At 69.7% G+C, this 44,924-nt stretch carries 41 protein-coding genes; 31 read left to right on the top strand and 10 right to left on the bottom strand.

Translation table 11 applies throughout. The annotated features are described in order from the left end of the window. The coding region (locus AB0H36_RS15760) for a hypothetical protein (protein ID WP_360522530.1) at positions 1-208 on the bottom strand (208 nt) is incomplete at its 3' end. A gap of 259 nt (positions 209-467) precedes the next feature. Here AB0H36_RS15760 and infB point away from each other — a divergent pair. The 8 genes from infB (at position 468) to AB0H36_RS15720 (ending at position 10,155) form a co-directional block, all read left to right on the top strand. Next, a complete protein-coding gene (infB, locus tag AB0H36_RS15755) occupies positions 468-2,807 on the top strand; it encodes a translation initiation factor IF-2 (protein ID WP_360522527.1) in 2,340 nt (779 codons plus the stop codon). Positions 2,808-2,908: 101 nt separating this feature from the next. Next, positions 2,909-3,346, top strand: coding sequence for a 30S ribosome-binding factor RbfA (gene rbfA / locus AB0H36_RS15750; protein WP_360522524.1), 438 nt, complete (start codon positions 2,909-2,911; stop codon positions 3,344-3,346). Then, complete coding sequence (gene truB, locus AB0H36_RS15745; RefSeq protein WP_360522521.1) at positions 3,327-4,223, top strand: tRNA pseudouridine(55) synthase TruB; 897 nt, start codon at positions 3,327-3,329, stop codon at positions 4,221-4,223. Before rbfA ends, truB begins: the two co-directional genes overlap by 20 nt. Before the next feature lie 283 nt (positions 4,224-4,506). Next, positions 4,507-5,394, top strand: coding sequence for a c-type cytochrome (locus AB0H36_RS15740; RefSeq protein ID WP_360522518.1), 888 nt, complete (start codon positions 4,507-4,509; stop codon positions 5,392-5,394). Positions 5,395-5,440: 46 nt separating this feature from the next. Next, a complete protein-coding gene (locus AB0H36_RS15735; protein WP_360522536.1) occupies positions 5,441-6,895 on the top strand; it encodes a basic amino acid/polyamine antiporter in 1,455 nt (484 codons plus the stop codon). Positions 6,896-6,932: 37 nt separating this feature from the next. Continuing rightward, positions 6,933-8,189, top strand: coding sequence for an arginine deiminase (locus AB0H36_RS15730; RefSeq protein ID WP_360522515.1), 1,257 nt, complete (start codon positions 6,933-6,935; stop codon positions 8,187-8,189). Continuing rightward, entirely contained in the window at positions 8,189-9,268 is a 1,080-nt protein-coding gene (locus AB0H36_RS15725) for a trypsin-like peptidase domain-containing protein (RefSeq protein ID WP_360522512.1), read from the top strand. Before AB0H36_RS15730 ends, AB0H36_RS15725 begins: the two co-directional genes overlap by 1 nt. A 29-nt stretch (positions 9,269-9,297) precedes the next feature. After that, positions 9,298-10,155: an LLM class flavin-dependent oxidoreductase gene (locus AB0H36_RS15720; protein WP_360522509.1), complete on the top strand. Its 858-nt coding sequence runs from the start codon at positions 9,298-9,300 to the stop codon at positions 10,153-10,155. Here the strand turns inward: AB0H36_RS15720 and AB0H36_RS15715 are convergent. Next, positions 10,145-11,323: a PEP/pyruvate-binding domain-containing protein gene (locus AB0H36_RS15715; RefSeq protein ID WP_360522506.1), complete on the bottom strand. Its 1,179-nt coding sequence runs from the start codon at positions 11,321-11,323 to the stop codon at positions 10,145-10,147. The two genes, AB0H36_RS15720 and AB0H36_RS15715, sit on opposite strands and share 11 nt — an antisense overlap. 39 nt (positions 11,324-11,362) lie before the next feature. Between AB0H36_RS15715 and AB0H36_RS15710 the strand changes: the two genes are divergently transcribed. Genes AB0H36_RS15710 through AB0H36_RS15700 form a run of 3 tightly spaced genes read left to right on the top strand, consistent with a single transcriptional unit; the run spans position 11,363 to position 13,305 of the window. Continuing rightward, entirely contained in the window at positions 11,363-11,779 is a 417-nt protein-coding gene (locus AB0H36_RS15710; protein ID WP_360522503.1) for a hypothetical protein, read from the top strand. Continuing rightward, entirely contained in the window at positions 11,776-12,402 is a 627-nt protein-coding gene (locus tag AB0H36_RS15705; RefSeq protein WP_360522500.1) for a transcriptional regulator, read from the top strand. The genes AB0H36_RS15710 and AB0H36_RS15705 overlap by 4 nt, the downstream gene beginning before the upstream one ends. A gap of 24 nt (positions 12,403-12,426) precedes the next feature. After that, positions 12,427-13,305: an NAD-dependent protein deacetylase gene (locus tag AB0H36_RS15700; protein ID WP_360522497.1), complete on the top strand. Its 879-nt coding sequence runs from the start codon at positions 12,427-12,429 to the stop codon at positions 13,303-13,305. Positions 13,306-13,373: 68 nt separating this feature from the next. On the opposite strand, the gene AB0H36_RS15695 is transcribed toward AB0H36_RS15700, so the two are convergent. Further along, a complete protein-coding gene (locus AB0H36_RS15695) occupies positions 13,374-14,393 on the bottom strand; it encodes an SGNH/GDSL hydrolase family protein (protein ID WP_360522494.1) in 1,020 nt (339 codons plus the stop codon). 119 nt (positions 14,394-14,512) lie between these two features. Here AB0H36_RS15695 and AB0H36_RS15690 point away from each other — a divergent pair, with 119 nt between their 5' ends. The 9 genes from AB0H36_RS15690 to AB0H36_RS15650 all read left to right on the top strand — a co-directional run bounded on the left by AB0H36_RS15690 (position 14,513) and on the right by AB0H36_RS15650 (position 26,932). After that, positions 14,513-15,475, top strand: coding sequence for a bifunctional riboflavin kinase/FAD synthetase (locus tag AB0H36_RS15690; protein ID WP_360522491.1), 963 nt, complete (start codon positions 14,513-14,515; stop codon positions 15,473-15,475). A gap of 116 nt (positions 15,476-15,591) precedes the next feature. Then, on the top strand, positions 15,592-15,864 hold the full coding sequence (gene rpsO, locus AB0H36_RS15685; RefSeq protein ID WP_360522488.1) for a 30S ribosomal protein S15: 273 nt from the start codon (positions 15,592-15,594) through the stop codon (positions 15,862-15,864). 277 nt (positions 15,865-16,141) lie between these two features. After that, a complete protein-coding gene (locus AB0H36_RS15680; protein WP_360522533.1) occupies positions 16,142-18,364 on the top strand; it encodes a polyribonucleotide nucleotidyltransferase in 2,223 nt (740 codons plus the stop codon). Next, positions 18,361-19,674, top strand: coding sequence for a pitrilysin family protein (locus tag AB0H36_RS15675; protein ID WP_360522485.1), 1,314 nt, complete (start codon positions 18,361-18,363; stop codon positions 19,672-19,674). The genes AB0H36_RS15680 and AB0H36_RS15675 overlap by 4 nt, the downstream gene beginning before the upstream one ends. A gap of 36 nt (positions 19,675-19,710) precedes the next feature. Beyond that, a complete protein-coding gene (locus AB0H36_RS15670; RefSeq protein WP_360522482.1) occupies positions 19,711-21,102 on the top strand; it encodes an FAD-binding oxidoreductase in 1,392 nt (463 codons plus the stop codon). 62 nt (positions 21,103-21,164) lie between these two features. Continuing rightward, positions 21,165-23,000, top strand: a complete 1,836-nt coding sequence (locus AB0H36_RS15665) for a hypothetical protein (protein WP_360522478.1) — start codon at positions 21,165-21,167, stop codon at positions 22,998-23,000. 94 nt (positions 23,001-23,094) lie between these two features. Continuing rightward, positions 23,095-23,841: a 4-hydroxy-tetrahydrodipicolinate reductase gene (dapB, locus tag AB0H36_RS15660; protein WP_360522475.1), complete on the top strand. Its 747-nt coding sequence runs from the start codon at positions 23,095-23,097 to the stop codon at positions 23,839-23,841. A 15-nt stretch (positions 23,842-23,856) separates the two neighbouring features. After that, positions 23,857-24,303 (top strand): hypothetical protein, encoded by a 447-nt coding sequence (locus AB0H36_RS15655; protein ID WP_360522472.1) that lies wholly within the window; start codon positions 23,857-23,859, stop codon positions 24,301-24,303. Between the two features lie 178 nt (positions 24,304-24,481). Beyond that, on the top strand, positions 24,482-26,932 hold the full coding sequence (locus AB0H36_RS15650; RefSeq protein WP_360522469.1) for a tetratricopeptide repeat protein: 2,451 nt from the start codon (positions 24,482-24,484) through the stop codon (positions 26,930-26,932). Positions 26,933-27,385: 453 nt separating this feature from the next. On the opposite strand, the gene AB0H36_RS15645 is transcribed toward AB0H36_RS15650, so the two are convergent. After that, the gene (locus AB0H36_RS15645) at positions 27,386-29,101 is read right to left on the bottom strand and encodes an alpha/beta hydrolase (protein ID WP_360522466.1); all 1,716 of its coding nucleotides are present in this window, start codon (positions 29,099-29,101) and stop codon (positions 27,386-27,388) included. A 136-nt stretch (positions 29,102-29,237) separates the two neighbouring features. Here AB0H36_RS15645 and AB0H36_RS15640 point away from each other — a divergent pair, with 136 nt between their 5' ends. Beyond that, complete coding sequence (locus AB0H36_RS15640) at positions 29,238-29,792, top strand: DinB family protein (protein WP_360522463.1); 555 nt, start codon at positions 29,238-29,240, stop codon at positions 29,790-29,792. A gap of 44 nt (positions 29,793-29,836) precedes the next feature. Here AB0H36_RS15640 and AB0H36_RS15635 read toward each other — a convergent pair whose 3' ends face one another. Next, positions 29,837-30,223 (bottom strand): cupin domain-containing protein, encoded by a 387-nt coding sequence (locus tag AB0H36_RS15635; RefSeq protein ID WP_360522460.1) that lies wholly within the window; start codon positions 30,221-30,223, stop codon positions 29,837-29,839. A 53-nt stretch (positions 30,224-30,276) separates the two neighbouring features. On the opposite strand from AB0H36_RS15635, the gene AB0H36_RS15630 reads away from it, so the two are divergent. Then, a complete protein-coding gene (locus AB0H36_RS15630) occupies positions 30,277-31,248 on the top strand; it encodes a helix-turn-helix domain-containing protein (protein ID WP_360522457.1) in 972 nt (323 codons plus the stop codon). Here the strand turns inward: AB0H36_RS15630 and AB0H36_RS15625 are convergent. Both AB0H36_RS15625 and AB0H36_RS15620 read right to left on the bottom strand, forming a co-directional pair. Then, positions 31,237-31,848, bottom strand: coding sequence for a GNAT family N-acetyltransferase (locus AB0H36_RS15625; RefSeq protein ID WP_360522454.1), 612 nt, complete (start codon positions 31,846-31,848; stop codon positions 31,237-31,239). The two genes, AB0H36_RS15630 and AB0H36_RS15625, sit on opposite strands and share 12 nt — an antisense overlap. A 101-nt stretch (positions 31,849-31,949) precedes the next feature. Continuing rightward, positions 31,950-33,137, bottom strand: a complete 1,188-nt coding sequence (locus AB0H36_RS15620) for a DUF418 domain-containing protein (RefSeq protein WP_360522451.1) — start codon at positions 33,135-33,137, stop codon at positions 31,950-31,952. A 183-nt stretch (positions 33,138-33,320) separates the two neighbouring features. Here AB0H36_RS15620 and paaA point away from each other — a divergent pair, with 183 nt between their 5' ends. The 5 genes from paaA to paaE are packed head-to-tail and all read left to right on the top strand — an operon-like array spanning position 33,321 to position 36,821. Further along, entirely contained in the window at positions 33,321-34,247 is a 927-nt protein-coding gene (paaA, locus tag AB0H36_RS15615) for a 1,2-phenylacetyl-CoA epoxidase subunit PaaA (protein WP_360522448.1), read from the top strand. Beyond that, entirely contained in the window at positions 34,244-34,525 is a 282-nt protein-coding gene (paaB, locus tag AB0H36_RS15610; RefSeq protein ID WP_360146066.1) for a 1,2-phenylacetyl-CoA epoxidase subunit PaaB, read from the top strand. Before paaA ends, paaB begins: the two co-directional genes overlap by 4 nt. Next, positions 34,522-35,262, top strand: a complete 741-nt coding sequence (paaC, locus tag AB0H36_RS15605) for a 1,2-phenylacetyl-CoA epoxidase subunit PaaC (RefSeq protein ID WP_360522445.1) — start codon at positions 34,522-34,524, stop codon at positions 35,260-35,262. The genes paaB and paaC overlap by 4 nt, the downstream gene beginning before the upstream one ends. Beyond that, positions 35,256-35,735, top strand: coding sequence for a 1,2-phenylacetyl-CoA epoxidase subunit PaaD (gene paaD / locus AB0H36_RS15600; RefSeq protein WP_360522442.1), 480 nt, complete (start codon positions 35,256-35,258; stop codon positions 35,733-35,735). The genes paaC and paaD overlap by 7 nt, the downstream gene beginning before the upstream one ends. Continuing rightward, positions 35,736-36,821, top strand: a complete 1,086-nt coding sequence (paaE, locus tag AB0H36_RS15595; RefSeq protein ID WP_360522439.1) for a 1,2-phenylacetyl-CoA epoxidase subunit PaaE — start codon at positions 35,736-35,738, stop codon at positions 36,819-36,821. A gap of 160 nt (positions 36,822-36,981) precedes the next feature. Here the strand turns inward: paaE and argG are convergent, their stop codons facing one another. Beyond that, positions 36,982-38,415, bottom strand: coding sequence for an argininosuccinate synthase (gene argG / locus AB0H36_RS15590; RefSeq protein ID WP_360522436.1), 1,434 nt, complete (start codon positions 38,413-38,415; stop codon positions 36,982-36,984). 120 nt (positions 38,416-38,535) lie between these two features. Here argG and AB0H36_RS15585 point away from each other — a divergent pair, with 120 nt between their 5' ends. After that, on the top strand, positions 38,536-39,330 hold the full coding sequence (locus AB0H36_RS15585) for a metal-dependent hydrolase (RefSeq protein WP_360522433.1): 795 nt from the start codon (positions 38,536-38,538) through the stop codon (positions 39,328-39,330). Here the strand turns inward: AB0H36_RS15585 and AB0H36_RS15580 are convergent. Beyond that, positions 39,327-39,815, bottom strand: coding sequence for a hypothetical protein (locus AB0H36_RS15580; protein ID WP_360522430.1), 489 nt, complete (start codon positions 39,813-39,815; stop codon positions 39,327-39,329). The genes AB0H36_RS15585 and AB0H36_RS15580 overlap by 4 nt on opposite strands. Positions 39,816-40,043: 228 nt before the next feature. Between AB0H36_RS15580 and dapA the strand changes: the two genes are divergently transcribed. Genes dapA through AB0H36_RS15565 form a run of 3 tightly spaced genes read left to right on the top strand, consistent with a single transcriptional unit; the run spans position 40,044 to position 43,712 of the window. Further along, entirely contained in the window at positions 40,044-40,958 is a 915-nt protein-coding gene (gene dapA, locus AB0H36_RS15575; RefSeq protein ID WP_360522427.1) for a 4-hydroxy-tetrahydrodipicolinate synthase, read from the top strand. Beyond that, the gene (locus AB0H36_RS15570) at positions 40,955-42,649 is read left to right on the top strand and encodes a ribonuclease J (RefSeq protein WP_360522424.1); all 1,695 of its coding nucleotides are present in this window, start codon (positions 40,955-40,957) and stop codon (positions 42,647-42,649) included. The genes dapA and AB0H36_RS15570 overlap by 4 nt, the downstream gene beginning before the upstream one ends. Positions 42,650-42,680: 31 nt before the next feature. Continuing rightward, the gene (locus tag AB0H36_RS15565; RefSeq protein WP_360522421.1) at positions 42,681-43,712 is read left to right on the top strand and encodes a LacI family DNA-binding transcriptional regulator; all 1,032 of its coding nucleotides are present in this window, start codon (positions 42,681-42,683) and stop codon (positions 43,710-43,712) included. Positions 43,713-43,715: 3 nt separating this feature from the next. On the opposite strand, the gene AB0H36_RS15560 is transcribed toward AB0H36_RS15565, so the two are convergent. Continuing rightward, complete coding sequence (locus AB0H36_RS15560; RefSeq protein WP_360522418.1) at positions 43,716-44,786, bottom strand: acyl-CoA desaturase; 1,071 nt, start codon at positions 44,784-44,786, stop codon at positions 43,716-43,718. Positions 44,787-44,924 lie beyond the last annotated feature (138 nt).

Raw genomic sequence — 44,924 nt, 5'->3', positions numbered from 1 at the left:
TGCACATCGACGCAGCCCGGTGCTTGTCAGTCACCCGCCGTACGGCGCTCTCCTGAGCCCCGGCCAAGCCGGGTCCGCGGCCCGGTCCCAAGCCGGGTCCGCGGCAGGAGCCTGCTCCGGCAGCCCCGGCCGAGACGCCCGCAGCGCCGTCCTTCGAGGCGCCGGCCGCCAAGGCCGCGTCGCCGCAGGCTCCGGCGGAGCAGAGCAAGGCTCCGGCTCCGGGCCGGCCGACTCCGGGACCGGCGCAGCAGCGTCCAGCCGCCGGCGGTTCGGCGCGTCCCGGTGCCGATGGTGGCGCCCGGCCGGCCTCGCCGCGTCCGGGTGCGACCCCGCGTCCGGGTGGCGGCCCGCGTCCTGGCGCCCCGCGTCCGGGCGGTCCCCGTCCGGGTGCTCCCGGCGGTCAGGGTGGCGGCCCGCGTCCGGGTGCGCCGCGTCCGGGCAACAACCCGTTCAGCTCGACCCAGGGCATGCAGCGCGGTGGCGCCCGTCCGGGTCCGGGCGGTCAGGGTGGATCCCGCGAGGGTGCGAGCCCGGCCGGCATGCCGCCGCGCCCGCCGCAGAACCGCGGTGGCGGCGGTAGCGACCGTCCGCGTCCGTCGGGTGTGCCCGGCGCGCCGCGTCCCAACCCGGCGATGATGCCGAAGTCCTCGGCCGGCACGTTCACCGGCCGTCCGTCCGGTCCCGGCGGTGGCGCCGGTGGCGGTGGCGGTGGCGGCCGTGGCCGCCCCGGTGGCGGCGGTCCGGGTGGTGGACCGGGTGCCGGTCCGCGCGGTGGTGGCGGCGGCGGTGGCGGCGGCTTCCGTCCGGGTGGCGGCGGCCCCAGCGGCCCGCCCGGTGGCGGTGGCGGTCGTCCGGGTCCGGGCAACCGCGGCCGTGGTGGCACGCAGGGCGCCTTCGGGCGTCCGGGCGGCCCGGCCCGTCGTGGCCGGAAGTCGAAGCGCGCGAAGCGCCAGGAGTTCGACAACATGCAGGCGCCGGCAGTCGGCGGCGTCCGCGTCAAGCACGGTGACGGCGAGGTCGTGCGCCTGGCCCGCGGTGCGTCGCTGACGGACTTCGCCGAGAAGGTCGGCGTCGACCCGGCGTCGCTGGTGCAGGTGCTGTTCCACCTCGGTGAGATGGTGACCGCGACCCAGTCGGTCAACGAGGAGACCCTGCAGCTGCTCGGCACCGAGCTGAACTACGACGTCCAGATCGTGTCCCCGGAGGACGAGGACCGCGAGCTGCTGCAGTCGTTCGACATCGAGTTCGGCTCCGACGCGGGCGACGAGGACGACCTGGCTCCCCGGCCGCCGGTGGTCACCGTGATGGGTCACGTCGACCACGGTAAGACGAAGCTGCTGGACGCGATCCGGATGGCGAACGTCGTCGCCGACGAGGCCGGCGGTATCACCCAGCACATCGGCGCCTACCAGGTGACGACCGAGGTGGACGGCGAGCAGCGGGCCATCACCTTCGTCGACACCCCGGGTCACGAGGCGTTCACCGCCATGCGTGCCCGTGGCGCCCAGGCCACCGACATCGTCATCCTGGTGGTCGCGGCCGACGACGGCGTGATGCCGCAGACGATCGAGGCGCTGAACCACGCCCGCGCGGCGGGCGTCCCGATCGTGGTCGCGGTGAACAAGATCGACGTCCCGGCGGCGGACCCGGCCAAGGTGCGCGGTCAGCTGACCGAGTACGGCCTGGTCCCCGAGGAGTACGGCGGCGACACGATGTTCATCGACGTGTCGGCGAAGTCCCGGATCAACATCGACGGCCTGCTCGAGGGCGTCGTACTGACCGCGGACGCGGCGCTGGACCTGCGGGCCAACCCGAACATGCACGCCGAGGGCATCGCGATCGAGGCGAACCTCGACAAGGGCCGTGGTCCGGTGGCGACCGTGCTGGTGCAGCGCGGCACGCTCCGGGTCGGCGACTCGATGGTGGTCGGTCCGGCGTACGGCCGGGTCCGGGCCATGCTCGACGAGCACGGCAACAACGTCGAGGAGGCGACCCCGTCGCGTCCGGTCCTGGTGCTCGGTCTGACCGCGGTACCGGGTGCCGGTGACAAGTTCCTGGTGGTCGACGACGACCGCCGGGCCCGGCAGATCGCCGAGAAGCGGGAAGCCCGGGCCCGGGCGGCGGCCAACGCCAAGCGTCGCGTCCGTCGTACCCTCGAGGACTTCATGGCCTCGATGGAGAAGGGCGAGACCCAGGAGCTGCTGCTCATCCTCAAGGGCGACGTGTCCGGTTCGGTCGAGGCGCTGGAGGACGCGCTGGTCCGGATCGAGGTCGGCGACGAGGTGTCCCTGCGGATCATCGACCGCGGTGTCGGTGCGATCAACGAGAACGACGTCAACCTGGCCATCGCGTCGAACGCCGTCATCATCGGCTTCAACGTGCGGCCGGCGGGCAAGGCCGGTGACCTGGCCGAGCGCGAGGGCGTGGATGTCCGGTACTACTCGGTCATCTACTCGGCGATCGACGACATCGAGGCCGCCCTGAAGGGCATGCTCAAGCCGATCTACGAGGAGGTCACTCTGGGCCAGGCGGAGATCCGGGAGATCTTCCGCTCCTCGAAGGTGGGCAACATCGCCGGTTGCTGGGTGACCAGTGGACTCATCCGCCGCAACGCCAAGGTCCGGTTGATCCGGGACGGCGCGGTGGTGCTGGACAACACCGAGCTGTCGTCGCTGAAGAGGTTCAAGGACGACGCGTCCGAGGTCCGCGAGGGCTTCGAGTGCGGTCTGACCATCAACGGCTACAACGACATCAAGATCGGCGACGTGGTCGAGGCCTTCGAGCTTCGCGAGAAGCCGCGTAACTGACAGCAGTCGGTGCCCGGGTGCTCCGGGCACCGGAGTAACGTCCGGAGAGGTGGAAACCCTGCCTCTCCGGACGTTGTTCATGAATGAGGGAGTGAGCCCTGATGGGTGAAGCAAGGGCGAAGCAGCTCGCCGACCGGATCCAGGTGCTCGTGGCCGAGTTGCTCGAGCGCCGGGTGAAGGACCCGCGGCTCGGCTTCGTCACCGTGACCGACGCCCGGCTGACCGGCGACCTGCGGGAAGCCAGTGTCTTCTACACGGTGTACGGCGACGAGCAGGAGCGTGCCTCCACCGCGGCGGCCCTGGAGTCGGCGCGCGGGCTGATCCGCAGCGAGGTCGGCAAGGCGCTCGGCCTGCGGCACACTCCGAGCGTGGCGTTCTTCCTGGACGCCGTACCGGAGAGCGCCGGGCACATCGAGGAGCTGCTGGAGAAGGCCCGGCTGGCCGACGCCGAGGTGGCCAAGAGCGCTGCGAACGCGAAGCCGGCCGGCGAGGCGGACCCCTACAAGCGCCGCGAGGACGATGACAGCGACGACGAGTGAGCCCAGCGTTGCCGATGGCATCGTTGTGGTGGACAAGCCGGCGGGTCTGACCTCCCACACTGTGGTGGCGCGGATTCGCCGGCTGGCCGGCACCCGGAAGGTCGGGCACGCCGGCACGCTGGACCCGATGGCGACCGGCGTGCTGGTCGTGGGGCTCAACCGGGCTACTCGGTTGCTCGGGCATCTCCAGCTGGCCGACAAGTCGTACGACGCGACCGTGCTGCTCGGCGCGACCACGACGACTGACGACGCCGAGGGCGAGATCGTCTCGACCGCGCCGGTCGACGGCGTGACGGCCGAGGCGATCGAGGCTGCGGTGGCTGGCTTCCGCGGTGAGATCTCGCAGGTGCCGTCGAAGGTGTCCGCGATCAAGGTCGACGGACGGCGCGCGTACGAACGCGTGCGGGCCGGCGAGGAGGTCGCGCTCAAGGCCCGCAGCGTGACGGTCTCCCGGTACGACGTCCTCGACGTACGCCCGGTGTCGTCGGGGATCGAGGTCGACATCTCGGTCGACTGCTCCAGCGGCACCTACATCCGGGCCCTCGCCCGCGACCTCGGCGCCGAGCTCGGCGTCGGCGGTCACCTCACCGCGCTGCGCCGTACCCGGGTGGGCTCCTTCGACCTGTCCGTCGCCCACACGCTCGAGTCGCTGGCCGGCTCCTTCGACTGGCTCCCGATCGCCGAGGTGGCCGCGGGCACCTTCCCCCGCTACGACGCCGACGCCACCCAGTCCGCCGCCATCCGCACCGGTCGCCCCCTCCCCGGCCTCAACCTCCCCGCCGGCCAAACCGCCATGTTCGACCCGACCGGCACCTTCCTGGCCCTCTACGAACCCCACGGCCCCCTCGCCAAACCAACCGCCGTCTTCGTGAGTTAGCCGTACGGATCGGCGGGCCCGCCTGGCGGCCCCAAACAGCGTCTGGGCCGATCGGGGCTACTTCGGCGACGCTCGTGGGGGAGAGTCGCGGCCCGGCGCATTCGGCGGGGCTGTCCGGGTAGTGGGGTATTTTGCCGCCAGGCGAACACCCTCAGACTAGGCCGATCCGGACCGGTCGGTGCCGGAATCTGGGCGAAGTCATCCGCTCAGCGGACGGTCCCGCAGGAAAATCCCCTGCTTCGGGTGACTCCAGCCGTGTTGCCGACGGCTACGGTGACCGATGATGGGTTGCGATCCGCAACAACTCGTGGCGAGGGTCAAACGATTGTCCAAGGCAAGGATTCGCTCCGTACGACGACACCGGTCAGCCGGCCTCGTCGTACTGCTGTTCGGCCTGTTGGCAGTGGGTTCGGCGTACGCCGCCGTCGTGCCTGACAACGCGGTCGCGGACCACTCCTCCCAGTCGCAGACCATCGAGGAGGGCCGGAAGCTCTTCGCGGTCGGCTGCGCCAGCTGCCACGGCCTGAACGCCGAGGGTGCCGGCAACAGTGAGGGCGAGATGGCCGGACCGTCGCTGATCGGTGTCGGCGCGGCCGCGGTCGACTTCCAGGTCGGCACCGGCCGGATGCCCGCGACGCAGCCCGGCGCCCAGGTCCCGGCCAAGGAACCGGCCTACACGCAGGCGGAGATCGAGGCCCTCTCGGCGTTCGTCGCGTCTCTCGCTCCAGGCCCGGCCGTGCCCGCGCCGGAGGCGTACGACATCAGCAACGTCACCGACGAGCAAGTGACACGTGGTGGCGAGCTGTTCCGCACCAACTGCACGGCGTGCCACAACTTCGCCGGCCGCGGCGGCGCGCTCCCGAACGGCCGCTACGCACCCTCGCTGATGGAGAGCACGCCCAAGCACATCTACCAGGCGATGCTGACCGGCCCGCAGCAGATGCCGGTCTTCTCCGACCAGGTGCTGCAGCCGGAGGACAAGCGCGACATCATTGCCTACATCGTCGCCCTGCAGGAGGAGCGGGATCCGGGTGGGTTCGGTCTCGGCCGCCTCGGCCCGGTCTCCGAGGGACTGTGGGGCTGGCTGGTCGGGATCGGCCTGCTGGTTGCCGTCGCGGTCTGGATCGGCGCGAATGGCATGAAGGCCAAGGGCAGCAAGCCACCGTCCTGATCGATCTCATCCACTGCGGGTGATCAGGCGTCAGCGCGCCGTCGGCATGATGCCAAGGGTGGCCAGTGCAGAGACTGTCTCGGGTACGTCATCGGCACAAAAACTGACCTTCATGACCATGACCGCCATGGTCGTGGGCTCGATGGTGGGCGCGGGGGTGTTCTCGTTGCCGCGCCGGTTCGCCCAGGAGACCGGGGTCGCGGGGGCGCTGATCGCCTGGGCTATCGCGGGCACCGGCATGCTGATGCTCGCCTTCGTCTTCCAGACCTTGGCGATCCGCAAGCCCGAGCTCGACGCCGGCGTGTACGCCTACGCGAAGGCCGGTTTCGGCGAGTACCTCGGCTTCTTCTCGGCGTTCGGCTACTGGGCCAGCGCGTGCGTCGGCAACGTGACCTACTGGGTGCTGATCATGTCGACGGTCGGTGCGCTGTGGTCGCCGCTGGGTGACGGCGACACCTGGGTGGCCGCCGCCCTGTCGACGGTCGGGATCTGGGTGTTCTACCTGCTGATCCGGCGCGGGGTGAAGGAGGCCGCGATCATCAACCGGATCGTCACCGTCGCGAAGCTGGTGCCGATCCTGGTGTTCATCCTGATCGCGGCGATCTACCTGGACCCGCAGGTGTTCGCCGACAACTTCAACGGCGCCGGCTACGGGTCGCTCTACGACCAGGTCACCGGGACGATGCTCGTCACCGTCTTCGTCTTCCTGGGCGTGGAGGGGGCGAGCGTGTACTCGCGGCACGCCGAGCGCCGCGAGGACGTCGGCCGGGCCACGGTTCTCGGCCTGCTCAGCGTGCTGGCCGTCTTCGCCTCGGTGACCGTGGTGTCGTACGGCATCCTGCCGATCGAGGAGATCGCCGAGCTGCGGCAGCCGTCGATGGCCGGGGTGCTGGAGGCGGCGGTCGGGCAGTGGGGCGAGGTCTTCGTCAGCGTCGGCCTGATCGTGTCGGTGCTCGGCGCCTACCTGGCCTGGACGATGATGGCCGCCGAGGTGCTGTTCGTGGCCGCGCTCGACGACGACATGCCGCGGTTCCTGCGCCAGTCCAACGCCGCCGACGTACCGACCGCGGCGTTGCTGATGACGACGATCCTGATCCAGATCGTCCTGGTGGTCACGTTGTTCTCCGAGGACGCGTTCAACTTCGCCCTCGACCTGACGAGCGCGCTGAGCCTGATCCCGTTCCTGCTCGCGGCGGGCTACGCGCTGAAGCTGGCGGTCACCCGCGAGACCTACGCCGACGCGCCGGAGGGGCACAGCCGCGAGCTGGTGGTCGGCGGGCTGGCCACGATCTACACCGCGTTCCTGCTGTACGCCGCCGGTCCCAAGTTCATCCTGTTGTCGTTCATCATCTACGCCCCCGCGAGCGTCCTGTTCGTGATGGCCCGCCGCGAGCAAGGCCGCCGGCTGTTCACCCCCGGCGAGCTCGTCATCCTCGCCGTCTCGGTCCTCGGCGCCGTCCTCGGTGTCATCGCCCTCGCGACCGGCTGGATCACGATCTGAGCCGGTCCGGCCCGCACGCAGCAAGGAGTCGATCCGCATGACCAGTCACGACACGACCTCGACGTACGGCGTCCACTCCGAAGTCGGCCGGCTGCGCAAGGTTCTCGTCTGCTCGCCCGGGCTGGCGCACCGCCGGCTCACCCCCACCAATGCGGGGGACCTGCTGTTCGACGACGTGATGTGGGTGGAGAACGCACAGCGTGATCACGCCGACTTCGTGAACAAGCTGTCGAACCGCGGGGTCGAGGTGGTCGAGCTGCACAACCTTCTGGCCGAGACGGTGGCGGCGCCGGAGGCGCGGTCGTGGTTGCTGGACCGCAAGATCGTCGCCAACGACGTCGGCCTCGGCCTGGTCGACGGGACCCGGAACTTCCTGGAGACGCTGGAGCCCCGGCAACTCGCCGAGTACCTGATCGGCGGCCTCGCCACCTCGGACCTGCCGGAAGACTTCCGCACCGGCTACATCGGCCTCGCCCGGGAGGCGACCGGCGCCCGCGAGTACCTGATGCCGCCGCTGCCCAACACCCTCTACACCCGCGACACGACCTGCTGGCTGTACGGCGGTCTGACGCTGAACCCGCTGTACTGGCCGGCGCGGCACGACGAGACCCTGCTGATGAAGGCGATCTACCAGTTCCACCCCGACTTCGCCGGCTCGACCGTGTGGTGGGGTGACCCGGAGCTGTCGTGGGGACGGGCGACGTTCGAGGGCGGCGACATCATGCCGGTCGGGAACGGCGTCGTACTGATGGGGATGAGCGAGCGGACCTCGCGGCAGGCGATCACCCAGGTCGCGGCGGCGCTGTTCGAGAAGGGCGCGGCCGAGCACGTCGTGGTGGCCGGGATGCCGAAGCTGCGGGCGGCGATGCACCTGGACACCGTGCTGACGTTCGCCGATCGCGACATCGTCACGGTGTACCCGGCGATCATGGACGCCGTCCACACCTTCTCGTTGCGGCCGGCGGACACCGCGCCCGGCGTCGAGGTGGTGGACGAGGGATCGCGGCGGTTCGTGGAGGTCGTGGCCGCGGCGCTCGGGCTGCCGGCGCTGCGGGTCCTGGAGACGGGCGGCGACGTGTACGAGTCCGAACGCCAGCAGTGGGACAGCGGCAACAACGCGGTCGCGGTCGAGCCGGGCGTGGTCTTCACGTACGACCGGAACACCCGGACGAACACGCTGCTGCGCCAGGCCGGCGTCGAGGTGATCACGATCGTCGGCGCCGAGCTGGGCCGCGGCCGCGGCGGCGGTCACTGCATGACGTGCCCGATCATCCGCGATCCGGTCGACTTCTGATGACCGAGCCGGTGCAGTCCAGCCCGCGGCATCAGCGGGACTGGTCGCCGCTGCTGGTGGCCGTGCTGGTCCTCGGGATCGTCGCGGTCGTAGCCTCGGTCGGGTGGGCGCGGAGCAGCGTGCGGCGGTGTGACGCCAATTCCGTGGCGGAGACCGCGATGCCGTCGGTGGTGACGATCTACGTGCAGTCCAGCACGGGCGGGGGCGGCAACGGGTCCGGTCAGTTCCTCGACACCGAGGGACACATCCTGACCAACAACCACGTCATCTCCGCGGCCGCCACCGGCGGCACCATCACCGTGCTGCGGCCGAACGGCGAGGAACTGCCCGCGACCCTGGTCGGGCGGGACATCCAGACCGACCTCGCGGTCATCTCGGTCACGCCCAAGTCGGCGGTGACGCCGATCGAGTTCGGTCCGGCGCCGGACGTCGGCGACCAGGTCTTCGCGATCGGCGCCCCGTTGGGCCTGACGGACACGATCACGGCCGGCGTGGTGAGCGCGCTCGGCCGGTCGGCCCGGGTCCCGGCGGACAACAACACCACTGCGTTGCTCACCTCGGCGATCCAGACCGACGCGTCGATCAACCCGGGCAACAGCGGCGGGACGCTGGCCGACTGTCGTGGCCGGCTGGTCGGTGTGCCGACGGCCGGCGCGACCGCCAGCGACTCACGGGGCGTGCCTGTGGCCGGGAGCATCGGGCTGGGGTTCGCGATCCCGGCCGACACGGCGCAGACGATCGCCGACAAGCTGATCGCGGACGGCCGCGTCGTCCACGGGTACTTCGGGTTGGCCGTCGTACCCCTGTCGCGCGGTGACAGCGCCATCAACCCGGACGCGCTCTACGTGGTGGCCGCGCCCCCTGCTGGGCCTGGCGCGGCGGCCGGTCTGCGCCGCGCCGACGTGATCACCGCCCTCGACGGCGAGGCCGTCACCAGCGCCGACCAGCTCCAGGAGATCTCCCTGAACAAGCAGCCGGGTGCGACGGTCCAGGTCGACTTCGAACGCGCCGGCGTGGCCCAGACGACCACGGTCACCCTCGGCCGGCAGCCGGACCCGGCCTTACCGGGAACCGGCTGACTGTCGGTGGCGCCGTTTACGGTCGGAGGATGAGATACGGCTTCGTGATGGCGTACGGCGATGCGCGGGCGGCGGCTGAGTTGGCGGCGCTCGCCGAGGAGCACGGGTGGGACGGGTTCTTCGTCTGGGAGTCGATCTGGGGGATCGACGCCTGGGCGATGCTGGCCGCGGCGGCGATGACGACCGAGCGGATCCGGCTCGGCACGATGCTGACGCCGTTGCCGCGCCGAAAACCGTGGGACGTGGCCGGGCAGACGTCGACCGTGGACAACCTGAGCAACGGGCGGGTGAACCTGGTGGTCGGGCTCGGGGTCACCGGGGAGGACCGGTTCTGGCTGTTCGAGGACGATCCGGGGCGCAAGGTCCGTGCTGAGCTGATGGACGAGTCGCTGGAGATGCTGCAGCACCTGTGGCGCGACCAGCCCTTCGAGTACGCCGGCAAGCACTACCGCTCGCGCAAGATCCCCGACCTGATGCCGCCCGCCCCACCGCCCCCGGTCCAGCAGCCGCGCATCCCGACCTGGGTGGTCGGCGCCTGGCCCCGCCCGAAGTCGATGCGCCGGGCAGCCCTCCAAGACGGCTGGCTCCCCAACTACGCGCCCGTCCTCCAGCCCGGCGAGACCCCTGGTGAGCTGACTCCCGAACACCTCACCGAGGCCATCACCTGGATCCGCGAGGAACGCGCCACTCACGGCCTGACCATGGACGACTACGACATCGTGGTCGAAGGCACCACGAAACCCGACGACGCCGACACGGTCCGTCCGTGGTCCGAGGCAGGCGCCACCTGGTGGATAGAAGCCGACTGGTCGTCGATGGACCCCACCGAAGTCCGCGCCGCCGCCGAAAGCCGTCTCAAAGCAGGCCCGCCCCGCGTCAGTAGGTGAGCGGTTGGACGGTGCCGGTGGTGCCGTTGAGGGTCAGTGGCTGGCCGTCGTGGAGGGTGGTCGTGGCGTGGGGGACGCCGAGTACGGCGGGGATGCGGTGCTCGCGGGCGACGATTGCGGCGTGGGAGAGCAAGCCGCCGGTCTCGGTGACCACACCGGCGACGACACCGAACAGCGGAGTCCACGCCGGGTCCGTGAACCGGCACACGAGGATGTCACCGGGCACCACCCGACCGAAGTCCGCAGGCCCCCGCACGACCCGAGCAGTCCCCGAAGCCACTCCAGCACTCCCACCGGTCCCACGCAGCCCAGGCATTTCGCTGGTGTGGTCGGAGGTTGGGAGCGGAGCTGTGATCGGTCGGGATTGCAGGAGCCAGAGTTGGTCATTCGACAAGGCGAACTCGATGTCTTGTGGGGCGCCTAGGTGGTCGGCGACGTCGGCGGCCAGCTGGGTCAGGCGTAGCAGTTGCGAGTCGCTGAGGCAGAGGCGATCGCGGTCGGCGGAGGGGACCTCCGTCGGGGTGCGGCCGTCGAGGCGGGTCTGTTTGGTGCCGAGGCGGCGGCTGAGGACCTCGGACCGGGTGGTTTTGAAGGTGTCGGGGGTGACGTGGCCGCGGACTACGGACTCGCCTAGACCCCACGAGGCTTCAATCACGGTTGGGGTTCCGGTGAAGACAACTCCGGCGACGTCGGCGTCGACGTGTTGCTGGACCAGAACGGCCATCTCCGGGAGGCCGGTCGAGCGGTAGGCGATCGCGCGGTCGGACCAGAGCGACGCCCAGACAGCAGACACGCAGGCGGCGACTCCCGCGCGGCCGACGGCCAGGAACGAGTCGTGCTGACCGGCGGCTGACGCAGTCGCGGTGTCCTCGTTCGACGCCGAGGAACGTACGGCGAACGCGTGGCTCCCGAGTCCCTCCAGAGCTGCCTCCACCTCGTCCAGCACGTCTGATGGCAGAGGTTGCGAGCTGATCAGACGTCGTACCTCGGCTGGGCCGTGTTCGGACAGTACCGCGGGCAGGTCCAGACGCCTCGTCACCGCTCGATAGACCTCGACGGGTACGACGAAGCCGGCCGGGACCGGGAAACCGGCGCGGAGCAGCGGGCCGAGGACGGCAGCCTTGCCGCCGGCCTGCTCTGGGGTGGCCTCGGTGAGGGGGACGATCACGAGCACCTCTTCAACACGATGTTGACAACATTCTGTTGAATGATCCAGGGTTCTGGGGTGGAGAGCAACTACCTCGATGATCAAGCGCAGGCTCGACGGGAGCACGACGCGCGCCGTCTCCTGCTCGAACGCGGCGCCGACCAGTTGGCCCGGCGTCCGTGGCAGCACGGCTCGATGCCGCCGTCCGCGGTCGACCTCATCCAGTTCGTCCTGTGGCAGTCCACCGAGGAGCAGGCGGAACGGGACGCGGCGCTGGCCGGCCTGCGATTGCTGGCGGCAGCGCGGGCGGAGCTCGAGCAGCTCGAGACCGGGCTGATGTTCACCGCGCGCGGGCTGGGGCTGACGTGGGCCGAGATGGCACGGGCGCTCGGTCTGAACTCCCCACAGGCATGCCAGCAGCGGCTAGACCGGCTAGCCGCACGGAGCATGCCATCGACCGATGGGGAGGAGCGATGACCCACGTGTCCACACCCGAGTTGCTTGCGTTGCATGCGGTGCGCCTGTTGGGGGTGGCGGACGACGAGGCGGTTGCAAGGCGGTTTGCGCTCGATCCCGCGGTTGCGAAGGAGTTGCTGCTCGACGGCCAGGCCTTCGGCTGGGTGACCTGGAGCGAGTTCGCCGGGATCGGCGGCTGGTCGCTGACAGCTGCCGGTCGCGCCGAGAACGAGCGCGGGCTGAGGGCCGAGCTCGAGGCCAGAGGTGGCGTGCAGGCCGTCGAGGACGGCTACGGGGAGTTCCTGCCGCTCAACGCCCGCCTGCAGAAGGCCTGCACGCAGTGGCAGTTGCGACCCACGGCCGACGACCCGCTCGCGTTCAACGACCACACCGACGCGGGCTGGGATCAGCAGGTCGTCGACGAGCTGGCGGACCTGGCCGACCGCCTGCAACCACTGGCCGACCAGCTCGCGACCCACCTGGACCGGTTTGACGGCTACCACCGAAGGTTCGCCGCCGCGCTCGACCGCGCCCGAGCCGGCGACCACGCCTGGATCGACCAGACCAGCGTCGACTCCTGCCACAAGGTCTGGTTCGAGCTCCACGAGGACCTGATCGCCACGCTGAACGTGTCCCGAGGCTGAACGCGGGCTGGTTACGCTGGTGGGGTGCGCTCGCGTCCGACACTGCAATGGGTTCCCGGCCCTGACGTGTTGGCGTTGGAGCCAGGTACGGCGGATGTCGCCCCGATCGCGGACGTCGTGGCCGCCGGCGAGGTCGTCGTACTGACCGGCGCGGGCATCTCCACCGAGTCGGGGATCCCGGACTATCGCGGTGAGACCGGCAGCCTGCGGACCCACACACCGATGACGTACGGCGACTTCGTGGCGAGCGAATCGGGTCGCCAGCGGTACTGGGCGCGCAGCCATCTCGGCTGGCGCACGATCGCGCGCTCCGCCCCGAATGACGGCCACCGAGCCGTCGCCACCCTCCAGGCGAGCGGCTACCTCGACGGCGTCATCACCCAGAACGTCGACGGCCTCCACCAGGCCGCCGGTGCGCGGGACGTGATCGAGCTGCACGGCAACCTCGACCGGGTGCTCTGCCTCCAGTGCCGGACGACGTCGGCCCGCGAAGCCCTCGACCAGCGGCTCCGCGCTGCGAACCCGGAGTTCGAGGCCGAGGTCACCCGGATCAACCCGGACGGCGATGCGGAGCTCCCCGAGGAGGCCGTGCGCGGCTTCCGGGTCGTGGACTGCACGGTCTGCGGGGGAGTGCTGAAACCCGACGTGGTGTTCTTCGGCGAGAACGTGCCGAAACCGCGGGTCGAGCGCTGCTACCGCCTGATCGACGCCGCGGCCTCGCTGCTCGTTCTCGGCTCGTCCCTGACCGTGATGTCCGGCTTCCGCTTCGTCCGGCACGCCGCGAAGGCGGGGAAACCGGTCCTGATCATCAACCAGGGCGTCACCCGCGGCGACCCGTACGCCGCCCAGCGCGTGAACCTCCCGCTCGGCCGGGCACTCATCGAGCTGACGCAGCTGCTCTGAAAACACCACCGGGCCGTGCCACGCGTGAGGTGGCTCGGCCCGGGGTCCGCCGTACGGATTGGAAAGGGTCAGCGTTGCGCGCTGGTCCGTAGGCGGTCTGGGGAGGCCTCTACGGCCTTGGGTGAGGCTGCCGCTTGCCGCGCCAGTTCCTTGCCGCGGGCAGCCCACGCGGCTTGCTCGGCGGCGGTCACCACGGCCGGGTCGCCACTCAGCGTCTTCGCGGTCAGCGACGCGACGCCGGCCTGTCCTTCGTAGCGCGGGTGGTAGTTCAGTGCCCGCAGCGGGTTGATTTCCTTGCCCTGGATCCACGCCTGACCGTCCGGAGCGCAGGCGTCATGGCCGGTCGACGGCCCGAAGGTGTCGACGTACGTCGCTCCGGTCGCGGCAGCCGCGGACGCGATGGCGCCGTTCAGGGCCTGCTCGATCGAGTACAGGTAGGCGTAGTCGCCGTCCGCGAACGGCAGGATCGCCGGGCAGGTGCCGTGCTCGGGCGCGATCTTCGGGTAGCCGATCAGCGCGATCGTTGCCTTCGGCGACCGCTCCTTGATGCCTTGGACAACGGCCGTGATCCGGACCTGGGTCTGGGCGATCCGCGCCCGCAGCGTGTCGACGCCGTCGACGGTGAAGTGCGCCTTGCAGGGCGCGCCGGCCGGATCACTGGCCCGCAACCCCGGGCAGGTGCCGATGATGTCGCCGAACACCCCGAAGTCGTTGCCGCCGATCCCCAGCGTCACCAGGTCTGTGTCCGGCCGCAACGCGTCGAACTGCGGGCGGGCGGTGCCGAGGACCGTGCTCTGCGGCTGCGTCATGTTCGTGGTGTCCGCGCCGCCGCAGCTCACGTCGGTGAGCTGGTAGACCCGCAGTTGCGCGGCGAGCAGCTTCGGGTAGTTGCCGAAGGACCGCACACAGCCGAGGGACAGCAGGTCCGGCAGCGGAACGAGCGGCGCCGACGTGTAGGAGTCGCCGAGGGCCACGTAGTTCTTGAAGAGCGGCTCCTCCCACGAGGCGGAGGCCGGCGTGGCGGCGATCGCCGTACCGGGAAAGAGCAACAGCGCCACGGCAATGGCGGCAACTCGACGGAGCTTCACCGGTGACCTCCCCGGAATCGACGGTGCCGACACACCCTAAGTTGAGTGACACGCCGATTACAAGGGGTGACCGTGGACCTGCTGCGCCCACCGCGGCTGTGGCATGGAATCCTGCTGTCATGCGTGTCTGGCACGGTTTGGACCAGGTGGAGCCGGAGTTCGGCCCCTCGGTCGTCACCATCGGCAACTTCGACGGCGTGCACCGGGGACACCAGGAGGTGCTCGCGCACGCCAAGGCGCGAGCGGCCGAGCTGGGTGGCCTGCCGGTGGTCGCGCTCACCTTCGACCCGCACCCGATGGCCGTACTGCGGCCGGACCGGGCGCCCGCGATGCTGAGTGAGCCCGCGGACCGGGCCGGGCTGCTCGGCCGGCACGGCGCCGACGCCGTGCTGATCCTGCCGTTCGACAAGGACGTGTCGAACTGGTCGCCGGAGGAGTTCATCGAGCGCGTCCTGGTCGGCACGCTGCACGCCAAGGCGGTCGTGGTCGGCGAGAACTTCCGCTTCGGCCACAAGGCCGCCGGGCACGTGGACACGCTGGTCGAGGCCGGGGCGACGCACGGGTTCCAGGTCGAGGGGCTGAGCCTGGCCGGGGACGCGCAGCCGTGGTCGTCGACGTACATCCGGGGCCGGATCGCCGAGGGCGACGTCGAGGCGGCCGCGGCGGCGCTCGGCCGGCCGCTGCGGGTCACCGGCGTCGTCGTCGAGGGGGACAAGCGGGGCCGGGAGCTCGGGTTCCCGACCGCGAACATCCCCGCCGACCCGCAGGCCGCGGTCCCGCTGGACGGCGTGTACGCGGGCTGGCTGACCGTGCTCGAGCCGGTTCCGGGCGGGCCGTCGTACCCGGACCCACTGCCGGCCGCGATCAGCGTGGGCAGCAACCCGACCTTCGACGGCGTGGACCGGCGGGTGGAGTCGTACGTGCTGGACCGCGACGACCTGGAGCTGTACGGCGCCCGGATCGCGGTGGACTTCGTCGCCCGGCTGCGCGGCACCCAGATCCGGTTCGACACCGTCGACGAGCTGATCTCCCAGATCAAGTCCGACGCCGACCAGGCACGCCGCATCTTGACGGGGAATTAGGGTGACGCGTCCACGGACTGATACGCTGGCTGCTGCCGTCTGAACGGCCGCGGACAGAGAGTGCTCGGGTGAAGAATGCCCCGGTGCGCCGCGCAACGGAAATCGAGAGGAACTCCGTGTCATCTGTTGATGCCGCCACGAAGAAGAAGATCATGGGTGAGTACGCCCTGACCGAGGGTGACACCGGGTCTCCCGAGGTCCAGGTCGCGCTGCTGACGCACCGCATCACGCACCTCACCGAGCACCTGAAGGAGCACAAGCACGACCACCACAGCCGTCGTGGCCTGCTGCTGCTCGTCGGCCAGCGCCGCCGGCTGCTGAACTACCTGGCGAAGAAGGACATCAACCGCTACCGATCCCTGATCGAGCGGCTCGGCCTCCGCCGTTGACGTCGCGAGGAGCGGCCCCCGACCCCGGGTGGCCGCTCCTGGCGTATCCGCGCCCAGGCACGGATCCCACAACTGAATAACGAAGCACGCAAGACGAACGAGGCGACGCGAAGCGCGTGGCGGGAGGACGACCGGTCCTCGGTAGTGGCCTTCGGGTGCGGCTGGAACACAGCCACCCGCGGGCCTCGATCGAAGACCGGCACCCCGGAAGCTCGCGCCTCGCAGTCGTCACACTGTGAGAGAGGGGTATCCCGTGACGGGATCCACCGGTACGCCCATGGAGGGCGCCGAATTCGCTGAGGCCGTCATCGACAACGGCAGCTTCGGCACCCGCACCATCCGCTTCGAGACGGGCCGCCTGGCCCAGCAGGCCGCCGGTTCGGCGGCCGCCTACCTCGACGGCGACACGATGGTGCTGTCGGCCACCACGGCCAGCAAGAAGCCCAAGGACCAGTTCGACTTCTTCCCGCTGACGGTCGACGTCGAGGAGCGGATGTACGCCGCGGGCCGCATTCCCGGCTCGTTCTTCCGCCGGGAGGGCCGTCCGTCCGAGGAGGCCATCCTGACCTGCCGGCTGATCGACCGCCCGCTGCGGCCGTCGTTCGTGTCCGGCCTGCGCAACGAGATCCAGGTCGTCATCACGGTCCTGGCGCTGAACCCGGACAAGCTGTACGACGTGCTCGCCATCAACGCGGCGTCGATGTCGACCCAGCTGGCCGGCCTGCCGTTCTCCGGCCCGATCGGCGGCGTCCGCGTCGCCCTGATCGAGGGCCAGTGGGTGGCGTTCCCGACCCACACCGAGCTCGAGGACGCGGTCTTCGACATGGTCGTCGCGGGCCGGGTCACCGACTCCGGTGACGTCGCGATCATGATGGTCGAGGCGGAGTCCACCCCGGGCACCTTCGACGCGGTCGCCGGCGGCACCCAGGCGCCGACCGAGGAAATCGTCGCCGAGGGCCTGGAGGCCGCCAAGGGCTTCATCAAGACCCTGGTCGAGGCGCAGGCCGACCTGGCCGCGCGGGCCGCGAAGCCGACCGCCGAGTTCCCGGTCTTCCCGGACTACGCCGACGACGCGTTCGCCGCCGTCGAGGCCGCGGCCACCGAGGAGCTGGCGCAGGCGCTGACCATCGCCGGCAAGCACGAGCGCGAGGACGCCACCGACGCGGTCAAGGCCGCCGTGGTGGACAAGCTGGCCGCCGACTTCGAGGGCCGCGAGAAGGAGCTGTCCGCGGCGTTCCGGTCGCTGACCAAGAAGCTGGTCCGGCAGCGGGTGCTGAAGGACAAGGTCCGCATCGACGGCCGCGGGCTGGCCGACATCCGGCCGCTCAAGGCGCAGGTGCGGGTGCTCCCGCGGGTGCACGGCTCGGCGCTGTTCGAGCGTGGCGAGACCCAGATCATGGGTGTCAGCACGCTGAACATGCTCCGGATGGAGCAGCAGCTCGACACGCTCTCCCCGGAGACCCGCAAGCGCTACATGCACAACTACAACTTCCCGCCGTACTCGACCGGTGAGACCGGCCGGGTGGGTTCGCCGAAGCGCCGCGAGATCGGTCACGGCGCGCTGGCCGAGCGGGCCCTGGTGCCGGTGCTGCCGTCGCGTGAGGACTTCCCGTACGCGATCCGCCAGGTCTCCGAGGCGCTCGGCTCGAACGGGTCGACCTCGATGGGCTCGGTCTGCGCCTCCACCCTGTCGCTGCTGTCCGCCGGTGTGCCGCTGAAGGCGCCGGTCGCGGGTATCGCGATGGGCCTGATCTCGGGCGAGGTCGACGGCGAGACGGAGTACGTCGCGCTGACCGACATCCTGGGCGCGGAGGACGCGTTCGGCGACATGGACTTCAAGGTCGCCGGCACCAAGGACTTCGTCACCGCCCTGCAGTTGGACACCAAGCTGGACGGCATCCCGGCCAGCGTGCTGGCCGGCGCCCTGAAGCAGGCCAAGGACGCGCGGCTGACCATCCTGGACGTGATGGCCAAGGCCATCGACGCGCCGGGTGAGATGAGCGAGTTCGCGCCGCGGGTCATCTCGGTGAAGGTCCCGGTCGACAAGATCGGCGAGGTCATCGGCCCGAAGGGCAAGATGATCAACCAGATCACCGAGGACACCGGCGCCGACATCTCGATCGAGGACGACGGCACCGTCTACATCGGCGCGACCGACGGCCCGTCGGCCGAGGCCGCCCGGGCCGCGATCAACGCGATCGCGAACCCGACCATGCCGGAGAAGGGCGAGCGCTACCTGGGCACGGTCGTGAAGACGACCAACTTCGGTGCGTTCATCAGCCTGCTGCCGGGCAAGGACGGCCTGCTGCACATCTCGAAGCTGCGTCCGCTGGCCGGTGGCAAGCGGGTCGAGGCGGTCGAGGACGTGCTCTCGGTCGGCCAGAAGCTGCAGGTCGAGATCGCCGAGATCGACGACCGCGGCAAGCTCTCGCTGATCCCCGTGATCGAGGGCGAGGACGAGAAGAAGTCCGACGAGAAGGGCGCCGAGTCCGCCGAGTGACCCGAGCGATCACCAGCACCCTGCTGAGCCCGGAGGCGGGCGGTCCGGTGAAACGGACCGTCCTGCCCTCCGGGCTCCGGGTTCTGTCCCAGTCAGTCCCCGGCTTCCGGACCGTCACGTTCGGGGTCTGGGTCGGCGTCGGCTCCCGCGACGAGCCGGAGCAGCTGGCCGGCGCCACGCACTTCCTCGAGCACCTGCTGTTCAAGGGCACCGAGCGCCGCGACGCGCTGGAGATCTCCGCCTCGATCGACGCGGTCGGCGGCGAGATGAACGCGTTCACCGGCAAGGAGTACACCTGCTACTACGCGCGGGTGCTCGACTCCGACCTGCCGCTCGCGGTCGACGTCATCTGCGACATGATCACCTCCGCCACGATGACCGCCGCGGACGTGGAGAGTGAGCGCGGCGTCATCGACGAGGAGATCGCGATGCACGCCGACGAGACGTCGGACCACATCCACGACCTCTTCGCCGAGCAACTGTGGGGCAAGTCGCCGCTCGGCCGCTCGATCACCGGTACGCCGGAGACCGTCGCCGGGCTGTCCCGCCAGCAGGTCGTGGGCTGGTACCGCCGCCGCTACAAGCCGTCCAACATCGTCGTCTCGGTCGCCGGGAACGTCGACCACGCCGACGTGGTTCGCCTTGTCCGCAAGGCGTTCGAGCGGCACTGGGTCACCGGCGCGGCCGAGCCGGCTCCGGTGCGACGCGGTGCGTCCAAGCCGGTCCCGACGTACGGCGGGGTGCAGGTGCACCACCGCGACGTCGAGCAGGCACACCTGGTGCTCGGGATGCCGGGCCTGGTCCGCAGCGACGAGCGGCGGTACGTCGCCGGCGTGCTGCACGGGATCGTCGGTGGCGGCATGTCGTCGCGACTGTTCCAGGAGGTCCGGGAGAAGCGCGGCCTGGCGTACTCGGTGTTCACGTTCGGCTCGGCGTACGCCGACTCCGGCATGGTCGGCGTGTACGCGGGCTGCCTGCCGAAGAAGGCCGGCGAGGTGCTCGACGTGGTCCGCTCCGAGCTGGAGTCGATTGCCAGCGGCAACATCACGCCGGACGAGCTGCTCCGCGGCAAGGGCCAGATGCGCGGCTCGGTGGTGATGGGCCTGGAGGACACCGGCGCCAAGATGACCCGGATCGCCAAGGCCGAGCTGGTGTACGGCGAGCTGCCCACCGTCGACGAGATCCTGCGCCGGATCGACGCCGTCACCCTCGACGACGTCAGCCGGCTCGCCGCCGACCTGTACGCCGGCGCCCCCGTGCTGACCGTGATGGGCCCGTTCGACGAGGACACCACGGCCTTCACCCTCTGACCGCGCCGGGCGCATACTGGCGCCAAGGGGGCGGTTATGAGCACTGTGGCAGCGGACGTACATGCACTCAACGAGTTGGCCGCGGACTTCCGTGGCGACCTGATCCAGCCGGGGGACCCGGCGTACGACCAGCTCCGGAAGGTCTGGAACGGGTCGATCGACCGTCGGCCCGGGCTGATCGCACGCTGCACCGGAGTGGCCGATATCCGGGCGGGATTGACGTTTGCCCGCCGTACCGGCGGACCGGTGGCGGTTCGTGGGGGCGGGCACAGCTTCCCGGGGCACTCGACCTGTGACGGCGGGGTCCTGCTGGATCTCGCGCCGCTGAAGGGCATCCGGGTCGATCCGGTACGGCGTACCGCGCGAGCGCAGGCGGGTGTGCTGCTCGGGGAACTCGATCGCGAGACGCAGGCGTTCGGACTGGCCACGCCGGCCGGCATCGTCACCCACACCGGCCTGGCCGGGCTCACGCTCGGCGGCGGGATCGGGTGGCTGATGCGCAAGTACGGGCTCACCATCGACAACCTGCTCTCGGTCGACCTGGTCACCGCCGAGGGCGAGCTGCTGACCGCGAGTGAGGACGTCAACGCGGACCTGTTCTGGGGGATCCGCGGTGGCGGCGGGAACTTCGGCATCGTGACCGAGTTCGAGTTCCGGCTGCACCCGGTCGGCCCGATCCTCTACGCCGGCCCGATCATGTGGCCGATGACCGAGTCGCCACGGTTGCTGCGCTTCTACCGCGAGTGGATCACCGACATCCCCGACGACCTCACCACGGCAGTCATGCACCGGTGGATCCCGGCGGTGCCGGCGATCCCGTCCGAGCTGCACGGCCTGCCGGTCGTGGTCGTGCTGGCCTGCTACGCGGGCTCGATCGAGGACGGCGAACGGGTGCTGGCGCCGCTGAAGGCGTTCGCCCCGCCGCTGCTGGACCTGTGCGCGCCGAAGCCGTTCGTCGACCTGCAGGCGATGTTCGACCTGAGCTTCCCGCACGGCCGGTGGTACTACATGCGCTCGTCCGACGTCGCCGAGCTCACCGACGACGTGGTCGACGTCGCGGCCGCGCGCGGGTTCGCAATCAACGGGCCGCTCACGTCGTACCCGATCTTCCACCTGGGCGGCGCGATCTCCCGGGTCCCGGCGGACGCCACCGCGTTCGGCGGCCGTGACAGCGGACACACCTTCAACTTCGTCGGCTCCACCTTCGGCCCGGACGGCTTCGAGGAGCAGCGCCAGTGGACCAGAGACTCGTGGCAGGCGCTGGAACCGCACCAGACCGGCGTCTACGTCAACTTCCTCGGGGACGAGGGGGCCGGCCGCGTCCAGGACGCGTACGGCGCGACGACGTACGACCGCCTGCAGGCCCTGAAGCAGAAGTACGACCCGAACAACCTCTTCCACCTGAACCAGAACATCACCCCGCACTGATCGGCGTCGGGGAGCGACTGCTCGATGAGGTAACTCCGGTGTGATGGCCTAAGGTGTCCGCCGTGAGGTCGGAGGCCGGAGCGAACACGTTGCGTAGGCAAACCGTGTTGCTTCTTGGCGTAATCGTGGTCGCGGGTGGGCTCGCCGCGTGGTGGGTGCTGTCCGCGGGACGGGTCGCGAACGAGGGGTTCGACCTCACCGACGAGGGCTACTACCTGCTGTCGTACCGCTGGTGGGACCAGAACCCGCTGGCGCTGACCGGGGTGCAGTACCTGTACGGGCCGATCTTCGAGTGGCTCGGGTACGACATCGTCGGGTTGCGGTTCTTCCGGCTGTTCACCGTGGTCGCCGTACACCTGGTCTTCGGCTACAGCTTCATGCGCTGGCTGCGCGGCCGCCGGCCGGGTGCGCCGCCGACCAGGCTGTGGGAGCTGGCCGGGATGGCGACCATCCTGGCGGCCGGTGGGATGTGTTACAGCTGGCTGCCGATGTCGCCCGGGTACAACGACGTCATCCTGCTCGGCGCGCTGACGCTGGTCGCCTGCGTGCTGTGGATGGCGAGCGCGGTCGACCGCGGTACGCCGGTGCCGTTCTGGGTGCTGATGGGCGCCGGGGTCGTCATCGGCGTGATGGTGCTGGCGAAATGGACCTCGGTCGTGGTGATCGGGCTGATCGTGATCGCGGCCGTGATCGTGCTGACCGGGCAGGGCTGGCGGGCTGTTGCCCGGGGCATCGGCCTCAGCCTGGCCGGGCTGGCGCTGACAGCGCTGGTGGTGCAGCTGTTCGTGGTCCGGCTGAACGTCGCGGTGCCGGGGATCATGGCCGTGAACAGGTTCATCGCGGAGACGTCGTACTCGCCGACCGCCTTGCTCGAGGTCTACTGGTCGACCGGTCTCGAACTGCTCGGCAAGACTCTCCGTGAGCACGCGGTCCTGCTCGCGGCGGCCGCCGTCGCGGTGATCGGCCGGTGGCGCTGGTTGCGCATCGCCGCCGGGGTTCTCGTCGCTCTCGGGTTCATTCTCTCGGTACGGCGAGTCGTCGTCGACGATGCCGCGGTCGGCGGGTCGGCGCACACGTCGGACTACACCGTCACGCTGCTGGCCGCCGTACTGGTCGGGCTGGTGACGGCTGTTGCGGCGGTGCTCGCGGGCCGGTACGGGCTGACCCGGCGGTCGACGTTGAGCCGGGAGAAGGCGCGCGGGTGGGTCGTCCTCGGACTGCTCGTGGTCCTGCCGATGGTGCAGGCGTTCGGGACGAACAACCCGCTGTACACGATCGGGTTCAACGCGTTCGCCTCCTGGGTGGCGGTGATGATCGCGGTGCTGACCGGGATCTGGACGGTCCCGGTGGTGGCTCGGGTGACCGTCGGCCTGGTCACGGTGGCTTCGATCGTCGCGGTGGCGTCGATCTCGTACAGCGGGATGTTCCTGCACCCGTACCGCTCGGTCGGGCATGCCGAGCTGACCGAGCCGGCCGCGCTGGAACCGCTGAAGGGGCTCTATCTCCAGCCCTCGGCAGCGCAGAACTACGCCGCCCTGGAGGCCGAACTGCGGCCGTACCTCCAGCCGTCCGGCCGCCCGATCCTCGCCTTCGACAAGATGGCCGGCCTGGTCCTGCTGCTGCAGGGCAAACCGGTCGGCGAGGCGTGGGTGGCGCCGAAGGAACGCAACCGGACGGCCGCCGGGATCGAGGAGGTCTGCCGGGACGGGCAGCCGTGGAGCCCGGGCCGCCCGCCGGTCATCCTGCTGAACCGCGCCATCTCCGACGTCGAGATCACCGCGCTGCGTGCCTGCGCGCTCGACTTCACCGCGGACTACGAACTGCTCGCGCCGAAGCAGAAGACGATGAACCTGCAGGTCTACGTGCCGCGCGCCGAACGGGACACCAAGACGCCCTGACGCCCGGGGGCAGGCCTGACCGGGGTGGTGGGGCGGGGAAGGAATCAGCGCAGATGAGATCCTTGGGCGGTCGAAGTCTGTCGAAAGGGTGCGGATGATCAAGGTCGGTGTGCTGGGGGCCAAGGGCAAGATGGGCGCTCAGACGTGCCTCGCGGTGGAAGAAGCCGGCGACTGCGAGCTGGTCGCGCGGCTCGACCTCGGCGACGAGCTGGACGAGCTGACCAAGACCGGCGCCCAGGTCGTGGTCGACTTCACCCGCCCCGAGGCGGTGATGGACAACCTGGCGTGGTGCATCGAGCACGGCATCCACGCGGTCGTCGGCACGACCGGGTTCGACGAGGCCCGGCTCGAGACGCTGCGCGGCCTGCTGGACAAGTACCCCGGCACCGGCGTCCTGATCGCGCCGAACTTCTCCATCGGCGCCGTGCTGATGATGCAGTTCGCCGCCAAGGCCGCGAAGTACTACGAGTCGGTCGAGATCATCGAGCTGCACCACCCGGAGAAGGTCGACGCTCCCTCCGGTACGGCACGCCGTACCGCCGAGCTGGTCGCCGAGGCCCGCCGGGAGGCCGGCTCGGCTCCGATCCCGGACGCCACCACGACCGCGCTCGACGGCGCGCGTGGCGCCGACGTCGAGGGGATCCGCGTGCACGGTGTCCGGCTGCGCGGCCTGATCGCGCACCAGGAGGTCCTGTTCGGCGACACCGGCGAGACGCTCACCATCCGGCACGACTCGATGGCCCGGGTGTCGTTCATGGCCGGCGTCCTGCTCGGCGTCCGCCGGATCGGTGGCGCTCCCGGCCTCACCGTCGGCCTCGAGCACTTCATGGACCTCGACTGACATGACCGGGCTGTCGTGACGGCCAAGCGCGTGGCGATCGTGCTGGCGGTCGTCTTCGTCGCGTACGCCGTACTGCTCGGCTGGCGGGGTGTGCTGCTGATCGGCACCGGTGATCCGGTCGCCGTCGGGCTCGGGGCCGCCGTACTGGTGATCCCGGTGCTCGGCGCGTTCCTGGTGTGGCGGGAGCTGCAGTTCGGCCGCCGTACCGAGGTCCTGGCGCGCGAGCTGGAGGCGTCCGGCGGCCTGCCGGTCGACGACCTGCCGCGCCGTCCGTCGGGGCGCGTCGACCGGGCCGCGGCCGATGTCGCCTTCGAGAGGTACCGGGCCGAAGCCGAGGCCGCGCCGGACGACTGGCGGGTCTGGTTCCGGCTCTCGACGGCGTACGACGCGGCCGGCGATCGGCGGCGGGCACGGGCCACGATGCGGACCGCGATCGCCAAGCACGAGGCCGCGGTTACTTGAGAGTTGGCTGTAAACGACACCGCGGTAACTGACAACGCGGTGCGGAACGGGATATTTTCAAAGCAAGTGCGTGGCAACCGCCACGTGCAGGTCGGAGACTGGGTGGAGCCGTCCTGTGCCATCAGACGGGTCTCGCCGTGGCTCGGACGACGTGCAGGGGGCAGGTTTTGGTGGCCTGTTGCGAAGGCACCGGCGAGAAGCCGGGCTGTCGCAGGAGGGGCTCGCCGAGCTCGCCGGCCTGAGCGTCGACGCGATCGCGGCTTTGGAGCGGGGTCGTCGTCGCGCGCCTCGGGCGCACACGCTGCGCCTGCTCGCGGACGCCCTGCGGCTCGGCGCGGCCGACCGGGCCACGCTCACCACGGCCGCGCGCCGGGACACCGAGTCCCCGCAGATCCAGCTGCGCCGGCCGCCCGCGCCGCCGAACGAGCTGATCGGCCGCAGCACCGAGCTGACGGCGACGAAACGTTTGCTTGGCCAACGGATCACTCGCTTGCTGACCCTGACCGGACCGGGCGGAGTCGGGAAGACACGGCTGACCCTGGGGCTCGCGGCTCAGCTCGAGGACAGCTTCGCCGACGGCGTCTGCTGGGTCCCGCTCGCATCGCTGACCGACCCCGCTGCCGTGGTTCCGGCGGTCGCGGCCTCGACAGGGATGCATCCGTTGGACACCGCCAGGCTGGTCGAGACGATCGCTGAGCAGATCGGCCGGCGGACCATGCTGCTGGTGTTCGACAACTGCTCGCACGTCGTCGCCACGGTCGGGCAGGTCTGCGCGGCCCTGCTGGAGTACTGCCCGAACCTCTCGGTCCTCGCGTCCAGCCGAGAGCTCCTGCGAGTGCCCGGCGAGAGCGTGTACGTCGTACCCGCGCTGGCGCTGCCGCACGACGAGGACGAGTTCGAGTCATCGTCCGCCGTACGGCTGTTCGTCGAGCGAGCGGCCGCCCGTGGGTACGACGTGGACGGACAGCTCGACCAGGTCGCCCGAGTGGTCCGGCGGCTGGAGGGGATGCCGCTGGCGATCGAGCTGGCCGCGGCCAGAACGAACGTGATGACGATCGAGGAGCTCGCGTCCGAACTGGAGACCTCGTTCGGCATCCTGGCCGGCGGACCGCGGACGGCCTCGCCCCGGCAGCAGTCCATGTACGGCGCGATCGAGTGGAGCCACGACCTGCTCACACCGGCGGAGCGGGACGTGTTCGCGCAGTTGTCGGTGTTCGTCGGCGGCTGGACGTTGAGTGCGGCCGCCACTGTGATGTCCGGGCAGCCGTCACCTGGCCCGCTGGTCCGCGCCGAAGCGCTCGACCTGATCGGCCGGCTGGTCGACAAGTCGCTGATCCGGGTGACTCGGCGCAGCGGCGTCGCGCGGTACTACATGCTCGCCGTGATTCGTGAGTTCGCTGCGGACCGGTTGACCGCTACTGGCTTGGCAGAGGAGGCGGCTCGTCGGCATGCGCACTTCTACGTCGGCCTGGCCGAGGAGGCCGAAGGACAGCTGCGCGGTGTGAACCAGGCTGAGTGGCTGGAACGGCTGGACAGCGAGCTGGACAACCTGCGGGCAGCCATGGCGTGGTCGCTGCGGACCAGATCGATCGACGAGGCGCTGCGGCTGGCCGGTGGGCTCTGGCTGTTCTGCTACCTGCGTGGGCACTACGCCGAAGGCAGTCAGTGGCTCGAACGCGCGCTGGCGCTGGCGGACACCGTCGCGGAGCCGGACATGGCCGGCCTCGCGCCCGCGTGTGCCAAGGCGAACCTGGGCGCCGGCATGCTCGCCTTCCTGCAGTGCGAGTACGACGCCGCGACTGCGCGGCTGCAGGTCGCGCTGACGCAGTACAAGGAGCTGGCCGACACAGCCGGTACGGCGCTCGTGCTGCAACGGCTCGGTGGCGTCTCCAGGGAGCGCGGGGACTACGCGGCCGCGGAGGACCTGCACTGCGAGAGCTACGACCTCTACGAGAGCCTCGGAGACCGGTCGGGGATGGCGTGGGCGCACAACCACCTGGGCTTCGTCGCCTGGCTGCGTGGCGACCTGGAGGTCGGTGCGCGGCGCTGCGGCCGAGCGCGGGACAGCTTCCGGCTGATCGGTGACGGTGAAGGACTCGCGTGGTCGTTGATCAGTCTCGGCACCATCTCGCAGTACAGCGGTGAGCTCGTCGAGGCGGAGGACCTGCTGCAGGAGAGCCTGGCGTTGTCCCAGCGACTCGGGTACCGCGAAGGCGTTGCGTGGTCGCTGAACCAGTTGGGCATCGTCGAACGCCGTCGCGGTCTGACCGAACGCGCCGTACACCTGCTGGACGAGAGTCTTGCGGAGCATCGCGACCTCGGCGACCGGTGGCGGTCGGCGAGTGTTCTCGAGGAGCTGGCGACGGTCGCGCAGCAGCGGGGGAGAAGCGAGTACGCCGCGTTCCTGCTCGGAGCCGCCGACGGGGTGCGCGAGGTCATCGGAGCGCCGGTGCCGGAGATCGAGAAGGCCGACTACCTGGCGACCCGGAGTGCGATCGAGCAGTCGCTCGATCGCCGGGCCTTCCGAACAGCCTGGTCGGCCGGGCGAGCCGCACCACTGGTCGCCGTGGCCGACGGATACCCACCCGCTCCGTCCAGCCCGAACCCGAACCGCACCGGGCGCCTCTGAAAGCTGGCGGAAAAAGAAGACCGACCAGCAGTCCACCTGGGCTGCTGATCGGATGGTTGCCTCGCGGAGCACCACGACCTGGGGGATCGACGGTACCCCGCGAGGGATCCGAGAGCGCGGCATACGGGTGACGGACCCGGCCGGCTGTGTCCCTGTCTGACCCCCCAGGCAGTCCCCCCACCTCACAGCCGGCCGAAGCCACGTCGGCGATGTCACCTCGCGTCGAGCCCTCCCAGTCGACGGCCGGTTCCTCCGCGCTGACTCAAGGTTGTCGAAATCACGCTGCGTCGCACAGGGACGGAACCCTGACATCCCCCTGACAAATATGTCCTGACAACGAAAGTCCCGCGACAAATTCGCCGACCGTGATCGGCGAATGCCGGTCCGTAGGGGATTCGCCTGAAATTCGTGCGATTTTCCTGCCCGTTCGGGCACTCTCTGAATTCAGTAGCGTCAGTGCAAATATCCGGAGACCGCTTTGGTGAAGCCGGCGATCCGGCGCAACGGAGTGTGACCGTACCCGGCGCCGTACTCGTCGAGAGCCGGCGGCGCCGACGGTGCCGGGATGCCTTCGCCGACGCAGGTGACGTCCTTGGCCGGCGCCTTGCCGGTGGTGAGGAACGTGTTGACGATCTTGTCGGCGCACTGGTTCACACCGCCGTAGACGCCGTGGTCGCCCTCCCGGCTGACAGTCACCAGCCGCGAGCCGGCGTACCGGCTGTGGGCCGACACCGCGAGCGAGTAGCTGGTCGCCGGGTCGTGCGCCGACTGCACCATCAGCGTTGTCGGCAAGCCCTTGCCGGTGGGCTGCGGCATGGTCAGGTTCGGGCGGTTCCAGTAGAAGCACGGGTTCTCGTTCAGGCCCCAGCCGAGCAGCGGGTACTTCGGGCCGAGGCGGCCGGCCAGCTGGTCGCCGTACTCGCGGCCCTGCGGCCAGGGGCTGTCGTTGCAGGTGACCGCCGTGAAGGTCGCGTCCTCGGCGTCGTCGCCGACGACCCGGCCGAACGGGCGCAGGCCGACGGTGTCGCGGGAGGCCCGCCGTACCAGCTGGTGCTGCCGGGCCGGGGACAGCGCGTCGACCTTACGTTGCGCAGCGCGGGGCCCGCCCTTGGTCTGGGCCGCGGAAAGGTCGCGGAGAAATGCCAGGTCGACGGCCAATGAATAAAAGTCGATCTTTGTGTACATATCCCCGGACACGATCTGGTCCAGGGTGTTCTGGTCGTAGGTGACCTTGATCGACCCGTCCAGGAACTCCTCGACCACCGGCTGCTTTTTCAGCGCCGCCCGGAGCCGCTCGTAGGTCCTGATCACCAAGCGTGGCGAGGTGCCGAGGTGCAACTCGCTGTCGTACTTCGCCGCCCAGGTCGCGAAGTCCTCGCGGAACCTGCGCTCGAAGGCCTCCGGCTGGGCCACGAAGGTGTTGATCCAGGGCTGGGTGAAGTCGGTGTTCGAGTCCAGCACGAAGCGGCCGACATGCTGTGGGAAGTACGTCTGGTAGTACGCGCCCATCCAGGTGCCGCCGGAGTAGCCGACGAAGTCGATCTTGTCGAAGCCGAGCAGCTGCCGGATCAGGTCCATGTCCTGCACGGTCTGCGCGGTGTTCACGTACGGGAGGAGGCCGCGGGACTGCCGGTCGCAGTACGGCTGGGCCAGCCGCGACGCCTCGGCGATCAGGTCGAGGTTCCACTGGTCCCGGTCGCGGGCGTCCATCGTGTAGCCGGGCGCGCCCTCGCAGGTCACGTTGCTGCTGTCGCCGGTGCCGCGCGGGTCGAACCCGACGGTGAGGTGGTCCTTCGCCAGCGGCGCCTGACTGGCCAGGTACGGCGCCATACCCAGGCCGGCGCCTCCCGGACCACCCGGGTTGCCGAACACCACCCGGCTCGGCTTCCCCTTCACCGGTGCGACCTTGCTGACCGCGATCTGGATGTCGTTGCCCGAGTACTGGTTGGCCCAGTCGCGGGGGACGGTGATCTTCGCGCAGTACGTCCGGTACTCCTTGTCGCCGCACTGCTTCCATCCCGGTGTCTGCTCGAGGTACCGATTCGCCACCGGATGCGGCCGGTCGACAACGGTCGCCTGATCCATCGAGGCGGTCGCCCCGGACCCCGGGACGACGAGAACAGCGGCGGCGGACAGCCCTAGGCCGACGGCCAGGGGTAGGTACTTCATGCAGACTCCTGCGGGTGGCCATGCGTGATCGGACCGTGACAATCTGTCATGCCTTGGTGGAACGGTCGAGCACCACCCCCCGGCCCGTCGCCGATCGGGTGCGTGGTATGTCGGCAGAGGGCTCTACCGTCGTCGCATGGACTGTGGTGACTTGGTGATCGGGCAGCTGGAGTTCTACTGGGACATGCACCTGTGGCCGCGGCTTCAGGGGCTGACAGACGACGAGTACCTGTGGGAGCCGGCCACTCCGGCGTGGTCGGTCCGCCCGCGCGCGGACGGCCGGATCGTGGTCGACCACGAGGACCCGGTGCCGGACCCGCCGCCGGTGACGACGATCGCCTGGCGACTCGTACACATCGGCGTCGGTTGCTTCGCGACCCGTGCGAGCGCGTTCTTCGGCGACGGCAGCGTCCCGGACGACGCGGACATGTTCGACTCCCGGCACGTCCCCACCGACCTCCCCGGCACGGCGGCCGACGGCCTGGCCTTCCTCGACCACTGGTACCACCGCTGGAACGAGTCGATCCGCGCCCTCTCCGAAGCGGAACTCAGCCAACCCCTAGGCCCCAAAGGCTCCTTCTACGCCGAGGACACGATGCTCGCCCTGATCACCCACCTCAACCGGGAAACCATCCACCACGGCGCCGAAATCAGCCTCCTCCGAGACCTCTACCGCTCCCGCCCCAGGTGAGAAACGCGTGTGGGCAATGCCTGCCGGAGGGTGTGCCTGACGTTCTAGATGTCAATGCCGGTGTGGGTTTGGATGTGGGCGGGGAGGGGGTCGTGCTGGTCGCCGGTGGTTGGGATGCCGGTGGGTTCGATGACGACTATGGAGGCGCCGCCGTCGGAGAACGGGCGGTGGAAGACGCCGCGCGGGACGACGAAGACCTGGCCGGGCGCGAGTGAGACGACCCGTTCGTCCGGGTCGCGCACCGCGATGCTCAGTTCGCCGTCGAGGACGAGGAAGAACTCGTCGGTGGTCTCGTGGACGTGCCAGATGTACGAGCCCGCCACCTTGGTCACGCGGACGTCGTAGTCGTTGATCCGCGCGGCGATCCGCGGGCTCCAGAGGTCGTCGAAGGTCTTCAGGACACCGCGCAGGTCGACTGGTTCGTTGCTCATGCCGCCCAGTCTCGCCGGGTGCGCCGAGGCGGAGTGAGTGCTAGAAATGGCAGATGCCGCAAGGATCCTCGCATCGGGTGGTCGTGATCGTCGACCACGGGTCGAACCCGTTCGAGCTCGGGGTCGCGACCGAGCTGTTCGGGCTGCGCCGGCCGGAGCTCGGCCGGGAGTGGTACGAGTTCAGCCTGTGTACGCCGGACCCGTCGGTGCAGATGCACTCCGGGTTCTTCACGCTCACCGGAGTCGCCGGGCTCGACGAGGCGGATCGCGCGGACACGCTGATCGTGCCGAACCGTCCCGATCCCGAGACGCCGCCGTCGGCCGCCGTACTGGACGCCGTACGCCGGGCCGAGCAGCGCGGAGCGCGATTGGTCAGCTTCTGCACCGGGGCCTTCACGCTGGCCGCAGCGGGGGTGCTGGACGGGCGGCGAGCGACGACGCACTGGCGGTGGGAGCGGATGTTCCGGCGGCTGCACCCGGAGGTGGAGTTGCTGCCGGACGTCCTGTTTGTTGACGACGGCAACGTTCTGACCGCGGCCGGGAGCGCGGCGGCGCTCGACCTGGGACTGCACCTGATCCGGCGCGATCACGGTGCCGAGGTCGCGAACGCGGTCAGCCGGCGGCTCGTGTTCACGGCACATCGCGACGGCGGGCAGCGCCAGTTCATCGACCAGCCAGTGCCCGTGGTGGCGGACACCTCGCTTGCGCCGCTGCTCGAGTGGGTGCGGGCACGACTCGGCAGCCCACTGACGGTCGCGGACATCGCAGCGCATGCAGCGGTCAGCCAGGCGACCCTGCATCGACGATTCCAGGCCGAGCTGGGGACGACGCCGCTGGCCTGGCTGACGGCAGAGCGCGTCGCGATGGCCTGCCGGTTGCTCGAACGCGGCGAGGTCAGGCTGGAGACGATCGCCCGAAGCTGCGGGCTGGGTACGGCGGCCAACCTCCGCATCCAACTGAAACGCACGACCGGGCTGACCCCGAGCGACTACCGCCGGCGGTTCGCCTTGCGATCAGTCGGCTGACCCGGGATCGGTGTGCAGCCGGATCTGCTTGATCCGGACGGACTCGTCGCCGTACAGGTCGAGCTCGCGGTGGGCGCCGTCGGGAGCCCAGCCGGCCTCGGTGTAGAAGGCCCGGAGGATGTCGTCGGTCGAGTTGACCCAGACCGTGACCCGGCTGAACCCGTCCGCGCGGACCGTGTCGACGACCGCGTTCAGCAGCCGCGAACCGTGGCCGGCCCGGGTCGCCTCCGGCTTGACCGCGAGCTCGGCGATCAGCGCGTCCCGCTGCGGATCGGCGTCCGGGTCGTCCGACGGCGTGATCGCGGCGAACCCGACCAGCGTCCGGCCGGCCAGCGCGACCATCACCCGGTTGCGCGCCTCGCCGGGAGCGATCAGCGCAGCCCGCCACTGAGCGGCGAACTGCGCCGGGTTGAGATCGGCGAGTACGTCGACCGGCAGCAGGCCGGCGTACGACGCGCGCCAGGACGCGACCTGGATCTCGCCGATCTCGTTCGCCTCGGCCGGAAGCGCCAGCCGCACGCTCGTCTCCGCGACCGGGCTCTCGCCGGCGCCGGACAGCTCGGACAGATTGGCGGGTTCCGGAACGCCGAAGTCACTCATACCGCCATCCTCGCAAACTCCCCTCCACCTCCCGCCCCCCGGGACCTTGAGAAGCCACCGACCACATCTCGGGCGTGAAGATGGTCGGTGGCTTCTCAAGGTCAGTAGACGAGGCGGCGGAGGAGGCTCTCGGCGGGGCCGCGGTAGGTACGTCGGCTCATGGCGTAGGCGCCGGCTGCCGAGACGAGCCACACAGCGATCGCGATGAGGGCTGCGGTGTACGCCGTACTTCCGAGGTCGAGGTCCAGCGTGAACGGGGCCAGCAGGACCAGCCACGACACCGACTGGAAGAGGTAGCCGGACAGCGATCGCTGGCCCAGTGCGGAGATCGCCAGAACCGGCAGCGTCACGCGGTTGAGTCGTGCGACCAGCAGGCCGAACAGGGCGACGTACCCGGGTCCGCCGAACATGCCGCTCACGTGCGAGAGGTAGCTGAGCGAGTCGACCGCGGCCGCGTCGACGTGCAGCCAGCCGGCGCCGACCAGGGCGAGTGGGAGACCGCCGACGACGGTGATACCGAGGCCGGTGAATGCAACGCCGCGCAGCAAGGTGCGGTGTGCGGCCGGGTTCTCCAGGATCTGCTTGCGGGCGGCCCAGATCCCCAGCCAGGCGACGATGAGGAAGCCGATCACGCTGGCGGTGTGCATCGGGTACTCGTGCAGTCGGTCGACGATGCTCGCGCCGTACGACGTGGCCGCCAGCGACGGGTTCGGGCTGTTGGTGAGCGGCGCCGCCGGACCGGAGCTGTTGAGCACGGCCACGACCGCCTGGAAGCCGGTGAAGAGCACATAGAGGATCTCGAAGATCCAGATGCCGAGCACGATCCGGTGGAACTTGTCGCCGCGGTTGAGCAGCACCAGCGTGCAGATGATCCCGACGATGCCATAGGCGCCGAGGAAGTCGCCGAAGTACAGCAACGTCGCATGCACTAGGCCGAACGCGATCAGCCAGCCGTTGCGCTTCACAAGGATCCGCCGTACGGCGCTCGTCGTGGCGCCGGCCGATCGCTGCCGCCGGGCCAGCTGGACAAGGCCGTAGCCGAACATCACCGCGAACACCGGGTATGCCCGGGCGTCCACGAAGGTGAGCTTGAGGAAGTTCAGCACCCGCTCGAACCCGTGCGGGAAGCTTTCCACGCCGGGCTGGCCGGCGAAGGCGAAGTTGGCGCTGTTGGCCAGACCGATCAGCAGCAGCATCGCGCCGCGGATCAGGTCGGGCGCGAGGGCGCGCTCCCTGCCGGTGACCGGACCGCGGTGATCGGCGGCCGGTCGCGTCAACTGTGTGGTCATCGGATACACCCCTGTCTGGAAACTGTGTAGGCCTTGCACTGAAATCTTCGCGGCCGGCCCGGCCGTGACCCAGCGCGTTGCCACCACTCCCGGGGGTGGAGATAGCACCACCGTCGTCCGACTTTGTGACACTCGTTCGCTGATCTGGACAGAAAGTGTCACAACTCGGCTATGCTGGCGGGCATGGACGACAGCTTCCAGGCGACCATCGACGCCGATGGCCGGATCGAGCCGCGGGACGCGATGCCGGACGGGTACCGCAAGACCCTGATCCGGCAGATCGCGCAGCACGCGCACTCCGAGATCATCGGCATGCAGCCGGAGGGCAACTGGATCAGTCGCGCGCCGTCGCTGCGCCGCAAGGCGATCCTGATGGCCAAGGTGCAGGACGAAGCCGGCCACGGGCTCTACCTGTACGCCGCCGCCGAGACCCTCGGCGTGGACCGGGCCGACCTGCTCGACCTGCTGCACAGCGGGAAGCAGAAGTACTCCAGCATCTTCAACTACCCGACGCTGACCTGGGCCGACATCGGCGCGATCGGCTGGCTCGTCGACGGCGCCGCGATCGTCAACCAGGTCCCGCTCTGCCGCTGCTCGTACGGGCCGTACGCGCGGGCGATGGTCCGGGTCTGCAAGGAGGAGTCGTTCCACCAGCGGCAGGGGTTCGAGATCCTGCACACGCTGTGCAACGGCACTCCCGAGCAGAAGGCGATGGCGCAGGACGCGCTGGACCGCTGGTGGTGGCCGTCGCTGATGATGTTCGGTCCGCCGGACGCCGCGTCCACGCACTCCGAGCAGTCGATGGCGTGGGGGATCAAGCGGCACAGCAACGACGAGCTGCGCCAGCGCTTCGTCGACATGACCGTCCCGCAGGCCGACGTACTCGGGCTGCGCGTGCCCGACGACGGTCTGTCGTACGACGAGGAGACCGGGCACTACCGCTTCAGCGAGCCGGACTACACCGAGCTGTACGAGGTGGTGAAGGGCAACGGGCCGTGCAACCAGCAGCGGCTCGCGCACCGGGTGAAGGCGCACGAGGACGGCGCGTGGGTCCGTGAGGCTGCGGCGGCCTATGCGGCCAAGCGAGTCATGAAGGAGAGCGCTGCATGAGCGTCGAGCCACTGTGGGAGGTGTTCGTACGGTCGCGCCGCGGCCTGTCGCACACGCATGTCGGCAGCTTGCACGCGCCGGACGCGACGATGGCGCTGCGCAACGCGCGAGACGTCTACACCCGGCGTCAGGAGGGCGTGTCGATCTGGGTCGTGCGGGCGGCCGACATCACCGCGTCGAGCCCGGACGAGAAGGACGAGTTCTTCGACCCGGCCGGTGACAAGGTCTACCGGCACCCGACCTTCTACCAGGTCCCGGAAGGTGTCGAGCACCTGTGAACGATCTCTTCGTCTACGCCCTCCGGCTCGGCGACGACGCGTTGATCTCCGCGCAGCGCACCGCCGAGTGGATCGCGGCCGCCCCGCAGCTCGAGGAGGACGTTGCCCTGGGCAACATCGGCCTCGACCAGCTCGGCCAGGCCCGGTCGCTGCTGCAGTACGCCGGCCAGGTCGAGGGCGACGGGCGGACCGAGGACGACCTCGCCTACTTCCGGGACGAGCGCGACTTCCTCAACCTGCAGCTGTGCGAGCTGCCGAACGGCGACTTCGCGCACACGATGGCGCGGTTGCTGTACTTCGCGTCGTACCAGCAGCTGGTCTACGAAGAGCTGCTCAAGTGCTCCGACGAGACGCTGTCCGGGGTTGCGGGCAAGGCGGTCAAGGAGGTCGCGTACCACGTCGACCATGCGACGCAGTGGGTGTTGCGGCTGGGCGACGGGACCGAGGAGAGTCACCGGCGGATGCAGGCTGGGCTGGAGGCGTTCTGGCCTTACACCGCGGAGATGTTCGAGTCCGACGAGCTCGTACGGCGGTTGCCGGTCGCGGTCGACCCGTCGACGGTGCGGGACGAGTGGGAGCGCCGGGTGCTTGCGGTGATCGACGAGTCCACGTGCAGTCGGCCGGAGTCGTCGTACCAGCACAGTGGTGGCCGATCCGGTCGGCACTCCGAGCACCTGGGGTATCTGCTCGCGGAGCTGCAGCACGTGGCGCGTTCGCATCCGGGGGCGACATGGTGAGCGACGCGGCGATCCTCGAGGCCGTTGGTGAGGTCGCGGATCCTGAGGTGCCGGTGCTGACGATCGCGGATCTCGGCGTGCTGCGTGGGGTTCGGCATGAGGGTGACGAGGTGGTCGTGACGATCACACCGACGTACTCCGGGTGTCCGGCGATGGACCTGATCCGGCATGAGGTCGAGCTGACTCTCGAGTCTCTGCACGTCGATGGCCGGGTCGAGACCGTGCTTTCGCCTGCTTGGACGACGGACTGGATGAGTGAGTCGGGGAAGGCGAAGCTGACCGAGTACGGCATCGCCCCGCCGACCGGCCGGCGTGCCGTCGGGGGACCGGTGATGCTGAGTCTGACCATCCGGTGCCCGTTGTGTGGATCGCCGGACACCTCTGAGCTCAGCCGCTTCGGGTCCACGTCCTGCAAGTCCCTCTGGCGGTGCAACTCCTGCCGGGAGCCCTTCGACCACTTCAAGGCGATCTAGATGACGACTGTTGCGCCCCGGCGGCGGGCTGTCTTCCACCCGTTGAAGGTGGCCGCGATCGAGGCGATCACCGACGACTCGGTGGCGATCACGTTCGCGGTGCCTGCGGAGTTGGTGGACGAGTACGACTTCACTGCGGGCCAGCATCTGACGATCCGCCGTGCCGGGGAGGACGTGCGGCGCAGCTACTCGATCTGCTCGCCGGCCGGGTCCGGTGTGCTGCGGATCGGGGTGAAGCGGATTCCTGGTGGCGAGTTCTCGGCGTACGCGGCCAACGAGTTGAAGATCGGCGACGAGCTCGAGGTGATGACTCCGCTCGGGCGGTTCGGTACGACGCTGGACCCGGCGAACGCGAAGCACTACGCGTTCGTTGCCGCGGGCAGCGGGATCACGCCGGTGCTGTCGCTGGTGGCGACGATCCTGTCCGTCGAGCCGTCCAGCCGGGTCACGCTGCTCTACGGGAACCGGACCGCGGGGTCGGTGATGTTCGCCGACGAGCTGGCCGATCTGAAGGACCGGTACGCCGAGCGGTTCCACCTGGTGCACGTGCTGTCGCGGGAGTCGACGGAGGTGGAGCTGTTCAGCGGGCGCATCGACGCCGAGCGGCTGGAGCGGATGTTCAAGACGATCCTGCCGATCGGGACCGTCGACGAGTGGTTCCTGTGTGGTCCCTACGCGATGGTGGTGGGTGCGCAGGACCTCCTGCTGACGCAAGGCGTTCCGCGCGAACACGTCCACGCCGAGCTCTTCCACGTCGGCGACGAGGCCCCTGCCGCTCCCATCGAGGAGGCACCGGTCGACGAGGACGCAGCCCAGGTCACGGTCATCCTCGACGGCCGCCGCTCGACCTTCGCTCTGGCTGAACACTCCAAGCCGGTCCTCGACGCCACTCTCGCCGTACGCTCCGACGCCCCCTTCGCCTGCAAAGGCGGCGTCTGCGGCACCTGCCGAGCCAAAGTCCTCGAAGGCTCCGTCCGCATGGACACCAACTGGGCCCTAGAACCCGACGAAATCCGAGCCGGCTACGTCCTAACCTGCCAATCCCACCCCACCACCCCCGCCGTAACCCTCGACTACGACGCCTGACCCGGGGGATCCGCCCGCCACCAGGGAGGGTCGGGTCGCCTTCCCCGGTTGGTGACAGGCCTGTGCGTCACTCCTGCTCGGCTGCGGCGGCGGGTCGTCGAGCGTGCCTGACCGGCCGCACGGAGGCGGCCGGCCAGGGGAGGGGTGATGGAACAGGTACTTAGTCGGTGCCGGATTCCATGGCGGCTCGGTCGAGGAGTTCGTCTTCTTCGGTGGGTTCGCCGCGGGAGGCGATGGCTTCGGCTCCGCCGGTGGGCATGGGGCCGATGAGGTCGGTGGAGGAGGCGAGGGCCGCGTTGGCGGTGCCGAACATGCCGAGGCCGGCGTACTGCTCCAGCTTCGAGCGGGAGTCGGCGATGTCCAGGTTCCGCATCGTCAGCTGACCGATCCGGTCGACCGGGCCGAACGCCGAGTCCACGATCCGCTCCATCGACAGCTTGTCCGGGTGGTAGCTGAGCGCCGGCCCGGTGGTGTCGAGGATCGAGTAGTCCTCACCCCGCCGGAGCCGCAGCGTGACGTCGCCGGTCACCGCCGTACCGACCCACCGCTGCAGGGACTCCCGCAGCATCAGCGACTGCGGGTCCAGCCAGCGGCCTTCGTACATCAGCCGCCCGAGCCGCCGTCCCTCGTTGTGGTAGTTCGCCAGCGTGTCCTCGTTGTGGATCGCGTTGACGAGCCGTTCGTACGCCGCGTGCAGCAGCGCCATCCCGGGAGCCTCGTAGATGCCCCGGCTCTTGGCCTCGATCACCCGGTTCTCGATCTGGTCCGACATGCCCATGCCGTGCCGGCCGCCGATCGCGTTCGCCTCCAGCACCAGGTCGACCGCGGAGCCGAACTCCTTGCCGTTGATCGTCACCGGCCGGCCCTGCTCGAAGCCGATCGTGACGTCCTCGGCCTCGATCACGACGGACGGGTCCCAGTGCTGCACGCCCATGATCGGGTCGACGGTCTCGACCCCGGTGTCGAGGTGCTCGAGGGTCTTGGCCTCGTGGGTGGCGCCCCAGATGTTCGCGTCGGTGGAGTAGGCCTTCTCGGTGCTGTCCCGGTACGGCAGGCCGTGCGCGACCAGCCACTCGGACATCTCCTTCCGGCCGCCGAGCTCGTGCACGAACTGCGCGTCCAGCCATGGCTTGTAGATCCGCAGCTGCGGGTTCGCGAGCAGGCCGTAGCGGTAGAACCGCTCGATGTCGTTGCCCTTGAAGGTCGAGCCGTCGCCCCAGATCTGCACGTCGTCGTCGAGCATCGCCCGGACCAGCAGCGTGCCGGTCACCGCGCGCCCGATCGGGGTGGTGTTGAAGTACGTCCGCCCGGCCGAGCGGATGTGGAAGGCGCCACAGGCCAGCGCGGCCAGGCCCTCCTCGACCAGCGCCGCGCGGCAGTCGACCAGGCGGGTGATCTCGGCGCCGTACGCCGTGGCGCGACCCGGGACGGAGGCGATGTCGGGCTCGTCGTACTGACCGAGATCGGCCGTGTAGGTGCAGGGGATCGCTCCCTTGTCCCGCATCCACGCAACCGCGACCGACGTGTCGAGACCGCCGGAGAAGGCGATGCCGACCCGTTCACCAACAGGCAAAGACGTAAGAACCTTGGACACAGAAAAAGTATGCACTGCCCTGCATGATTATGCAAAGCGGGTGTGACGGGCGTGGCTGCTGGGGCAGAAGCGAAAGGATGGGAGGATGTGAGGCCGGCAGGAGGGGAGTGAGGCAACACCATGATGGGGCGGTCGCATGCGTTGTCAGGGTGGTGCGCGGGGTTGGTGGTCGCGCCGCTGGTCGGGCTGACGTCGGTGGCGGAGGTCGTGCCGTTCGCGGCGGCGACGGCCGGGTATGCGCTGGTGCCGGACCTGGATCACCCGGGCGCCCGGGCGTCCCGGTTGGTCGGTCCGGTGACGCGGCTCGTGTCCGAGGCGGTGCGGGCGTTCTCGGGCGTGCTCTACAACCTCACCAAGGGTCCACGCGACGAGGACAGTACCGGCAAGCACCGCCACGCGACGCACACGCTCGTCGCCGCGATCCTGCTTGGCATGCTCGCGGCGAGCGCCGGCGACCGCGGCAAGTGGGCAGTCCTCGCCGTGGCCGTCACCGGTTTGCTGCTCGCGGCCGACGTACTGGGTGACTGGCTGATCGTCCTCGTGTTCGGCGCCACCGCCTGGTCCGTGACCGGTACGGCGCTACCCGGCACGACCACCGCGGACGCCGTCCAAGCAGGCCTCACCGGCATCGGCGGCTGGATCGGAGTCGCCGTCGCCCTCGGCATGTTCGTTCACTGCCTCGGCGACAGCCTCACCCGCTCCGGCTGCCCGTGGCTGTGGCCGCTGCCGATCCGCGGCGAGACCTGGTACGAGATCCGCCTCCCGCGCCCGCTCCGCTTCCGCACCAACGGCTGGTTCGAGCGCCTGATCGTCGTACCGCTGCTGCTCGGCGCCGCCGTACTCCTGCTGCCCGGCGCCCTGCAAGCAGTAGAGCGCCTGTTCACCGCGACCTCGATCTGGATCGCCGGCCGCTAAACCTCGGTCAGGTACGACGACACGCCGCCGGACTCGAGTGCGGCGGCGAACCGCTGCTGGTTCCGCACGCCCGGCCACACCTCCCACAGGAACAACGGGATCGCGAGCACGGCCCCGATCAGCACGAGGTAGAAGCTGTCGACGACGAACGCCAGCGGAATCGAGATCAGGAACACCGCCTCGCACACCGCGAACCGGACGAACGTCGAGGCGGTGAATCGCTGCCAGGATTCCGTCGCGACGTCGGCCTTCGACCGATCGCTGATCTTCAGTGGACTGGTCCGGAAACCGACCAGCTCGCAGAACGCATAGGCAAGCGCCGCGGTGAGCAGTACGAAGGACGGCGCCCAGGTCGGCGGGAAGTCGCCGATCCCGTCGACGGCCAGCACGAACCACAGGACCAGGGTGATCATCGGGATCGCGGTGAGCATGGCGGCGGCTGTGGTCATCAGCGATCGCTGCGCGGGCGTGAGGGTGGTGGACACGCGGAGAGACTAGCGGTTCGGAAAGTCACCAAAATCTCCACCTTCAGCAAGCATGAAGTAACAGAGAGTGTTCACAGAATTTTTTCCGGACTTTTTTGCGAGAAGCTGTAACGCCTACCGGGCCCGGCCCGATAGGACGAGTGAGCCTGGTGGCTGCCCGGACCCCCGAGCGGACAGCCACCAGGCCTGCTCATTTCTCAGCGGCTTCGGAGCGGTAACCTGAGCCCCATGTCCCCAGCTTCAACTGCGGCCTCAGAGGCGCTGCCGTTCGGCCGCCTCACGACGGCGATGATCACCCCGTTCCGGCCCGACGGGTCGCTCGATCTCGACGCGGCGCAGAAGGTGGCGAAGTACCTCGTCGACCGCGGGAACGACGCGCTGATCGTCAACGGGACGACCGGTGAGGCTCCGACCACCTCCGACCGGGAGAAGGTCCAGCTGCTGAAGGCGGTGCTGGAGGCGGTCGGCGACCGGGCGAAGGTGGTCGCCGGCGTCGGCACCAACGACACCGCGCACACGATCGAGTGCGCCAAGCAGGCCGAGGCTGCCGGTGTGCACGGTCTGCTCGTCGTCACGCCGTACTACAACAAGCCTCCGCAGGACGGGCTGCGCGCGCACTTCACCGCGGTCGCCGACGCCACCGGCCTGCCGAACATGGTCTACGACATCCCCGGCCGGGCCGGCGTCGAGGTCAGGACCGACACCCTGATCGCGCTCGCCGGGCACCCGCGGATCGTCGCGGTGAAGGACGCCAAGGGCGACCTGGCCGGGACCACCAAGGTGCTGGCGAACACCGATCTGTTCTACTACTGCGGTGCCGACGAGCTGAACCTCGCCTCGCTCGCGATCGGCGCGGTCGGCATCGCCAGTGTCGTCGCGCACGTCGCGAGTCCGGAGTACCGGCAGCTGATCGACGCCGTGGTGGCCGGCGACCTCGCCACCGCACGAGAGATCGACCGACGGGTGGTGCCCGCCGTCGAAGCGATCATGACCAGGACCCAGGGCGCCATCATGGTGAAGGCCGCGCTCAAGCTGGCCGGCGTCATCGAGCACGCGACACTCCGGTCGCCGTTGATTGAGGCGACCGCCGAGCAAGTGGACTGGCTCACCACCGACCTCAAGACGGCAGGACTGATTGCATGAGCCATCCCCATCCAGATCTCGACGCGCCCGGGCCCCTCGCCCCGGGCGCTTTGCGGGTGATCCCGCTCGGCGGCCTCGGCGAGGTCGGCCGCAATATGACGGTGTTCGAGTACGACGGCAAGCTGCTGATCGTCGACTGCGGGGTGCTGTTCCCCGACGAGAACCAGCCCGGCGTGGACCTGATCCTGCCGGACTTCCAGCCGATCCGGGACCGCCTCGACGACATCGTCGCGGTGGTGCTGACGCACGGCCACGAGGACCACATCGGCGGCCTGCCCTACCTGCTGCGCGAGCGAGGCGACATCCCGGTGATCGGGTCGCAGCTCACGCTCGCGCTGCTCGAGGGCAAGCTCAAGGAGCACCGGCACCGCAACGTGCCGCAGCAGACCGTGGTCGAGGGCGAGTCGCTCCAGATCGGCCCGTTCGTCTGCGAGTTCATCGCCGTCAACCACTCGATCCCGGACGCGCTGGCGGTGGCGATCAAGACGCCGGCCGGCCTGGTGCTGCACACCGGTGATTTCAAGATGGACCAGCTGCCGCTGGACAACCGGATCACCGATCTGCGCGCGTTCGCCCGGCTCGGCGAGGAGGGCGTGGACCTGTTCTGCGTCGACTCGACCAACTCCGAGGTTCCCGGGTTCACCACCCACGAGCGCGACATTGCGCCGGTGCTGGACGGTGTCTTCACCAAGGCGAAGAACCAGCGCATCATCGTCGCCTGCTTCGCCTCGCACGTGCACCGGGTCCAGCAGGTGATGGACGCGGCCGTGAAGCACCGCCGCAAGGTGGCGTACGTCGGCCGCTCGATGGTCCGCAACATGGCCGTGGCCCGCGACCTCGGCTTCCTGAACGTGCCCGGCGACACCCTGATCGACATGCGCGAGCTGGACAACTACCCGCCGGAGCAGGTGGTGCTGGTCTCGACCGGTTCGCAGGGCGAGCCGATGTCGGCGCTGTCCCGGATCGCCGCGAACGACCACCACGTCGTCCAGATCCAGCCGGGCGACACCGTCGTACTCGCGTCGTCGCTGATCCCGGGGAACGAGAACTCGGTGTACCGGGTGATCAACGGCCTGACCCGGCACGGCGCGAACGTGGTCCACAAGGGCAACGCGCTGGTGCACGTGTCCGGTCACGCCAGCGCAGGCGAGCTGCTGTACTGCTACAACATCGTGAAGCCGCGCAACGTGATGCCGGTGCACGGCGAGATCCGGCACCTGCACGCGAACGCGGACCTGGCCATCCAGACCGGTGTGCCGGCGCAGAACGTGGTCGTCGTCGAGGACGGCGTGGTGGTCGATCTGATCGACCGCAAGGCGATCGTGGCCGGCAAGGTGGACTGCGGGTACGTGTTCGTCGACGGGTCGACGGTCGGCGACATCACCGAGACCTCGCTGAAGGACCGCCGGATTCTCGGCGACGAGGGTTTCATCTCGGTGATCGCCGTGATGGACTCGGTGACCGGCAAACTGACGGCAGGGCCGGAGATCCAGGCGCGCGGGTTCGCCGAGGACGACACTGTCTTCGACGACCTGAAGCCGAAGATCGAGGCGGAGATCGAGAAGGCGATCGGCAGCGGCGTGGACGACATGTACCAGCTGCAGCAGGTGATCCGCCGGGTGGTCGGCAAGTGGGTCAGCGACACCCACCGCCGGCGCCCGATGATCATCCCGGTCGTCGTCGAGAGCTGAGCTGCAACAACAGGGGAGAGAGGGGCCGGCGATGACGATCAGCGGAGTGAACGGGACGGGCCAGCGCCGGCCCACGATGAAGGAGGTCGCGGCCCGGGCCGGTGTCGCGCTGAAGACCGTCTCCCGGGTGGTGAACGAGGAGCCGAACGTCAGCCCGGAGCTGACCGCGAAGGTCCAGGCCGCGATCAAGGAGCTCAACTACACCCCGAACGAGAGCGCCCGGATGCTGCGGCGCGGCAAGACCGGGACGATCGCAGTGGTCATCCGCGACATCGGCGACCCGTTCTTCGCCTCCCTCGGCCGGGCGGTCGAGCTCTGGGCGCGGTCGTCCGGCTCGGTGGTGATGATCGGCCTGACCGACGAGGACCCGGACCGGGAGCGCGACGTCTGCCTCGAGTTCGTCGCCCGGCGGCCCGACGCGCTGATCATGGCGCCGATCGGCGAGACCCAGGAGTACCTCGCGCCGCACGTGGACGCCGGCATGGCGGTCGTCACGATCGACCGGCCGGCGCACGGGATCGAGGCGGACGCCGTACTGGCCGACAACGCCGGCGGGATCGACCAGGCGATCGACCACCTGGTCCGGCAGGGCCACCGGCGGATCGCCTACCTCGGTGACGACGAGCGGATCTTCACCGCCCGCGAACGCGTGGTCGCCTACCGGGCCGCGATGGCGCGGCACGGGATCGAGGTGGACGAGGACCTGGTCCACCTGTCCGAGCCGACGACCGAGGGCATCGGCATCACGCTGTCCGCCGTACTCGATCGTTCCGAGCCGGCCACCGCGTTGCTGTCGGCGAACAACATGACCACGGCCGAGGTGCTCCGCGGGCTCGCGGGCCGCCGGGACCAGGTCGCCCTGGTGTCCTTCGACGACCTCGCGCTCGGCGACCTGCTCAGCCCCGGGCTGACCGCGGTCGCGCAGTCCGCGGACGTGATGGCCCGTACGGCGATCCAGCTGATGACCGAGCGCCTCCCGGAACCCCACCGTCCCGGTCGCACCGTCCGCGTCCCGGTGAAACTCACCATCCGCGGATCAGGCGAGATCCCGCCCAGCAGCTGACTGTCACTTCCGGTAGAGCTCGACGAGCGGGCACTGGAAGGGATCACGGGCCCGCAGGCCGACGTTGTTCAGGTACCCGACGACGATCCGGTACGACGTGAACAGTCCGACCTCGGTGTACGTGATGTCATGCCGCGCGCAGTACTCGCGGACGATCGGCCGGACAACCTTGAGGGTCGGCCTGGGCATGCTCGGGAACAGATGGTGCTCGATCTGGTAGTTCAGCCCGCCCATCGCGAAGTCCACCAGCACACCACCGCGAATGTTGCGCGACGTCAGCACCTGGCGGCGCAGGAAGTCGAGCTTCATCGTGGCCGGCACCAGGGGCATGCCCTTGTGGTTCGGCGCGAACGAAGCACCCAGCCAGACCCCGAACACGGCGAGCTGGACAGCCAGGAACGCGCTGGCCTTGCCGACCGGCAGCAGCAGGTACAGCGCCCCGACGTAGCCGCCGATCCTCGACATCACGACCGCCGCTTCGACGCGCTCGAGCCGAGTCGCTCCGCGGCGCAGCAGGTGCCGCAGGCTCGACACGTGCAGGCCGACCCCTTCCAGCGTCAGGAGCGGGAAGAACAGCCAGCCCTGCCGGGCGGCGATCCACTGACCTGCCGGCCCGCGCTTCGCGACGGCGTCGGGGTGGAACGCGATCACCTCGAGCTCGACATCGGGGTCGCGGCCTACCTGGTTCGGCGCGTTGTGGTGCCGGTTGTGCTTGTGGCGCCACCACGTGGCACTCATGCCGGCGATCGGCCCGGCGAGGAAGCGTGCCGTCCAGTCGTTCCAGGTGGGGGAGTGGAAGATCTGCCGGTGTGCGCTGTCGTGACTGAGGAAGGCGACCTGCGTGAGTACGGCGGCCAGTGCGCCTGCCAGTAGCAGCTGGTACCAGGAGTCGCCCAGCACGACGACGCCGGCGCCGACGCCCGCCAGCGCGGTGAGCACGAGCGCAATCCGGGTGAAGTAGTAGCCCTTGCGCCGGCGGAGGAGGCCGAGCTCGCGGACAGTCCGTACAAGATCCGTGTAGCGGCTGGTGTATCGCTGCTGCGCGCTGTGGGGGTGGGCGGCGAGCTGTGACATGGGTCTGCCCCGTCCTGGGAGTGTGCGCTCCACCATCCGGTCGCATGGCCAAGGGGCCGTTAAGCAGGTCGGGCCCGCAGATGGCCCGCTGCGGTCGGCTCGGCAAAGCCGTGCTCCGGCCCCCGGCTGATTTGGCGC

The organism is Kribbella sp. NPDC050820, assembly GCF_040653975.1.
Taxonomy (GTDB): Bacteria; Actinomycetota; Actinomycetes; order Propionibacteriales; family Kribbellaceae; genus Kribbella.
This window is presented reverse-complemented; position numbering and strand designations above follow the sequence as displayed.

Bases quoted from the DNA above. Each gene is read 5' to 3' on its own strand.
- infB (WP_360522527.1), top strand. From the start codon at position 468: ATGCAGCGCGGTGGCGCCCGTCCGGGTCCGGGCGGTCAGGGTGGATCC.
- rbfA (WP_360522524.1), top strand. From the start codon at position 2,909: ATGGGTGAAGCAAGGGCGAAGCAGCTCGCCGACCGGATCCAGGTGCTC.
- truB (WP_360522521.1), top strand. From the start codon at position 3,327: ATGACAGCGACGACGAGTGAGCCCAGCGTTGCCGATGGCATCGTTGTG.
- AB0H36_RS15740 (WP_360522518.1), top strand. From the start codon at position 4,507: ATGGGTTGCGATCCGCAACAACTCGTGGCGAGGGTCAAACGATTGTCC.
- AB0H36_RS15735 (WP_360522536.1), top strand. From the start codon at position 5,441: ATGATGCCAAGGGTGGCCAGTGCAGAGACTGTCTCGGGTACGTCATCG.
- AB0H36_RS15730 (WP_360522515.1), top strand. From the start codon at position 6,933: ATGACCAGTCACGACACGACCTCGACGTACGGCGTCCACTCCGAAGTC.
- AB0H36_RS15725 (WP_360522512.1), top strand. From the start codon at position 8,189: ATGACCGAGCCGGTGCAGTCCAGCCCGCGGCATCAGCGGGACTGGTCG.
- AB0H36_RS15720 (WP_360522509.1), top strand. From the start codon at position 9,298: ATGAGATACGGCTTCGTGATGGCGTACGGCGATGCGCGGGCGGCGGCT.
- AB0H36_RS15710 (WP_360522503.1), top strand. From the start codon at position 11,363: ATGATCCAGGGTTCTGGGGTGGAGAGCAACTACCTCGATGATCAAGCG.
- AB0H36_RS15705 (WP_360522500.1), top strand. From the start codon at position 11,776: ATGACCCACGTGTCCACACCCGAGTTGCTTGCGTTGCATGCGGTGCGC.
- AB0H36_RS15690 (WP_360522491.1), top strand. From the start codon at position 14,513: ATGCGTGTCTGGCACGGTTTGGACCAGGTGGAGCCGGAGTTCGGCCCC.
- AB0H36_RS15680 (WP_360522533.1), top strand. From the start codon at position 16,142: ATGGAGGGCGCCGAATTCGCTGAGGCCGTCATCGACAACGGCAGCTTC.
- AB0H36_RS15670 (WP_360522482.1), top strand. From the start codon at position 19,711: ATGAGCACTGTGGCAGCGGACGTACATGCACTCAACGAGTTGGCCGCG.
- dapB (WP_360522475.1), top strand. From the start codon at position 23,095: ATGATCAAGGTCGGTGTGCTGGGGGCCAAGGGCAAGATGGGCGCTCAG.
- AB0H36_RS15645 (WP_360522466.1), bottom strand. From the start codon at position 29,101: ATGAAGTACCTACCCCTGGCCGTCGGCCTAGGGCTGTCCGCCGCCGCT.
- AB0H36_RS15640 (WP_360522463.1), top strand. From the start codon at position 29,238: ATGGACTGTGGTGACTTGGTGATCGGGCAGCTGGAGTTCTACTGGGAC.
- AB0H36_RS15635 (WP_360522460.1), bottom strand. From the start codon at position 30,223: ATGAGCAACGAACCAGTCGACCTGCGCGGTGTCCTGAAGACCTTCGAC.
- AB0H36_RS15630 (WP_360522457.1), top strand. From the start codon at position 30,277: ATGCCGCAAGGATCCTCGCATCGGGTGGTCGTGATCGTCGACCACGGG.
- AB0H36_RS15625 (WP_360522454.1), bottom strand. From the start codon at position 31,848: ATGAGTGACTTCGGCGTTCCGGAACCCGCCAATCTGTCCGAGCTGTCC.
- AB0H36_RS15620 (WP_360522451.1), bottom strand. From the start codon at position 33,137: ATGACCACACAGTTGACGCGACCGGCCGCCGATCACCGCGGTCCGGTC.
- paaA (WP_360522448.1), top strand. From the start codon at position 33,321: ATGGACGACAGCTTCCAGGCGACCATCGACGCCGATGGCCGGATCGAG.
- paaB (WP_360146066.1), top strand. From the start codon at position 34,244: ATGAGCGTCGAGCCACTGTGGGAGGTGTTCGTACGGTCGCGCCGCGGC.
- paaD (WP_360522442.1), top strand. From the start codon at position 35,256: ATGGTGAGCGACGCGGCGATCCTCGAGGCCGTTGGTGAGGTCGCGGAT.
- paaE (WP_360522439.1), top strand. From the start codon at position 35,736: ATGACGACTGTTGCGCCCCGGCGGCGGGCTGTCTTCCACCCGTTGAAG.
- AB0H36_RS15585 (WP_360522433.1), top strand. From the start codon at position 38,536: ATGATGGGGCGGTCGCATGCGTTGTCAGGGTGGTGCGCGGGGTTGGTG.
- dapA (WP_360522427.1), top strand. From the start codon at position 40,044: ATGTCCCCAGCTTCAACTGCGGCCTCAGAGGCGCTGCCGTTCGGCCGC.
- AB0H36_RS15570 (WP_360522424.1), top strand. From the start codon at position 40,955: ATGAGCCATCCCCATCCAGATCTCGACGCGCCCGGGCCCCTCGCCCCG.
- AB0H36_RS15565 (WP_360522421.1), top strand. From the start codon at position 42,681: ATGACGATCAGCGGAGTGAACGGGACGGGCCAGCGCCGGCCCACGATG.
- AB0H36_RS15560 (WP_360522418.1), bottom strand. From the start codon at position 44,786: ATGTCACAGCTCGCCGCCCACCCCCACAGCGCGCAGCAGCGATACACC.